Annotated in this window: 49 protein-coding genes (1 of these 49 only partly in view); 38 read left to right on the plus strand and 11 right to left on the minus strand. The window is 62.8% G+C overall.

Translation table 11 applies throughout. The features are described from left to right. The 3 genes from hflC to NFH98_RS04905 form a co-directional block, all read left to right on the plus strand. Positions 1 to 297, plus strand: the 3' end of a protein-coding gene (hflC, locus tag NFH98_RS04895; RefSeq protein ID WP_045993098.1) for a protease modulator HflC. 606 nt of this gene lie to the left of the window's left edge; only the last 297 of its 903 coding nucleotides appear in the window; the start codon falls outside the window, past its left edge; it ends in the stop codon at positions 295 to 297. Positions 298 to 570: 273 nt separating this feature from the next. Continuing rightward, positions 571 to 1752 carry an ATP phosphoribosyltransferase regulatory subunit gene (locus NFH98_RS04900; RefSeq protein ID WP_045993099.1) on the plus strand — a complete coding sequence of 394 codons (1182 nt, stop codon included), beginning with the start codon at positions 571 to 573 and terminating at the stop codon, positions 1750 to 1752. Between the two features lie 110 nt (positions 1753 to 1862). Further along, a complete protein-coding gene (locus NFH98_RS04905; protein WP_045993100.1) occupies positions 1863 to 3158 on the plus strand; it encodes an adenylosuccinate synthase in 1296 nt (431 codons plus the stop codon). Positions 3159 to 3266: 108 nt separating this feature from the next. On the opposite strand, the gene NFH98_RS04910 is transcribed toward NFH98_RS04905, so the two are convergent. From NFH98_RS04910 to NFH98_RS04940, 7 genes are all read right to left on the minus strand, one after another. Continuing rightward, a complete protein-coding gene (locus NFH98_RS04910; protein ID WP_108131458.1) occupies positions 3267 to 3701 on the minus strand; it encodes a hypothetical protein in 435 nt (144 codons plus the stop codon). Between the two features lie 907 nt (positions 3702 to 4608). Beyond that, positions 4609 to 5556, minus strand: coding sequence for a tetratricopeptide repeat protein (locus tag NFH98_RS04915; protein ID WP_124802598.1), 948 nt, complete (start codon positions 5554 to 5556; stop codon positions 4609 to 4611). Positions 5557 to 5948: 392 nt separating this feature from the next. Next, complete coding sequence (locus tag NFH98_RS04920) at positions 5949 to 6896, minus strand: tetratricopeptide repeat protein (RefSeq protein WP_124802596.1); 948 nt, start codon at positions 6894 to 6896, stop codon at positions 5949 to 5951. A gap of 2 nt (positions 6897 to 6898) precedes the next feature. Next, entirely contained in the window at positions 6899 to 10495 is a 3597-nt protein-coding gene (locus NFH98_RS04925; protein WP_287162863.1) for a T6SS effector BTH_I2691 family protein, read from the minus strand. Further along, positions 10464 to 11393 carry a DUF4123 domain-containing protein gene (locus NFH98_RS04930; protein ID WP_108449806.1) on the minus strand — a complete coding sequence of 310 codons (930 nt, stop codon included), beginning with the start codon at positions 11391 to 11393 and terminating at the stop codon, positions 10464 to 10466. Before NFH98_RS04930 ends, NFH98_RS04925 begins: the two co-directional genes overlap by 32 nt. Beyond that, positions 11393 to 13999, minus strand: a complete 2607-nt coding sequence (locus NFH98_RS04935) for a type VI secretion system Vgr family protein (protein ID WP_108449805.1) — start codon at positions 13997 to 13999, stop codon at positions 11393 to 11395. The genes NFH98_RS04930 and NFH98_RS04935 overlap by 1 nt, the downstream gene beginning before the upstream one ends. 459 nt (positions 14000 to 14458) lie before the next feature. Beyond that, entirely contained in the window at positions 14459 to 15181 is a 723-nt protein-coding gene (locus NFH98_RS04940; protein ID WP_349622301.1) for a GntR family transcriptional regulator, read from the minus strand. A gap of 192 nt (positions 15182 to 15373) precedes the next feature. Between NFH98_RS04940 and NFH98_RS04945 the strand changes: the two genes are divergently transcribed. The 7 genes from NFH98_RS04945 (at position 15374) to NFH98_RS04975 (ending at position 22075) form a co-directional block, all read left to right on the plus strand. After that, on the plus strand, positions 15374 to 15658 hold the full coding sequence (locus NFH98_RS04945; protein WP_045993107.1) for a UxaA family hydrolase: 285 nt from the start codon (positions 15374 to 15376) through the stop codon (positions 15656 to 15658). A gap of 2 nt (positions 15659 to 15660) precedes the next feature. Continuing rightward, on the plus strand, positions 15661 to 16830 hold the full coding sequence (locus tag NFH98_RS04950) for a UxaA family hydrolase (RefSeq protein ID WP_045993108.1): 1170 nt from the start codon (positions 15661 to 15663) through the stop codon (positions 16828 to 16830). Positions 16831 to 17001: 171 nt separating this feature from the next. Then, entirely contained in the window at positions 17002 to 17967 is a 966-nt protein-coding gene (locus NFH98_RS04955; RefSeq protein ID WP_124802590.1) for a tripartite tricarboxylate transporter substrate binding protein, read from the plus strand. 10 nt (positions 17968 to 17977) lie between these two features. Next, positions 17978 to 19501 (plus strand): tripartite tricarboxylate transporter permease, encoded by a 1524-nt coding sequence (locus NFH98_RS04960; protein WP_045993110.1) that lies wholly within the window; start codon positions 17978 to 17980, stop codon positions 19499 to 19501. Then, positions 19498 to 20106, plus strand: a complete 609-nt coding sequence (locus NFH98_RS04965) for a tripartite tricarboxylate transporter TctB family protein (protein ID WP_108131466.1) — start codon at positions 19498 to 19500, stop codon at positions 20104 to 20106. Before NFH98_RS04960 ends, NFH98_RS04965 begins: the two co-directional genes overlap by 4 nt. A gap of 35 nt (positions 20107 to 20141) precedes the next feature. Continuing rightward, positions 20142 to 21077, plus strand: a complete 936-nt coding sequence (locus NFH98_RS04970; protein WP_108449801.1) for a hydroxyacid dehydrogenase — start codon at positions 20142 to 20144, stop codon at positions 21075 to 21077. Then, positions 21074 to 22075, plus strand: coding sequence for an Ldh family oxidoreductase (locus tag NFH98_RS04975; protein ID WP_213227753.1), 1002 nt, complete (start codon positions 21074 to 21076; stop codon positions 22073 to 22075). The genes NFH98_RS04970 and NFH98_RS04975 overlap by 4 nt, the downstream gene beginning before the upstream one ends. A 108-nt stretch (positions 22076 to 22183) precedes the next feature. Here NFH98_RS04975 and NFH98_RS04980 read toward each other — a convergent pair whose 3' ends face one another. Then, complete coding sequence (locus NFH98_RS04980; protein ID WP_108449799.1) at positions 22184 to 23212, minus strand: LacI family DNA-binding transcriptional regulator; 1029 nt, start codon at positions 23210 to 23212, stop codon at positions 22184 to 22186. A gap of 293 nt (positions 23213 to 23505) precedes the next feature. Here NFH98_RS04980 and NFH98_RS04985 point away from each other — a divergent pair, with 293 nt between their 5' ends. From NFH98_RS04985 to NFH98_RS05040, 12 genes are all read left to right on the plus strand, one after another. Then, a complete protein-coding gene (locus NFH98_RS04985; protein ID WP_108449798.1) occupies positions 23506 to 23751 on the plus strand; it encodes a hypothetical protein in 246 nt (81 codons plus the stop codon). Between the two features lie 2 nt (positions 23752 to 23753). Further along, complete coding sequence (locus NFH98_RS04990; RefSeq protein ID WP_108449797.1) at positions 23754 to 24920, plus strand: TRAP transporter substrate-binding protein; 1167 nt, start codon at positions 23754 to 23756, stop codon at positions 24918 to 24920. Beyond that, positions 24892 to 25455: a TRAP transporter small permease gene (locus NFH98_RS04995; protein ID WP_083970439.1), complete on the plus strand. Its 564-nt coding sequence runs from the start codon at positions 24892 to 24894 to the stop codon at positions 25453 to 25455. Before NFH98_RS04990 ends, NFH98_RS04995 begins: the two co-directional genes overlap by 29 nt. Positions 25456 to 25475: 20 nt before the next feature. Continuing rightward, complete coding sequence (locus NFH98_RS05000; protein ID WP_231498473.1) at positions 25476 to 26777, plus strand: TRAP transporter large permease; 1302 nt, start codon at positions 25476 to 25478, stop codon at positions 26775 to 26777. Positions 26778 to 27193: 416 nt separating this feature from the next. Continuing rightward, positions 27194 to 28507 carry a histidinol dehydrogenase gene (gene hisD, locus NFH98_RS05005; protein ID WP_108131471.1) on the plus strand — a complete coding sequence of 438 codons (1314 nt, stop codon included), beginning with the start codon at positions 27194 to 27196 and terminating at the stop codon, positions 28505 to 28507. 2 nt (positions 28508 to 28509) lie between these two features. After that, the gene (locus NFH98_RS05010; protein WP_349622302.1) at positions 28510 to 29271 is read left to right on the plus strand and encodes an SDR family NAD(P)-dependent oxidoreductase; all 762 of its coding nucleotides are present in this window, start codon (positions 28510 to 28512) and stop codon (positions 29269 to 29271) included. A gap of 15 nt (positions 29272 to 29286) precedes the next feature. Beyond that, complete coding sequence (locus tag NFH98_RS05015; protein WP_349622303.1) at positions 29287 to 30273, plus strand: alcohol dehydrogenase catalytic domain-containing protein; 987 nt, start codon at positions 29287 to 29289, stop codon at positions 30271 to 30273. Positions 30274 to 30817: 544 nt separating this feature from the next. Then, the gene (locus NFH98_RS05020; RefSeq protein ID WP_108131474.1) at positions 30818 to 32389 is read left to right on the plus strand and encodes a Re/Si-specific NAD(P)(+) transhydrogenase subunit alpha; all 1572 of its coding nucleotides are present in this window, start codon (positions 30818 to 30820) and stop codon (positions 32387 to 32389) included. Between the two features lie 16 nt (positions 32390 to 32405). After that, the gene (locus NFH98_RS05025) at positions 32406 to 33848 is read left to right on the plus strand and encodes an NAD(P)(+) transhydrogenase (Re/Si-specific) subunit beta (protein WP_045991814.1); all 1443 of its coding nucleotides are present in this window, start codon (positions 32406 to 32408) and stop codon (positions 33846 to 33848) included. Between the two features lie 218 nt (positions 33849 to 34066). After that, entirely contained in the window at positions 34067 to 35137 is a 1071-nt protein-coding gene (locus tag NFH98_RS05030; RefSeq protein ID WP_045991813.1) for an NAD(P)H-dependent glycerol-3-phosphate dehydrogenase, read from the plus strand. Next, positions 35127 to 35615, plus strand: coding sequence for a phosphohistidine phosphatase SixA (sixA, locus tag NFH98_RS05035; RefSeq protein ID WP_222568102.1), 489 nt, complete (start codon positions 35127 to 35129; stop codon positions 35613 to 35615). The genes NFH98_RS05030 and sixA overlap by 11 nt, the downstream gene beginning before the upstream one ends. A gap of 103 nt (positions 35616 to 35718) precedes the next feature. Next, on the plus strand, positions 35719 to 36033 hold the full coding sequence (locus NFH98_RS05040) for an antibiotic biosynthesis monooxygenase family protein (protein ID WP_045991811.1): 315 nt from the start codon (positions 35719 to 35721) through the stop codon (positions 36031 to 36033). Between the two features lies 1 nt (position 36034). On the opposite strand, the gene NFH98_RS05045 is transcribed toward NFH98_RS05040, so the two are convergent. Next, a complete protein-coding gene (locus NFH98_RS05045; protein WP_222515523.1) occupies positions 36035 to 36997 on the minus strand; it encodes an AEC family transporter in 963 nt (320 codons plus the stop codon). A 205-nt stretch (positions 36998 to 37202) separates the two neighbouring features. Between NFH98_RS05045 and kdgD the strand changes: the two genes are divergently transcribed. The 8 genes from kdgD (at position 37203) to NFH98_RS05085 (ending at position 46685) form a co-directional block, all read left to right on the plus strand. Continuing rightward, positions 37203 to 38120 (plus strand): 5-dehydro-4-deoxyglucarate dehydratase, encoded by a 918-nt coding sequence (gene kdgD / locus NFH98_RS05050; protein ID WP_045991809.1) that lies wholly within the window; start codon positions 37203 to 37205, stop codon positions 38118 to 38120. A gap of 123 nt (positions 38121 to 38243) precedes the next feature. Further along, entirely contained in the window at positions 38244 to 39302 is a 1059-nt protein-coding gene (locus NFH98_RS05055) for a type 2 periplasmic-binding domain-containing protein (RefSeq protein WP_213231550.1), read from the plus strand. A gap of 96 nt (positions 39303 to 39398) precedes the next feature. Continuing rightward, the gene (locus tag NFH98_RS05060; protein WP_213231548.1) at positions 39399 to 39833 is read left to right on the plus strand and encodes a tripartite tricarboxylate transporter TctB family protein; all 435 of its coding nucleotides are present in this window, start codon (positions 39399 to 39401) and stop codon (positions 39831 to 39833) included. Between the two features lie 14 nt (positions 39834 to 39847). Continuing rightward, complete coding sequence (locus tag NFH98_RS05065; protein ID WP_045991806.1) at positions 39848 to 41398, plus strand: tripartite tricarboxylate transporter permease; 1551 nt, start codon at positions 39848 to 39850, stop codon at positions 41396 to 41398. Then, on the plus strand, positions 41388 to 42977 hold the full coding sequence (garD, locus tag NFH98_RS05070; RefSeq protein ID WP_349622304.1) for a galactarate dehydratase: 1590 nt from the start codon (positions 41388 to 41390) through the stop codon (positions 42975 to 42977). Before NFH98_RS05065 ends, garD begins: the two co-directional genes overlap by 11 nt. Positions 42978 to 43020: 43 nt before the next feature. Further along, positions 43021 to 44346 carry an enolase C-terminal domain-like protein gene (locus tag NFH98_RS05075; protein ID WP_348827701.1) on the plus strand — a complete coding sequence of 442 codons (1326 nt, stop codon included), beginning with the start codon at positions 43021 to 43023 and terminating at the stop codon, positions 44344 to 44346. A 102-nt stretch (positions 44347 to 44448) separates the two neighbouring features. After that, positions 44449 to 46026, plus strand: a complete 1578-nt coding sequence (locus NFH98_RS05080; RefSeq protein WP_349622305.1) for an aldehyde dehydrogenase (NADP(+)) — start codon at positions 44449 to 44451, stop codon at positions 46024 to 46026. Positions 46027 to 46349: 323 nt separating this feature from the next. After that, the gene (locus NFH98_RS05085; RefSeq protein ID WP_222515517.1) at positions 46350 to 46685 is read left to right on the plus strand and encodes a type II toxin-antitoxin system HicB family antitoxin; all 336 of its coding nucleotides are present in this window, start codon (positions 46350 to 46352) and stop codon (positions 46683 to 46685) included. Between the two features lie 66 nt (positions 46686 to 46751). On the opposite strand, the gene NFH98_RS05090 is transcribed toward NFH98_RS05085, so the two are convergent. Beyond that, on the minus strand, positions 46752 to 47723 hold the full coding sequence (locus tag NFH98_RS05090) for an AEC family transporter (protein ID WP_315900711.1): 972 nt from the start codon (positions 47721 to 47723) through the stop codon (positions 46752 to 46754). A 502-nt stretch (positions 47724 to 48225) separates the two neighbouring features. Between NFH98_RS05090 and NFH98_RS05095 the strand changes: the two genes are divergently transcribed. The 3 genes from NFH98_RS05095 (at position 48226) to NFH98_RS05105 (ending at position 51107) form a co-directional block, all read left to right on the plus strand. Beyond that, a complete protein-coding gene (locus tag NFH98_RS05095) occupies positions 48226 to 49032 on the plus strand; it encodes an alpha/beta fold hydrolase (RefSeq protein WP_045991800.1) in 807 nt (268 codons plus the stop codon). Further along, complete coding sequence (locus tag NFH98_RS05100; protein WP_349622306.1) at positions 49029 to 49901, plus strand: alpha/beta fold hydrolase; 873 nt, start codon at positions 49029 to 49031, stop codon at positions 49899 to 49901. Before NFH98_RS05095 ends, NFH98_RS05100 begins: the two co-directional genes overlap by 4 nt. A gap of 177 nt (positions 49902 to 50078) precedes the next feature. After that, a complete protein-coding gene (locus NFH98_RS05105; protein WP_045991798.1) occupies positions 50079 to 51107 on the plus strand; it encodes a patatin-like phospholipase family protein in 1029 nt (342 codons plus the stop codon). A 114-nt stretch (positions 51108 to 51221) separates the two neighbouring features. Here NFH98_RS05105 and NFH98_RS05110 read toward each other — a convergent pair whose 3' ends face one another. Then, entirely contained in the window at positions 51222 to 51809 is a 588-nt protein-coding gene (locus tag NFH98_RS05110) for a Smr/MutS family protein (RefSeq protein WP_045991797.1), read from the minus strand. Positions 51810 to 52073: 264 nt separating this feature from the next. Between NFH98_RS05110 and prmB the strand changes: the two genes are divergently transcribed. From prmB to phaC, 5 genes are all read left to right on the plus strand, one after another. Continuing rightward, the gene (gene prmB / locus NFH98_RS05115) at positions 52074 to 53045 is read left to right on the plus strand and encodes a 50S ribosomal protein L3 N(5)-glutamine methyltransferase (protein ID WP_231498478.1); all 972 of its coding nucleotides are present in this window, start codon (positions 52074 to 52076) and stop codon (positions 53043 to 53045) included. A 10-nt stretch (positions 53046 to 53055) separates the two neighbouring features. Beyond that, positions 53056 to 54141, plus strand: a complete 1086-nt coding sequence (aroC, locus tag NFH98_RS05120; protein ID WP_108131481.1) for a chorismate synthase — start codon at positions 53056 to 53058, stop codon at positions 54139 to 54141. Between the two features lie 131 nt (positions 54142 to 54272). Then, positions 54273 to 54653 carry a hypothetical protein gene (locus NFH98_RS05125; protein WP_045991794.1) on the plus strand — a complete coding sequence of 127 codons (381 nt, stop codon included), beginning with the start codon at positions 54273 to 54275 and terminating at the stop codon, positions 54651 to 54653. Positions 54654 to 54937: 284 nt separating this feature from the next. Continuing rightward, positions 54938 to 55480, plus strand: a complete 543-nt coding sequence (locus NFH98_RS05130; protein WP_045991793.1) for a phasin family protein — start codon at positions 54938 to 54940, stop codon at positions 55478 to 55480. Positions 55481 to 55716: 236 nt separating this feature from the next. Further along, entirely contained in the window at positions 55717 to 57555 is a 1839-nt protein-coding gene (gene phaC, locus NFH98_RS05135; RefSeq protein ID WP_222515515.1) for a class I poly(R)-hydroxyalkanoic acid synthase, read from the plus strand. The last annotated feature ends 116 nt before the right edge of the window (positions 57556 to 57671 follow it).

Genomic DNA, 57671 nt, shown 5'->3' on the forward strand with positions numbered 1-57671 from the left:
GAGGAGTCCGAGCGGATTCGCGCCAACGCCGATCGCCGCCGTCAGGTACTGCTGGCCCAGGCCAACGAGCGTGCCGAGACCCTGCGTGGTGAGGGTGACGCCGAGGCCGCCGGTATCTACTCCGACGCCTACGAGGGCGATACCGAGTTCTATCGCTTCTGGCGTAGCCTCAACGCCTATCGCGACTCCTTCGGTGCCGGCGAGGGCAACATGATGGTGCTGGATCCCTCCAGCGACTTCTTCCGTTACCTCAAGAGCGCCGATCCCCAGGGAGCTGGCAGCCAGCCCCAGGGCTAGCGGTGGCCCCTGGCCGCCGACCGCAAGGGCGAATGCTGCCCTTGCGGGGTTCAACTGGCGGCCAAACGTGATAGAATCGGTAAACCGGGCGTGGCCCGGTTTTTTTGTGGCCGTCATTCCCGACATCGTTCCGTCCGACGCATTCGCCAGCACGCCAGAAGTTCCGAGACCGCTCCAAGATGAGTTCCCGGATTTCACCAGTGCGCGAGGTTTTGCGTGCGCGCGGACCAGGCCCACCGTCTAAGCAAGATATCGACCAAGCAGGATATCGACATGACCATCGCTGACCGCTGGCTCCTGCCCGACGGCATGGACGAGGTGCTGCCACCTCAGGCCAGTCGTATGGAGGAGCTGCGCCGGGCGCTGCTCGACCTCTTCCATCTCTGGGGTTACGACCAGGTGATGCCGCCCCCGGTGGAGTTTCTCGACTCCCTGCTGACCGGCACCGGCACCGATCTCGACCTTCAGACCTTCAAGCTCACCGACCAGCTCACCGGGCGCATGATGGGGGTGACCGCCGACGTCACGCCGCAGGTGGCGCGCATCGATGCCCACTCGCTCAAGCGCGAAGGGCCGGTGCGTCTGTGCTACTGCACCAATGTGCTGCGAGCCAAGGCCGACAAGCATCAGGGCGGGCGCAGCCCGGTCCAGGTCGGTGTCGAGCTGTTCGGCAGCGCCAGCCTGGCGGCGGATCTCGAGATCCTGCGCCTGGCGCTGGAGAGCCTCTCGGCCTCCGGCGCCGGCGAGGTGCACCTGGCGCTTGGCCATGTCGGCATCTACCGCAACCTGGTCGAGGTCGCCGAGCTCGACGCCGAGGCCGAATACGCCATCTCCGCGGCGCTGGCGCTGAAGTCGCCGGGGCAGCTAGAGGCAGAGGTGTCCAGGGCGGTAAGCGATCCCGCTCTGGCGGCCATGTTCCGCACCCTGGGCGAGTTGCACGGCGGCCCCGAGGTGCTCGACCAGGCCCGTGAGGCCTTTGCCGAGGCGCCCCAGGCGGTCAACGACGCCCTGGACAAACTGTGCGAGCTGTATCAGGGCGTGCATCGCGAACACCCCGAGGTGGCCTGCTACTTTGACCTGGCCGAGCTGCGCGGCTATCAGTACCACACTGGCATGATGTTCGCCGCCTACGTGCCGGGGTACGGTCAAGCCCTGGCCAAGGGCGGGCGCTACGACGACACCGGCCGTGCCTTCGGTCGCGCCAGGCCAGCTACCGGCTTCTCGATGGATCTGAAGCTGTTGGCGACGCTGGCCTCCAGCGAGGCCGCCAGCGACAGCGTCTGGGCGCCGGCGGAAGGTGACGCCGAGGGCCTCGACGAGGCGGTTCAGGCCTTGAGGCGTCAGGGGCGCCGGGTGATCCAGGGACTGCCCGGCCAGCGCGCGGCGGGACACGGCTGCAGCGAGCAGCTGGTGGCCCGAGACCAGCGCTGGGTGCTCGAACCGCTGGCGACATGATCCGATCGGCAGTGCCTGGCACTGCCTGGCAAGCAATACCGGGGCGCCGGGGCGTGGCGCTTTAATCGACTGTGGCGCCAAGGCGCAACCAAGAAGAGACGAGAACTGCAATGGGCAAGAACGTAGTCGTACTGGGTACCCAATGGGGCGATGAAGGCAAGGGCAAGGTCGTCGACCTGCTGACCGAGTCCGCCTCCGCCGTGGTGCGTTTTCAGGGCGGTCACAATGCCGGCCACACCCTGGTCATCGACGGTGAAAAGACCGTCCTGCACCTGATTCCGTCCGGCGTGCTGCGCGAGGACAAGACCTGCGTCATCGGCAACGGCGTGGTGCTGTCGCCGGAGGCGCTGATCAAGGAAATCCGCGAGCTCGAGAGCAAGGGCGTGCCGGTGCGCCAGCGCCTGCGCCTGTCGCCGGCCTGTCCGCTGATCCTCGACTACCACGTGCGCCTGGATCAGGCTCGCGAGAAGGCTCGTGGCATCGCCAAGATCGGCACCACCGGTCGCGGCATCGGTCCGGCCTACGAAGACAAGGTCGCCCGCCGCGGCCTGCGCCTGGGCGATATGCTCCATCGTGAGCGCTTCGCCTCCAAGCTGGGCGAGGTGCTGGACTACCACAACTTCGTGCTGACCAAGTACCACGGCGAAGAGCCGGTGGACTTCCAGGCGACCCTGGAAAGCGCCATGGAGATGGCCGAAGAGCTGCGTCCGATGGTCACCGACACCGTGAGCCTGGTCCACGACCTGCGCAAGGGTGGCGAGAACATCCTGTTCGAAGGCGCCCAGGGCTCGCTGCTGGACATCGACCACGGTACCTACCCCTACGTCACCAGCTCCAACACCACCGCCGGCGGCACCGCTACCGGTTCAGGCGTCGGCCCGCTGTATCTGGACTACGTGCTGGGTATCACCAAGGCCTACACCACCCGTGTCGGCTCTGGTCCGTTCCCCACCGAGCTGTTCGACGAGCACGGCCGTCACCTGGCAGAGAAGGGCCACGAGTTCGGTGCCACCACCGGTCGCGCCCGTCGTTGCGGCTGGTTCGATGCCGTGGCGCTGCGTCACGCGGTGCAGATCAACTCGGTATCCGGCATCTGCCTGACCAAGCTCGACGTACTGGACGGCCTCGAGAACATCCGTGTCTGCGTGGGCTATCGCAGCAAGGACGGTGAAGTGCTCGACAACCCGGTGGACTCCGAAGGCTACGAGGCCATCGAGCCGGTCTACCAGGACCTGCCGGGCTGGAGCGAGTCGACTCTGGGCGTCAAGCGCGTCGAGGACCTGCCCAACGCCGCCCGCGCCTACATCAGCTTCCTCGAGGAGCAGGTCGGCACCTCCATCGACATCATCTCCACCGGCCCGGACCGCAACGAGACCATCGTCCTGCGCAATCCCTTCGGTGACTGATCGTCAGGTCGCCTGACCCAAGCGACGGGCGCAACAGAAAAGGCCGGCAGTGATGCCGGCTTTTTGCGCTCTATCGATAACCGTCACCGATTCCCTTTGCTGGTGAATTTACGGCGGCACTCCATCGAGAGCCTCGTGTGATTTTCTGTATACGCGCCCCAAAGCAAGCAGAATGACGCCAAGCAAAGCGACGCCGATCATTATCGAGAAGCCGGAGAGATAGTCGCTGAAATAATCGAAAGCGCTTGTGTCCATAACGTTTGAAAGCTCTTCCGATCGCTTGAACGATATCAATAGAAAAGTAATAAAGACATTGACTGCCTGCCCTGATAGTAGCGTGATGCCTGACAATGTCATCCAGTTTGACCCAGGGTATACCACCAGGCCAAGTAACAGGAATCCTGCCAGAGGTATGCAATATTCCCCCATTACTTCAAACTTTACATTCCCGGTTTCTGGGACATCGAAGAAGGCCAGCAGGCCCACTGTATATACAAAAAAGGCGCAGATCGTTAGAAAGAGAATACCAAATAATTTTCTCATGATGATACCGTCATGAGACAAGAGAATTGAAATAGATATTGGCTTTTTGACGATATAGGAAAAAGGTAGATATTATAAAAAACAACAATAATAAATTTGTTATTGATTTGTCGAAGTTAATGAAAAACAAAAACAGAAGAGTTAAGCCGTGCCAGAATACAAAGATATTTCTCCCTCTTTTTAGACGAGCGAATATCATCGTTGCTGTATATAGTAGCATAGTAGCATTAACGGTTAGTAATAATGACTGCATTCCCCTAGGCAGCCCAATCATATGCATTTTTATGGTAAAGTCGATGCTTTCATAGCCTCTCATCATTAACCCAAATTGTACTGTGGAAAATATCATCAGGGCGCAGCAGATGATTGATATGGAAATAGGACGTTTAGGCATTACACACTCCTTTGTGTAGTTTACTTCCTGTAATAAGTTACGGCTAGTTTATCAAGGCTCCTTTTTTTCTGAGTGAACTTCACATATGTAAGGTAGACAGCATACCTCTATATCAAGTGTCGAAGCGTCCCCAAAAACTGGATGTGTGGTAGTACCGGGTCAGGGAAACGAACATATAAAACGAAGAAATAGCATTCTTGCTACTTGTAGCTACCATCCGGCTGGTGCTCCAGGCCACTCTGTTCTTCTTCGATGGAGTCGTAGGGCAGTACCTGGCCTTGCTCATCGCGAACGCCCTATCGGCAGCGGGTCACCCAGCAGGAGACAGCTCGCGCAGCGTATACGGTGAGGGTTGAGGGCAAGCCGCTTTCTTGGAACGGTGAACAAAGCACCGCGTTCGATGATCTCCGCGCCAACGAAGACGGTGGTTGTTCTTACGGTGACATAGAGAGTTGCCCCCGAAGAACCGCCGGTTGGCGGTACCGGTGGAAGGTCTCTGAAGTGTCGTCAGTGTCACTTAAAACTGCCGTCGGGTTGATACTCAAGTCCATAGTAACTTGGTACGAAAACTCCGTGTTCCTCTTGCCACTCGCGTGAAAGGCGAATGGCTTCCTGAACCTGCTCAGGAGTCATTATTGCCTCAAGGCGGCGTTTGTCTGGCGCTCCAGCAGGATCCTGGAGGTCGTAGTACTTATATGCTTGAACCAGATCTACCTCGGTGCCGATGCCATGTTCGTAGTAGTTGGCAAGGCCTCGGTGGCTCAGAAATCCATTAAAAGGCATATCTTCCGCGCGTTTTAGCCACTCAAAGGCTGTTTGTTCATCTTTAGGGACACCAGTTCCTTCTCGGTAGATGCCGGCAAGCTGGGTGGCGGACTCGGCATCACCCTGTTCGGCGGCTTCGGTAAACCAGATTTTCGCCTGCTGGATATCTTCATCCACCAGGTCCCGAGGATCGGCGCCACGGTAGGCATGGCCAAGATCTTTCTGGGAAAGAATATAGCCTTTCTCCGCCGATGCTTGGAGATAGGCCAGGGCAAGTGGTTTGTTGACTTGTGTGCCAATTCCCTTGTAGTAGACGGTGAAGAGAGAGTAACCGGCATCTATAACGCCAAGCCTCCATGCCTCTTGAAGTAACTTCGTGCCTTCGCTCGTATCAGGCTGCCGCTCGAATCCTATGATCTGACCAAAGTAAACAAGACCCAATAGGAAGGTGGCTTCGCCATCTCCGTTGCTGGCTCTCTCTTTAATTTGATCTTCTGTTATGTTACTGAAGTGGTCCCAGTATGATTTGTTTTGGGGTGTGTTTAAAGTAAAGTATGGCGTTCCTTCCATTTTGACAATGGTTGTGGTCTGAGATTTTATAAAGCTTAAAGTGGAGGCGTTATCACAGCCCGAAATGCTGGCTATTGTCAGAAGAGATAAAACAAAAGTTGCTAGGCGCAGTTGAATGTGTGGCACGGTTATATTCTCATCGTGAATGCCCCGGAATTGGCGCCGACTGGACTATCTAAGTTTAGGTGTGGTGCTCAACAACCCTTTTCACCCTTACGCCCTTGAACACCAGCTCCAGGCCATTCTGTTCTTCTTCCATGGAGTCGTAGGGCAGTACCTGGCCTTGCTCATCGCGAACGCCATATCGGCAGCGGGTCACACAGCAGGAGACAGCTCGCGCAGCGTATACGGTGAGGGTTGAGGGCAAGCCGCTTTCTTGGAACGGTGAACAAAGCACCGCGTTCGATGATCTCCGCGCCAACGAAGACGGTGGTGGTTCTTACGGTGACATAGAGAGCTGCCCCCGAAGAACCGCCGGTTGGCGGTACCGGTGGAAGGTCTCTTAAGTGTCGTCAGTGTCACTTAAAACTGCCGTCGGGTTGATACTCAAGTCCATAGTAACTTGGTACGAAAACACCGTGTTCCTCTTGCCACTCGCGTGAAAGGCGAATGGCTTCCTGAACCTGCTCCGGTGTCATCATTGCCTCGAGGCGGCGTTTATCTGGCGCTCCAGCAGGATCTTCAAGGTCGTAGTATTTGTAGGCCTGTACCAGATCTACTTCGGTGCCGATGCCCTGTTCGTAGTACATGGCAAGGCCGCTATGGCTGATACGTCCCTCAAACGGCATGGTTTCCGCGCGTTTCAACCAATCGAAGGCCGCTTGTTCATCTTTAGGAACACCAAGACCTTTCCGGTAGATCCCGGCTAACTGGGTGGCGGACTCGGCATCACCCTGTTCGGCGGCTTTGGTAAACCAGGTTCGCGCCTGCTGGATATTTTCCTCCACCAAGCCCCGAGGATTGGAGCCTCGGTAAGCGTGGCCCAGCTTCCTCTGGGAGAGAATATAGCCCCTCTCCGCCGATGCCTGGAGATAGGCGAGGGCAAGCGGCCTATTGACTGGGGAGCCAATTCCCCTGTAGTAGACAGTGAAGAGAGAATATCCGGCATCTATAACCCCAAGTCTCCATGCCTCTTGAAGTAGCTGCGTGCCTTCGCTTGTATTTGGCTGCCGCTCGAACCCTATGATCTGACCAAAGTTAACAAGGCCCAATAGAAAGGTGGCCTCGCCATCTGCATTCCGACTTCTTTCTTTCATTTGATCTTCTGTTATGTTGTTGAAGTAGTCCCAGTAAGATTTGTTTTGGGGTGAGTTTGATATAAAATAAGGTTTTCCTTCCATTTCGACAATAGTTGTGGTGTGAAGTTTTATAAAGCTTAAAGTGGAGGCGTCATCACAGCCCGAAATGCTGGCTATCATCAGAAGAGATAAAATCAAGATTTCTAGGCGTTGATGAATGTATAGCACGGTTATATTCTCATCGTGAATGTTCCGGAATTGGCATCGGCTGGACTATCTGAGCCAGAGAAACTGACGTGAAGCGAAAGCAATTTTGGTGGTCGGTTGCTATGAACGAGATCTTTAAAAATTATGGCATAAAGGCTGCCGCTCTTTGAGATACTAACTCGATCGTCATTCTCTAGACTTGGGGTGTCTTCTTTCCTATTTATTAATGTGTCGCTACCTTCCGTTCTAATATATTCCTCTTGAAATAGTGTTTCTTTTTGATCATCCTCTCCAAGCTCCAGTTTTAATCCAATCTCCATCTCATCCAAATCCGGTACGGTGATCAGAATGCTAAGTGTGCGTGGTAGCTGACGGGAGCGCTCCCTGACGATATCCCATTGCCCTTGAGTCGGTACCACCCCATAGCTTTCGTAGTCATCTGGCTCTTGCAGCAACATTTCCACCGTCACGCCCTTGAACACCAGTTCCAGGCCATTCTGTTCCTCTTCCATGGAGTCGTAGGGCAGTACCTGGCCTAGCTCATCGCGAACGCCATATCGGCAGCGGGTCACCCAGCAGGAGACGGCGAAGGCGACCAGGATGTTGAGTCCAGGCCCAAGGATGAGTTTCAAAACGGAGGTAACCACCCCGTTGGCAACACCCGCGAAAAGAGCGACAGGTGCGCTAATGGGCCCGACAGCGACAGCTACGACAATGACCAAGGCGACGACACCGTTGGCAACATCGATATTGCCGGCGGTCCTGTGTTTATTCTGAATACTCTCCGGCAGGCCCAACAAGGCCGCCCGATGGGCGTTGGCACGTTTGTCTAGACCATCCGCGATACTGAGTACCCCTATGATGGCGTCGCCTGGCAGCCTGAGGATCTGCAGGCGCCGGACGAGCGATGCCAGGGCGCCGTCGGTACTGGCCAAAAGAGTGGCAGCGAATTGCAAGGTGTCGACCGAGGCAATGATGAGTTTTGTCAAGGCAAGCGTTACCTGGATGCCGTCTGCGTCGCCTGAGGAAAATTCGCTGTTGAGGATGCTGAAGTTGTTGTAGTAGATCAGCAGCAGTTGAACCCTCGTGGACGTATTCCTGAGGCCTGCGACGGCGGGGTGGTTGGTGCCGCCGATGCCCTGTGCAATGTAGCTGCCTAGATCGCGCGCATTTTGCCGATCGTTCCAGTTGCTTTTTGCAATATCGTCTTCGCCGAAGTCATCGGTAGTGGTGTTGTAGCGATCCAGGAAGTCCGGGGCGGTTGTATCGATGGGGATGACCACGGTGATTTGATGGTCATTCTCGATATGGGTGACGGAGAAGTTGCCTCCCACGCCGTCGTCCTCGTGGAACTGCAGAGCACCGGAGGCGTCGGGGTTGGCCTTGCCTTTGGGATAGAGTTGGCGCGTCAGCGTATCCAGCCAGTCGTGGAAGTCCTTGCGGCCGACGGAAACGCTCGCCAGCACTGGCAGGTGGAGGTATTGGGCAGGGTCATTGGCGTCCTGTGACGCCTGGATCTGCTGCACGTCGTAGCTGCCGGTAATGATCAACTGCTGATAGCGGTTGAAACTTTCCAGCGCCTTGACGGATGGGAGGTCTGCCGCGTCGATCGCGTTGTTGTTGCTGTTGATATTTGTTGTACCACCATCGTTGCCGGCGTCCGCGTCAGCGGTAGAATTTGGGTCCGGTGGCGTGTCGGGAATGACCTTGGAGGCGTCCTGTAGCGCCTGGGCGTAGAGACTGTTGCCCATGGTGGCGATGAGTCCGGCCATGGTGGTGTCGTAGCGAAACTCACGCTCGCCATGCAGCAGCTCACGATACTGCTCCCGCCATCTGAGCAAGACCCTGGGCGGTACGTAGGCTTTGGCCGGTAGCGCCTGGCGAACGGTAATGGCGTCGTCGATCAAGCGACGCTGGTTGGAGAACATGGCCTTTATCAGCAATGAGTCAGCTGAGTCGATGGCGCTGGCTAGCCTGTCCCACAACCATTTGCTGGCATCACTTAGAATGCCGCCCAGCAGTGCGTTGGAGAGTACTCCGCTCAGTCCCAGCCCGGGTGCATAGACATCGTCGGAGTAGCGTACTGTGACGCGATCAAGGTGTGCCTCGACCCACAGGGAGTAGTCCTCATCAAAGGCCCGTACCAGCTGATTGATCCGCTCCACCAGCGCTTTGTACTTCGCCTTGAAGTCTTCAAGCTCGGGGTTGATGCGTTTCCCTGTCTCGGGATCTACGGGAGCGTCCGGCAAGGTATAGTAGTCCGCTAGCTCCTTGTTGTAGGCGGAGATAAGTTGCTCGGGTTCCTGGGTCAGCAGTTCGATGCTCCTCCTTTCTGCATCGATCTGACGCTGCAGGTCGCGCCTTTCAATACGTAGTGTTTCGATCCGCTGTCTATCTAGCCAGTTGGGATCGCCGTCGGAGCGTATCGCTTCGATCTGCCGATCTATCTGATTTATCCGTTGCTGCTTGGAGTCGATTGTCGGTTGGCTGGCCTCTTCAATCCGCTGGTTCAGGGGGGCCTGGGCAATCTGCCGCTGTATTCGGTAATTTTCCTCGAAGATCTCGATGGCCTTGTAGCACAGCAGGTTGCGCCGATTGAGGTATCCCTGGGGGTCATACTGTTGAAGAAACTCCTCGAGCAGCTCCAATGGTCGTTGGCGGTAGGCGTTGAGTTCGTTGATCAGGCCGACTTCATCATGCACCGCCAGTACCAGACTCTTGTCCTTTAGTTGCTGCGAGGCGGCGCGAAGACGCTGTCCCATGGCTTGGCGCAGTTCCTCGCGGGTGAATAGTTGGCGATTGTTCTGATCGGGCCAGAAGAAGGCCTCCATGCCGGCGGCATTGTCGCTGTACTCGGCGACCAGCGAGAGCTCCTCGGCGCTGAAGGCGAAGGGCTGCTGGGTCTTGTTGTCGCGCCAGGCGGCGACGTCGAAGCGCTGCATGGCTACGTCGCGCAGGCGCCGACCGTCACTGTGGGAGGCGGTGCGCAGGTGGTTGAGAAAGGTGATGGGAAGCGCGTGCTCGCTGTACAGGTAGTAGATGTTGGTGGCGGTGTCGACGCTGTCCAGGGCGATGGTCGAAGCGCTGACCGTCTTGAAGCGCCGTTCCTCGTCGTTCAGCCCGCAGGCAAATTCGGGTTGTTCCGGGGAGGGGGGCGCCTCACTGACAGCAAACTGATAGAACATGCCGTCGGTCGTGACGACATAGGCATACCAATTGTGGTTGACGCGATCTCCCGTCGTCTCGCCGTCGCTGGTATTGCGAGTGTTCTCGTCGTCGAGCAGATAGAAGTAGCCGGGTCTGAGCTGGCGCAGGATATATTTGCTGACCTGGCTATCGGTGGTGTCGCCCAGATAGCTGCGTACGGGTTCTCCCAACGTGCGTGGTGAGGTCCCCTGGTCGGTCACGGCCTGGTTGAGCCGGATATCGGTGAACTCCGTTACCCTGTCCGCCGGTAACTCGGTGAAGCCGGAGGTCAACGAGGTGCGCTCACACACAGTCAAGCGCACCGGCAGGATGGGGAGACCCACTCTCTCGCACAGAGGGCACTGTCCTGATTGCACGCCGGGTAGATCGATGCAGGCGTCATCAATCCGCTTGAGCAGGTCTGGATTGACCATGAGCCGTATTCCTCGTCCAGGTTGAGATCTCGTTCCACTCGGCAACCGGCAGGGCGGCGGTCAGATCGCCGTAGCGCTGGCTCGGACCGATGCTTTCCAACAGGCGCTGCATGAAGGGGTGTCGATGAAAGTCATCCCCCACGTGGAGACCATGCAGGACAAACCTTTGCTGGTCGGCAGGCGTGTGGAGTCCATGCCGTTCAGCAGTCCGCATCAGCGCGTTGATACGCTCTGGTGATGCCTCCGCTGCACTGTCAGGCTCAAGCGAGCGCCACTTGTCGATCAGGTGGTTGATGGTGCCGCTGCGTTTGAGCGAGGCCCATTGTTCCGGTGACAAGGTAAAGGGCGCTGGAGGCGGCTCCCGGGGAATCTCCATTTCACGCAGGACCTGCTGGTGGTCGAAATAGAACCAGCCGGTGAAGGGGTGCAATAGCAGGGTTTTCTGACCGGGTTCCAGCAGAAAGGCGAGCAGCTCCATCACCCTTGGATCGAAAAAACGCAGAAGGCATGTCTTGCCTTCGGGACTGGTCACCGTCAGTTGGCGTTCGATCCACCGACTCAGGGAGATCGACAGGACCGACGAGGTGACCAAGGCGCAAAACCCGCTTGGCTCCGTACGCTTGCTTGGCAGGCTGCTACGTTGCTGCGCTACCAGCTCGGGGATGTCGATGTCCCGCACCTCCAGCGGTTTGAGGTAGAGCCGCCGCCATGGAGGTAGGTCGATAAAGGGGTTGGCGATGATGCGAAACTGCCTGGTCGCCAGTTCCAGTTCGTCGCAGGAAAGTTGCCAGCGCTCGTCCTGGGAAGGATCGATCAGTGCGTAGAGCCTGGAGGTGCTGGCCTGCAGACGAAGGCGCTGGAGTGTGTTGTCAGTTGAGCTTGCCGGTTCGCTCGACATCAGTTGCCCTCCACGATGCCGCCGCCGTCCTTGCTGGCCTGGCCGTTGCTGCGCGGGCAGATTTTCGGCGCGAAGTCCGGCAGGTAGGGAAGCGCGGGATCCAGCGATGAAGGCCCGGCCAAGCTGTGCGTGGTGGCCTTGAGGCTGACAAGACCCGGGCCGTGGATCTGGATATCGCCGTCCTTGATGCGCAGGACGCCTCCGCCGCTGATGAACTCAATGCCCTGGGCGGCCTCGATACGCACCTTGCCCTCGGTGGAGGTGATGGAGAGGGTCTTTTCCGCGCTCAGCGCCATCTGGTCGCTCTGGGCCTGCACCTCTACCTTGCCTCGGGCGGCGAACAGCTTGATGCCGGCTCGCTGCACGAACAGCGACAGGCGCTCGCGGATAGTGGCCACCAGGCTGCGTCGGCTGGCCAGGTTGATGTCTTCGCCACAACTGGCGCTGAACGATTCGTGCTGGGCGAGGTGTGTCGATGCGGGGGTACTCAAGACGATGCCGGCCGGTGAGGCAAGATGCAGCCAGGGTTGCTGGAGCCCGGATGCCTGTCCGGTGCCTGCCTGGCTGCCGGCCTCGGCGGTGGACTGCTCGTCGCTGTCGGCGGCACAACTGTTTGGCTCGCCGTAGATCTGCCGGGTGTCCTCGGCGGCCTGCTTGAGGTCGAGGCGAGTCTCCAGCACATCGGCACCGTGTTCCATGGCGCTCTTGCTCAGGCGATCGGACAGGTGCCAGGCGCTGGACAGTTCCTGATGGATGGGCCCTGTCGCAAGCTGGTCGCCTGCAGCCCCCAGCTGCCCCCAACTGGTCAGCAACAGCCCCTGATTCGAGCGGATTGCGCCATAGGCATCGCTACGCAGTTCGAAGCCGGTGCCACGAAAGTCCCCGCGCGTGTTGCCGTGCTGATGTATCAGGTAGCCCAGATTGAGCTGGCTCTTGGCGTGTTCCGAGTTGAGGCGGATACGCTCCTGGTCGGTGGCGTCGTCAAACACCAGTTCGTTGTAGTTGCTGCCTCGGTAGGTCTTTGACTTGATGCCCGAAAGCAGGCCGTTGGAATGCCACTCGGGTTGTGCATCACCGTTGTAGACCCGGCCGGTTATGAGGGGACGATCCGGATCGCCCTCGAGGAAGTCGACGATGACCTCCTGGCCGATGCGTGGCACGAACACGGACCCCCAGCTGGCGCAGGCATTGGCTTCGGACACCCGTAACCAGCAACTCGAGCGATCGTCGTGCTGTCCGTTGCGATCCCAATGGAACTGCACCTTGACGCGGTTGAGGCGGTCGGTATGGATCTCTTCGCCTTCGGGGCCGACGACGATGGCAGTGTGGGGGCCGCCGACAACGGGGCGTGGATGATCCAGTGTGGATCGAAAGGGCACGACGGTGCGCTGCACCTCGAAGTCAACCAGGTAGTGGCCGGTGCCGGCACGCTGGTAGTCGTCTTGGTGAGGGCTCTCGTCCTGCAGACCGTGGGCGCTTCTGGCCTGATCCAGGGCTTGCTGCAGGCTGCCCGGCAGGGTGCTGAGGTGGGCGGATACCGGCAGGGCGTTCTCGGCCTGGATATTGAGGTCGAGCACGACGAACTCACGCTCGCTGGCATCGCCGTGCAGGTGACGTTCGTGCTGTTCCAGCGAGAAGATATGGCCAGCCTGCAACTGTCGGGTGCCGCCGGCGCCTCGAAAACGCTTGGCCAGGGATTCCACTGCCTGCAGGCGGTTGTCCACCAGGGTACGGCCGCGATCGAAGGTATCGTAGTAGTAGGCCCCGGGATAGTCGTAGAACTCCTGGGGACTGAGATTTCCCTGGTCGGGCAGGGTATCCAGTGCGTATTGGCGGGGCCGTGATGGTTGCCGGTAGTCGCAGGTGCCGATGGTCATGCGGGTCGGTTGCTGGCGACGGATACCTCCCCACTGAGTGATGCTGTCCTGGTGCTCCGTGGCGGCTTGACGGTGATAGCGAATCGCCCTGGGGGAGACCGCCGGACAGACGGTGAGGTCGTCGGTGATCACCATGCGATGCCCTGGATAGCGGTCCTGATCGGCGCTGTGTTCGAAGAAGTAGTAGAGGCCTTCCTGCTGCATCAGCCGGCTGATGAAGTGGAAGTCACTTTCGCGGTACTGAACGCAATAGCTGCGGGCCGCATACGGGCGCTGGCTGCGGATGAGCCAGCGTCCGTTGGCCATGTCGTAAGCCGAGAATACCGTTTCCAGAATATCCAGCACGTTCATGTCCTGGAAAATGCGGCTGTCCTGACCGAGTTGCAGGAGCGACAGCCAGGGCACTATCCCGAGCTGGTAATAGAAGACTCCACCATCCTCTCCCAGTAGCGCTGCCGTATCGACGAAGCCTGATCGTCGTTGATAGCTGCCGTCTGCCTGGCGAATGTCGAGTTCGGCCGGCATTGCCAGCAGGTGTTTGAGCTCAACATCTCCGCGTTGGCAAATGCAGTCGAGGGTGTAGCGGAAGGGGTGGGACATTCGCTCATTGCCCACCAGTCGATGGGGAATCAGTGGATGCTTGCCGACGCTGAGTTTCAGCAGTCGTTCGTCCTGCGTGAGTTCCGTATCGAACAGTGATCCCAGCCAGCGGCCCGAGCCATTCTCCATTGCTTTGCGCTCCCTGTGCGTGTCCATGCCCACGCTTCCGCCAGAACGTGTCCGGGAACGCTCTTCAGGTGTTTCGAACTTCGGGTCGGACTTGTACGGGGCGAGCGACGGCGAACCGTTATCTAATGGTTATGGCTACATTAGGCATCATCGGTTGTCTGGGGGAATCGGTGATATGGATGGATGAATGGAAGTGGTGGATTTGTAAGAAGATCAGTACAAACTAACTGGGAGTGACGAAGTGGCTCGCGCGGTATGTCGGGCGGGGAAGTGGCGGTTAGAGGCGGGGCGCTGCGTTGGCGTAGATGAGGAGAGAAGCTGATGAGAGAGGCTCCCCCGTGGCCAGGATATCGTCCACGGGGGAGAGAATGATCGACCCTTCAAGGCCAGTAGTGGCTGCCCACATCAGCCACGCTGCCTGGCCATCGACAATCGAGCAAGCCTGGCTGGGTCGGGGCGCTACAACTCGTTGAAGTAACAGTGATACCGGGTCTCGCAACGGGACACTCGGTACTCCAGCGCCTGCTCCTGAATATCTCTTGCCACCCGCCGTATCTCGAGGATCGGACTGCCTTCGGCGACCTCCAGGTGGTGGGCTTCGTCCTTGCCCGCCGCCACCGCGAACAGGCGTTCCTCGGCGTGGCTGACGTTGCAGCCGAAACGCTGCTGATACAGCTGATAGAGGGTGTTTGGCAGGGTCTCCGGCAGGCTTTCCAGCGTCGGAAAGCGTGTCGCCGCGACCACCACGTCCTCGAGCAGGGCGGGGCGTTCGTCGAGCTCCCTGACGCGGCGAATATGGATGACGTCGTCTGCGTCCTCCAATCCCAGCACCTCCATTTCCTCTTCGTTGGCCGGGCGCCTTTCGCGCACCAGGATGCGCGATGTCGGCAGCGAGCGGCTGCCATCGAGCCGGGTCAGGTGGAAGAAGCGAAACAGCGAGCTGTCCTGATCGTGGGTGGCGACCACGGTGCCCTTTCCCTGGTAGCGGATCACCACGTTGTCGCTGGCCAGGGAGTCCAGCGCCTTTCTCAGGGTGCCGACACTGACCTGATACTCCTTGGCCAACGCCGACTCGCTGGGGATAAAGGTGCCGGGTGCCCACTCTCCCGAGACGATGCGCTGAAGCAGCACCTCCTTGATCTGCTGGTAGAGCGGTCGGTAGCTGAGGCTTGGCTGATCCATGCGGGTTCCTTCTTTGCGTTGGGCGAGGCCCGTTTCTTCGTCGCCAGTATAGCTCGAGGGAAATCTAGTTGATACTTGACTAACCTATATCCTATGTCCTATATATGAGTTGTGAGGGCAGCAAGCGACACCTGCCCAGGGCCAACCGGCGATATCACAACGTCAACAACATTCGTTCAGGAGAGGGGCAGCATGAGCATCGATTTCGTAGTGCACGATGCCGACGACAGTGTCGGGGTCGTGGTGGTCGAAGGCGTCGAGGCGGGGCAGACCCTGACAGGCTGGGTCATGCATCAGGACCAGACGGTCACCTTCGAGGTGAGCGACGCCATTCCCATCGGTCACAAGCTGGCCATTCGTGACCTCGATGAGGGCGACACCGTGATGAAGTACGGCGTCGATATCGGTCGCGTCGTCCAGCCGATCAAGCAGGGCGAGCACCTGCACGTACACAACGTCAAGACAAAGAGGTGGTAAGCATGGAAATCAAGGGTCGCAAGTTCCAGGGGTATCGGCGTGAAAACGGCCGTGTAGGGGTCCGTAATCACGTGATCGTGCTGCCGGTGGACGACATTTCCAATGCTGCCGCCGAAGCGGTTGCCAACAACATCAAGGGCGCACTGGCGCTGCCGCATCCCTACGGCCGCCTGCAGTTCGGCGCCGATCTGGACCTGCACTTCCGCACGCTGATCGGCACCGGCTGCAATCCCAACGTGGCGGCGGTGGTGGTGATCGGTATCGAGCCAGGCTGGACCAACAAGGTGGTGGACGGCATCAAGGCCACCGGCAAGCCGGTCGAAGGCTTCTGGATCGAACAAAATGGTGATCACAACACCATCTGTGCCGCCTCCAAGAAGGCCAAGGAATTCGTCCAGTACGCCAGCGAGATCCAGCGCGAGGAGTGCGACGTCAGCGAACTGTGGGTGTCCACCAAGTGCGGCGAGTCGGACACCACCTCCGGCTGCGGCGCCAACCCCACCGTGGGCGACGCCTTCGACAAGCTGTACGACGCCGGCTGCACCCTGGTATTCGGCGAGACCTCAGAGCTGACCGGCGGTGAACACCTGGTGGCCGAGCGCTGCGCCACCCCCGAGGTGCGCGAACAGTTCCAGGCGATGTTCGATCGCTACAGCGACATGATCGATCGCCACAAGACCAGCGACCTGTCCGAGTCCCAGCCGACCAAGGGCAACATCGAAGGTGGCCTGACCACCATCGAGGAGAAGGCGCTGGGCAACATCCAGAAGATCGGCCGTCGCTGCAAAGTGGATGGCGTACTGGACAAGGCCGAAACGCCGGACAAGCCGGGCCTGTGGTTCATGGACTCGTCTTCCGCCGCCGCCGAGATGGTGACCCTGTGCGCCGCCGCCGGCTACGTGGTGCACTTCTTCCCGACGGGGCAGGGCAACGTCATCGGCAACCCGATCCTGCCGGTGGTGAAGATCTGCGCCAACCCGCGCACCGTGCGCACCATGAGCGAGCACATCGACGTCGATGTGTCCTCGATCCTCAAGCGCGAGATCAACATGGAAGAGGCCGGTGATCAGCTGCTTGAAATGATGCTGCGCACCGCCAATGGCCGCAATACCGCCGCCGAGGCGCTGGGGCATCGGGAGTTTGTGCTGACCCGTCTGTACGAAAGCGCCTAAGCCAACGCCCGAGGCGGCGATCTGGCAAAAAAACCGGCTCCTCCCGCCGTTCGTCGGGAGGGGCAGGCCGTTGTAGTAAAGAAGGTTGTGCAAGAACGGCGAGCAATGAAAGCGTGTTGCTCGTAGCGAAGATCCTGACCACCCCATAACGACAACATCAGGAGTAACGTCATGCGCCTTTCCCACACCCTGACCCTGACCGCGATGCTGGCGGCGTCAACCCTCGTGGCCCCGCTGGCCCTCGCCGACGCCGCGGACTTTCCCGCCAAGGACGTGCAGTACGTGATCCCCTTCGGTCCGGGCGGCGAGTCCGATATCAGTGCCCGACTGCAGCAGAAGTACTTCGAGGAGATCACCGGCCAGCAGCTGATCATCCAGTACATGCCCGGTGGCGGCGGCGCGGTGGGCTGGTCCCAGCTCAACGACATGACCGCCGATGGCCATACCATCATGGGCTCCAATCTGCCCCATATCGTGCTCAAGCCGATGGGCAAGGACGCCGGTTTTGCCACCGAGGACGTCAACAACTTCTACTTCTTCCACTACTCGCCGGACGCCATCCTGGTCCGCGAGGACAGCCCCTACCAGACCCTGGAAGATCTGGTCGAGGCGGCGCGCCAGGCGCCCGGTGTAGTGACCTTCTCCGGTAGCGGTACCTACAGTGCCAATGACGTGGCCAATACGCGCTTCCAGCAGTTGGCCGACGTCACCACCACCTACATTCCTTTCAAGGGCACCGGCGCGGCGGTCACCGCTCTGCTGGGGGGCCAGGTCCAGGCCGAGTGGGGCTATACCACCGTGGCTGCCAACCATCAGGACAAGGTGCGCATGCTGGCGGTGGCCGCCGAGGAGCGCCATCCGCTGTTCCCCGACGTGCCGACCTTCCAGGAACTCGGCTATGACATGGTGGGCGGCGCCTATCGTGGCATGGCGGTGCCCAGCGAGACGCCGGCAGACGTTCAGGCGCGGTTGTCCGAGATATTCGATCAGATCAACCAGAATCCCCAGTTCCGCCAGGAGATGGAGGATCTGGGTTTCGTGTTAATGGACGTCGGCAATGACGATGTTGCCGATTTCCTGGCCGAACAGAGCCAGCAGTATGAGACCAGCGCGCGAGAACTCGGCCTGATCGACTGAGGTCAACGCCATGGATCTTATCGTTCACGCGCTCGGCGCTCTGTCGCCGCTCAATCTTGCGCTGGCCCTGCTCGGGGTAACGGCGGGCATCGTCATCGGTGCCCTGCCGGGGCTGTCCGCCACCATGGCGGTGGCGGTGCTGGTCCCGGTGACCTTCGGCATGGCGCCAGAGTCGGCCCTGATCATGCTCGGCGCCATCTATACCGGGGCCATCTACGGCGGCTCCTACTCGGCGATACTGGTCAATACGCCAGGTACGCCCTCGGCTATCGCCACCACCTTCGACGGCTATCCCATGGCCCGCCGGGGTGACGGTGATCTGGCCGTCACCCTGTCGACCATCGCCTCGGTGGTCGGTGGGCTGGTCGGGGTGCTGGCGCTGCTGCTGCTGGCGCCGCTGCTGGCCCAGGTCGCGCTCAGCTTCGGGCCGGTGGAGTACTTCTGGCTGGCGATCTTCGGGCTGACGCTGATCTCGGCGCTGTCCGAGGACTCGACCCTCAAGGGGTTCATGGGGGCGGGCTTCGGCCTGTTGCTGTCCACCGTGGGCGTCGCGGTGATCGGCGGCGATATCCGCTACACCTACGGCTCGCCGGTGCTGCTTGGTGGCATCGAGACGGTCTCGGCGCTGATCGGCCTGTACTGCATTCCGGTGCTGATCGATCTGGTGGCAACACCCGCCGCTCACCTCAAGGTGGATGGCGTGTCGCGCGGGGTGCGCTTTCGCGAGGGCATGGCGATCGCCATCAAGGGCAAGCTGAACCTGCTGCGCTCGGCGACCATCGGCACCGGTGTCGCCATCCTGCCCGGGGCGGGCGGCTCGATTGCAAGCCTGGTGTCCTATTCGGAGGCACGCCGGGTGGCCGACGAGCCGGCGAGCTTCGGCAAGGGCAATCCTCAGGGGGTGCTGGCGACCGAGGCCGCCAACAATGCCACCGTGGGCGGCGGCTTCATTCCGACCCTGGTGCTGGGCATCCCGGGCACGCCGCCGGATGCAGTGATCCTCGGGGCCTTGCTGGTGCAGGGCTTTCGTACCGGGCCGGAGCTCTTCACCACCAACGCCGGCATCACCTACACCTTCGTCGCCGGGCTGTTTCTGGCCACCTGCCTGCTGCTGCCGCTGGGTCTGTTGATCGGGCGCTACGCCTTCAAGTCGATCATCTCCATTCCCAAGGCGCTGCTGGTACCGACCATCGCCTTCATGACGGTGATCGGCACCTACGCCATCCGCAACAGCGCCAGCGACGTGGTGATCATGCTTTGCCTGGGGGTGCTGGGCTGGGTGCTCAATCGCTACGGCTTTCGGCCCTCGCCCATCGTGCTGGGGCTGATCCTCGGACCCATTGCCGAGCAGGGCTTCGTCCAGGGCTTCCTGATGGGGCGGGCCAGCGGATCGCTGTTCGCTACCTTCTTCGGTGGTCCGATCAGCCTGACGATCATTGCGTTGTCGTTGCTGAGCGTCTTCTACCCGATGGTCAAGGCACGGCGTGAGGCAAGACGTCAGGACAAGACGATCAATGGGGAGGCGTCGCCATGAGCGCTGTTCACAACAGAAGCACTGGTCACGACACGAGCACTGGCCACAACACCAGCGCTGCCGGCAAGAAGAAGCACGCCATCCAGGCCTCCTGCTCCCGCGCAAGCGAGTATCTGCTGCCGACGCTATTCGTCGCTGGCGCCGCTCTATGCCTGTGGGAGACCCGTGAGATGAGTCAGCTCGGGGCGGTATTCCCTGCGGTGATCTCGCTGGTGGTAATCGTCGCGGGACTGCTGCGCCTGGGGCAGCTTGGGCTGCGCGGGGTGGTGGCCAACCATGAGCGGGGCTCTGATTCGAGTTCTGATCCAAGTTCTGATTCAAGCTCTGATGCGAGCTCGGACTCGGGCTCCGGCTCGACCCCGCGGCGTCTGGCGTTGGTCGGAATCATGCTGGCCTGGGCCCTGGCGCTGCCCTGGCTCGGCTTCCTGTTGACCGGCCTTGCAAGCTTCGTCGGGCTGATGGTGGTGGCGCAGTACCGGCGCTGGAGTCCTCGTCGCCTGGCCGGACACCTGCTGACCGGCGCCATGCTGGTGGCCTTCTTCTATGCCCTGTTCGCGCTGGTACTCAATGTGCCGCTGCCGGCGGGGCGTTGGTTCACGCTGTGAGGCCGCTTCGACGGCAACATCGAGGGAGTAAAACGATGGCCAGGATAGTGATTTCGGAATTCATGGACGAGCAGGCGGTGGCCTGGCTCGGTGAGCACCACGAAGTGCTGTGTGACACCCGTCTGGTCGAGGATCGAGGACGCCTTCTGGACGCGGTGGCGGACGCCGATGCGCTGATCGTGCGCAACCGGACCCAGGTCGATAGCGAACTGCTGACACGGGCGCCGCGCCTCAAGGTGGTGGGGCGTCTTGGTGTCGGACTCGACAATATCGACCTCGGGGCCTGCGCCGAGCGCGACGTCGAGGTCAAGCCGGCCCAGGGGGGCAACGCCGGCTCGGTGGCCGAGTACGTGATCGCGGGGGCGCTGATGCTGCGCCGAGGTGCCTACGCCTCGACCCCGGCCATGCTGGCAGGGGAGTGGCCCCGCCAGGCGCTGATGGGGCGTGAGGTCAGCGGCGCGAGGTTGGGTCTGGTGGGCTTTGGTGCCATCGCCCAGGTCACCGCCGGGCTCGCCCGGGCCCTCGGTATGGAGGTGCTGGCGTTTGATCCCCACCTGCCGGCCGAGTCTGCGGCCTGGGGCCAGACCCAGCGCTGCGAGACGCTGGAAGCGCTGCTGTCCGCGGCCGACGTGGTCAGTCTCCACGTGCCGCTCAATGACCAGACCCGACACCTGTTGGACGCCGATCGCCTGGCCGTCATGAAGCCCGGCGCAGTGGTCATCAACGCCGCCCGCGGTGGGGTGGTGGACGAGCCGGCACTGGCCGAGGCGCTCACCAGTGGACGCCTGGCGGGGGCCATGCTCGATGTGTTCGAGCAGGAGCCACTTGGTGCAGGCTCGGTGCTCGAAGGGGTGCCCCATCTGGTACTGACCCCGCATATCGCCGGGGTGACCGAGGAGTCCAACGCGCGTATCAGCCAGATGACCGCCGAGAACGTGGTTGCGGTACTGACGCCGGAGGGGGTGGCATGAGCCAGACGACAACACTTGCCCGCGAACAGGCGCGGGAACTCGCCATGGAGGCGATGCGTGCCAGAGGCTTCCCCGAGCGCGAGGCCGCCATCACGGTGGAGGCGCTGCTCGACGCCGAGCGTGACGGTCTGCCGTCCCACGGGCTCTCGCGCCTGCCGTTCTATCTGGACCAGGCCGCCAGCGGCAAGGTCAACGCCGGCGCCATACCCAGGGCCGAAGCCGATGGCGCGGTGGTGCGGGTCGACGCCGACCATGGACTGGCCTTCCCGGCCATCGCCAGCGGGCTGGACGCCGGCTTCGAGGTGGCGCGGCAGCAGGGGCTATGCGCGATTTCCATCAGACGCTCTCACCACTTTGGGGTGGCCGGTGCACCGGTGGAGCGAGCGGCTCGGGAGGGCTTCATGGCGCTGGCATTCAGCAATGCACCGTCGGCCATGGCGCCCTGGGGTGGTCACAAGCCGCTCTACGGCACCAACCCCATCGCCTTCGCCTGTCCGCGACCCGAGGCCGAACCCATGCTGCTGGACCTGTCGCTGTCCAAGGTGGCCAGGGGCAAGGTGATGCTGGCGCGCAAGGCCGGCAAGCCGATTCCCGAGGGCTGGGCGGTGGGGCCGGATGGGGCGCCTACCACCGATCCGGAGACCGCCATCCAGGGCAGCATGGTGCCGGCAGGAGACGCCAAGGGGGCGGCGCTGGCGATGATGGTGGAGCTGTTGTGCGCGGGGCTTTCCGGTAGTCGCTTCGGTTTCGAGGCGGGGTCTTTCTTCGAGGCGCAGGGAGAGCCACCCGGGGTCGGTCATTTGATGCTGCTGTTCGACGTCGATCGCTTCGCACCCGATGTGCTCGCGCGCTGTGAAGTGCTGTTCGCCGCGATGCTCGAGCAGCCGGGCGTGCGCCTGCCCGGCGACCGGCGCCACCAGCTGCGACGCCAGAGCCATGATCGGTTGGCGCTGCCGACGGCGGTGGTGGATGACCTGACGGCCATTGCGGCTTCCTAGACGTGCGGCTTCCTGGATAGCGTTCGCGGATACAGTTCGCGGATAGCGTGTTAGAACGACTTTCCCGAATAGCTTTGCTGAACGGCTTTATCAGCCAGCTCAGCCACCCTACTGGCCGCGTCCGGCAAGTGGCGGCGCCGTCGATCCCCTTAGCTGGACGCTGGCATCCAGGTGCAGGTCGCTGGGCCGCTCGCGATGGCGAATCCACGTCATCAGGGCGTCGGCGGCATGCACTCCGATGTCACTGGCGGGCACCGAGACGGTGGTCAGCGATGGCGACATGTAGGCCGCCTGGGGCAGGTCGTCGAAGCCGGTGATCGACAGTTCCCGAGGCAGGTCGAGCCCGCGTCGCTTGGCCTCGAGCAGGGCGCCGAAGGCCAGGGTGTCATTGCCGCAAAGCAGCGCCGTGGGCGGGGAGGGCATCTCCAGCAGTCTGGCGCAGGCGTCGGCACCCTCGGCGACACCATACTCCACCACCTCGACGTCCGGCGCCGGGCAACCGGCAGCGGCAATCGCATCGCTGAACCCGTCGAAGCGGGCCCGGGCACGGTCATTGTGTTCATAGGGTGCGGTGACGATGGCGAGGTGGCGGTGGCCCAGGTCGATCAGGTGGCTCGCCAGCTGTCTGGCGGCGCCGCGATTGTCGAAGCCGATACAGGGGGCTTCGGCCTTGTCATGGGTCTGCCAGCTGGTGAGAAAGGGCAGTTGACGCTGGTGCAGCAGACGGTAGGCGTCGGCAAGGTGTTCATGGCCGATCAACACGACGCCGTCCACGCCATGCTGGACCAGCGTCCGCAGCGCCTGCAGTTCGTCCTCGAGGTCGTAGCGGTAGGTGGCCAGCAGCAGACGACAGTCATGCTCCTTGAGGCGCCGCTCCAGGCTGTTGGCCATGGTGCCGAAGATCGGGTTGTCGAGGGTCGGTACCAGCAGACCGATGGCGCCGATGCGGCGCGAGGCCAGTGCACGGGCCGAACCATCCGGCACGTAGCCGAGGCGGCCGACGGCGGCCTCCACTTTCTTTCGCAGGCGGTCGCTGACGTGGGGTGCGCCGTTGAGCACCCGCGAGACAGACGCCGTCGAGACCCCGGCCTCCCGGGCCACATCTTCCAGCAACGCTCTGGTGGGACGATCGTTCATCTGGCCTCTCCTGGGTGGCGCCACCGGTGTGACCCGATCGGCGCCACGGTTGCGGCTAAAGTCGAAGGTCCTTTACAGGATTCTGGCTGGACAAGTCCTATAGAGGAATCTACCTTGAATGGTGCGCCATGTAAGCGCTTACAATTATAGCAGCAGACAGCGTTGATCGTAGTTCACTGCTGCATTTTTGCCTCGTTAGCCTGACCACGGCTTCGAGCGGAGCCGGTCCAGGCTCAGCAAGATCGACAACGACGCGTACCACCAAATACAACGAGAGTCGGGAGTCGCCACCCATGTCCAGGTCGTCTTCGTCCTCAGCCAAGTTGATGTTATGGCTGTCGATATGTCTGTTCGCCGCCTTTTTCATCAACGTCGCCATCCAGCGCTATGTACCGGGAATGTGGGCGCTGGAAGCCGCCTACGAGGCGGTGCTGTTGACGCTCGCTACCGCCTTCTTCGTCTCTGCCTGCCTCAAGTTCGAGGGCAAGGCGCCGTCTGGCGCCGAGCCGGGCACGCCAACCACACAACAAGGACAATGACCATGCGAGATTTCATCACCAATGACAGTGGTGCTCCCAGTCAGCCGGAAAGACGGCTGTTCATGGGCACCGTGGCGAAGTTCGGTTTTACCGCGGCGGTGGTCGGTGCGGTCGGCGGTGCGTTGTTCTCGGAAAGCGCCATGGCGGCCACCGCCAAGGAAGAGTCCGAGCGAGAGAACGCGGCCGAGTCCACCATCGTGCTCGCCACCGGCTATACCCTGGGCGCCTCGCGGGCCTATCCGATCATGCAGCTCAACTTCAAGGAGAACCTGCAGAACTTCTCCGGCGGCCGGCTCTACGTGAAGCTGGCGCCCGGTGGCCAGCTCGCCACCGGCGGGGCGCTGATCTCGATGGTCCAGAACGGCTCCATCGCCATCGCCCAGCATTCGCTGTCCAACCTGTCGTCCTTCGCCCCGGAAGCCGACCTGGTGAACATTCCCTACTGGTGTGGCGAGAACCAGCGTCTGATCAATCTGGTGACCTCGGACGCCTGGCGCGACACCGTTCACCACAAGGTCGAGGAGCGCGGCTTCAAGGTGCTGTCCTATATCTGCATCGACCCGAGGACCGTCGCCGTGCGCGATGGGCTGCTCGATGGCCCGGTGCGGGTCCCCGATGACATCTCCGGCATCAAGTTCCGGGTGCCGTCCTCGCAGATCCTGCAGCAGGTCTATCGACTGGCCGGTGCCAACCCGACGCCGGTGGCCTGGGGCGAGACCTCGTCGGCGATCAAGCAGGGCGTGGCCGATGCCCTCGACCCCAGCGTCCAGGCCCTGCTGGTGTTCGGCTTCACCGACGTGCTGTCGAGCATCTCCACCATCCAGTCGGTGCCGGATGCCCAGGTCTACACCTGCAACAAGGCCTGGTTCGACAGCCTGGATGGCGAGCTTCAGGACGCCGTCATGCAGGCGTCCGATGTCACCTTCCGCGAAAACCTCGCCAAGGTCCCGGCGGCGCGAGCCTACGCCCATGACCAGATGCGCCTGGCCGGCGTCGAGGTCTACTCCCTGAGCGACGAGGAAAAGGCCCAGTGGGTCGAGCGTTGTGGCCATCAGCTGCCCGCCTGGGATGAGACCAAGCGTGAGCTGGCGGGGTCGCTGGAGGCATTCGACAAACTGCTGGCCGCCACGGAGGTGCAAAATGGCTATTTCGTCGACAGCAACGCCTAAGGACACGCGCTGGCGCGCCCTGCGCCTGCGCTGTGACGACGTCGATCGCCGCACCGAGCGCTGGCTGCTGCTGACCTTCTACGCGCTGATCATCCTGACGGTGGCGGTGGAGGTGATTCGTCGCTTCGCCCTCAACTACTCCTCGGTGTGGGGCGAGGAGCTGGCGCGCTATGCCTTTATCTACCTGGCCTGGCTCGCCGCCGCCGCGGCGGTCAGGGACCGCGCCCATATCCGCATCGATGTGCTGATCAACCTGGGCGGGCCTCGCATGAAGCGCCTGGGCTGGTGGATCTCGGATATCGCCACCCTGGTGCTGGCGGTGTGGGCGCTGTACCTGTCGATCGCACCGGTGCTGACATCGATCAACTTCGGTTCGGTCACCGCGGGACTGCGGGTTTCCCAGGCGTTCTTTCTGGCCGCCATCCCGGTGGGCTTTCTGCTGATCGCCTGGCGGGTGGTACAGAGCATGCTGGCGGATATCCGGCGCATGCAACGTGGTGATCCGGTCTTCGATGGCCAGAAGCTCTTCGACTGAGGGGGACCGTCATGGAATTCATGGAACTTCAACAGGCCGCGGCCTCCCTGGACTGGACCTTCTATGCGCCGCTGGCGGCGCTGATCGTGATGATCCTGGTCGGGGTGCCGGTGTGGGTCGCCATCGGTCTCGGCACCCTGGGCATGCTGACCTTTACCGAGACCTTGCCGCTGTCGGTGTTCGGCGAGTCGCTGTTCGAAGGCATCAACGCCTTTGCGCTGATCGCGGTGCCGCTGTTTATCCTGACCGGTGATGCCCTGGTGCGCTCGGGGCTTTCCGGCAAGTTGCTGGATGTGGCCGAGGCCAGCGTCGGCGGGCTCAAGACCGGCCTTGGCAGCTCGACGACGCTGGGCTGCGGCTTCTTTGCCTGCATCTCCGGTTCGGACGCGGCGGGTGCCGCGGCGGTGGGGCGCATGACCATTCCCCGGCTGGTGGAGCGCGGCTATCCGTTGCCGGCGGCCTGTGCGCTGGTGGCCTCCGGTGCCTGCACCGGCATCCTGATCCCGCCATCGATCGCCTATATCGTGATGGGCCTGGTGCTGGGCATGTCCGCCTCGACGCTGTTTCTGGCGGCGGCGATCCCCGGGGTGATGGTGATGATCTCGGTCATGGCCACCAATATGGTGCTCAATCGCATCTACGGCTTCGAAGGCGATCGCGAGCGTTTCTCCTGGCGACGCTGGATCGACACCGTATGGGACGCCCGCTGGGCGCTGTTCGTACCGGTGGTGATCCTGGGCGGCATCTACACCGGCATCTTCACTCCTACCGAGGCGGCATCGGTGGCCGTGGTGGTGGTGGTCATCATCGGCCTGCGCCAGGGCCGCCTGACGCTGGGTGACATTCCGCGCATGCTGGAGAGCTCGGCGCGGGTGTGCGGCGTCATCGTGCCGATCATCGCGGTGTCCCTGCCGCTGGCGCAGAGCCTGGCCAGCCTCGATATCCCCCAGACCCTGGTCAGCGGAATCAGCGGTGTCACCGACGCCCCCTGGCTGATGATCCTGATGATGATCGGCATTCTGGTGCTGGCTGGCTGCGTGATGGAAACCACCCCCAACATCGTCATCCTGGCGCCGCTGCTGCTGCCACTGGCGCTGGAGGCGGGGATGAACGAGTTCCACTTCGCGATCCTGATGGTCACCACCCTGGGCCTGGGCTTCATCACGCCACCGCTGGGACTCAACCTGTTCGTGGTGTCCGGCTTGACCCGCTGTTCGGTCCTGTCGATCGCTCGCTACGCGCTGCCGTTCGTGCTGGGGATGCTGATCGTGGTGTTGATGATCGCTTATTTGCCTTGGTTGTCGACCTGGGCGATAGGGTAGGGCTCGTCTGAAAAGTGCCTGCGCTCGGTAATACGGCGTTAAAAATCGGATCAAAATGCTCATTTACACCCCGTAAACTGCGCTTTCTCACCGATTTTTGCCTTGTCTAACCTTCGCTCGTCGACTTTTCGGACTGAGCCCAGGGAGAGGTTGGGGGAGAGCTGTCTTCCCCCTTTTTTCAACGGATTTGTAAGCGCTTACAAAAGTGTAGACGTAAAGATACGAAGCGAGGGCGAGGGCGAGGGCGACGCTAGGCGACTGGCCGGCCCACGCCTCGACAGAGCAACGCTCACCAAAACAACGACGCCGTCGGCGCATCACGGCCGAGTCGACGGCATACCCTAGGCACTGCGCATGCTCAAGACTCAAGCATGTGTGGCGACCGATACCGGCCGATGACCTCAAGGAGACTCAACATGGCGATTCACTACTACAAGCAAGCCGACAAGAATGCCTCCAGCAACGACACCCAGACCCATGAAGTCGTCTCGCGCATGCTCGCCGAGATCGAGGCTGGGGGAGAGGCCAAGGCGCGGGAATACTGTCGTGAACTCGACGGCTGGGAAGGCGACGTCATCGTCAGCCGTGACCAGATCGAGGCGGCCAGGGAGAAGGTCCCCGAGCAGCTCAAGCAGGATATCCACTTCGCCTATGAGCGCGTCAGCCGGTTTGCCGCCGCCCAGCGCGACAGTATCCAGGGCTTCGAGACCGAGCTGTCGCCGGGCCTGTTCGCCGGGCAGAAGCTGATCCCGATGGAGACCGCCGGTTGCTACGTGCCAGGTGGGCGCTACGCGCATATTGCCTCGGCGATCATGAGCGTAGCCACCGCCAAGGTGGCCGGGGTCAAGAACGTGGTGGCCTGTTCGGTGCCGCGGGACGAGAACGGCATCCACCCGGCCATCCTGTATGCGATGGATCTCGCCGGTGCCGACGTCATCCTGCAGATGGGCGGGGTTCAGGGCATCGCCTCCATGGCCTTTGGACTGTTCACCGGCAAGCCCGCCGACATTCTGGTCGGCCCGGGCAACCGCTTCGTCGCCGAGTCCAAGCGTCAGTTGTTCGGACGCTGCGGCATCGACATGTTTGCCGGGCCCACCGAGATCGGCATCATCGCCGATCACAGCGCCGATCCCGATATCGTGGTCGAGGACCTGGTCGGCCAGGCCGAGCACGGCCCGGATTCGCCGGCCTGGCTGTTCACCACCTCGCGTGAATTGGCCGAAGCGGTGGATCAGCGCATCCAGGCGCGCATCGATGACCTGCCGGAAACCCAGCGCAAGGCCGCCGACGCCGCCTGGCGCGACTACGGCGAGATCATCGTCTGCGATACCCGGGAGGAAGCCGTCGAGGTCAGCGATCGTTATGCCTCCGAACATCTGGAACTGCAGGTGGAGGATCTGGACTGGTGGATGGAGCGCCTCAACAGCTACGGCTCGCTGTTCGTCGGCGAGGAGGCTTCGGTGGCGTTCGGCGACAAGTGTTCGGGCACCAATCATATCCTCCCGACCAAGGGGGCGGCGCGTTACACCGGCGGGCTGTGCGCCCAGAAGTTCCTCAAGATCGTGACCTACCAGCGCCAGAGCCGCGAGGCCACCCGCACCGTAGCCGCCACCGCCGCCAGGCTGTCGCGCTGCGAGGGCATGGAAGGCCATGCCCGTACCGGCGATATCCGTCTGGCCAAGTACTATCCGGATGAGCGCTTTGTGCTGGCGGTGGAAGAGGATGTATGACCATGCGTCCCGATTTTGACCTCGACGGACGGGTGGCGCTGGTCACCGGGGGCAGCAGCGGGCTGGGTCTTGCCATCGGCGAGGCACTGGCGGCGAGCGGCGCCCGGGTGGTGCTGGCCGCCAGGCGTCAGGACGCGCTGGATGCGGGAGTGGAGCGGATTCGGAGCATGGGCGGCCAGGCGGCCGCCCTCAGCGCCGACCTGGCCGACGCCAGGGGCCTTGATGAGGTGGCACGTCGCGCTACCGAAGCGTTTGGCGATCCCCAGGTTGTGGTCAACGCCGCCGGGGTGAACCTGCGCCAGCCGGCAGAAGAGGTCGATCTGGCCTCGTGGGAGCTGACCCTGCAGCTCCACCTGGGCACGCCGTTCTTTCTGTCACGGGCGCTGGTGCCGGGGATGCGCGCGGCGGGCTACGGTCGCATCATCAACCTGGCCTCGCTGCAGTCTAGTCGTGCCTTTCCCGACAGCGCCCCCTACGGGGCCGGCAAGGGGGGTATCGCCCAGCTGACCCGCGCCATGGCCGAGGCCTGGTCGCGCCACGGTATCAACGCCAATGCGCTGGCGCCGGGATTCTTTCCTACCGAGCTGACCTCACCGGTGTTCGACGATGCGGCCAGGTCCGAGGCGCTGGCGCGCCAGACCGCCATCGGCCGTAACGGAAGGCTTGAGGATATCGCGGGACCAGCGGTATTCCTGGCGTCCCCGGCCTCGGCCTACGTCACCGGCCAGATCCTTCACGTCGATGGCGGCTTTACCGCCAAGTGATTCAGGAGACTCACCATGCAAGCCTTGTTCTACGTCGGTCGCGAGCAGATGGAGATGCGTGGCACCGAGCCCGAGCCGCTCAAGCCGGGGGAGTCGCGGGTGCAGGTGGAGGCCACCGGCATCTGCGGTTCCGACCTGCATGCCTACCATGGCCATGATCCCCGGCGGGTGCCGCCGATGATCCTGGGCCACGAGGTCGCGGGACGGGTGGTCGAGGGTGCCTGGAAGGGCAAGCGGGTCACCATGAACCCGCTGATCGTCTGCGGCCACTGCGAGTACTGCCAGGCCGGGCGCCAGAATCTATGCGAGAACCGCAGCATGATCGGCATGAATCGCCCCGGCAGCTTCGCCGAGACGGTCAACATCGCCGATCACAGCCTGATCGAGCTGCCACAGACGCTCAGCGCCGAGATCGCCGCCATGACCGAGCCGGTGGCGACCGCAGTGCATGGTATTCACCGCCTGGAGCGGGTGCTCGATCGCCCGCTGGCGGAGTCCCGGGTGCTGGTGATCGGTGCCGGCGCCATCGGCCTGATGACCGCCTTGATCCTGCGCCAGCGCGGGGTGCGCTCGCTGCGTATCGCCGATCTCAACCCGCTGCGCCGGGAGGCGGCGCTAAGGGTCGGGCTCGAGGCCTTCGACCCGCGCGAAGCGCCGCCCCGGGCCGACTCGGTGGAAGCGGTGTTCGACTGTGTGGGAGCTGGCCCCACGCGCAAGATGGCGGTGGCCTCGGCTAGTCCTGGTGGCGCCATCATGCACCTTGGTCTGCAGGACAACGATGGGGTCACGGATACCCGCGCCATCACCTTGAAGGAGCTGAGTTTTCTTGGTGCCTACACCTACAGCTTCGGTGATCTTCGCGCTGCCGTCGCACTGCTCGACGCCGGTGCGCTGGGGGAGCTGTCCTGGGTCGAGAAGCGGCCTCTGGCCGAGGGGCCGGCCGCCTTCGAGGAGCTGGCAAGCGGGCGCAGCGCCGCCGCCAAGGTCATTCTGTATCCGTAAGGGCCGCGTTGGCACCGAGCAGCGCTTTGAACAGGCGATGTCGAGTGGACGCGCTGTGCGTCGCCTGTTGCTTCACCAGCGCTTTTGCCAGCGCTATCTGTCATCCTTTTGCCAGTCCTGTCGCCAGCGCTATCTGTCATCCTTTCGGCTATCTTCTGGGTTCATCCGGTCGGCAAGGTGGCGCAGATGTTCGACGTTTTTTCTGAGCGAATAAATAGCTGAGTGAGCGCTTGTTCAATCGTGAAAGGGCGGTCGACCTCAGGCTGCATTTTCCGTTGTTGTTCGCTGGAGGTTGCCTTCAGGGTGTGATCACGCCGCCAGGCCGGGCACGCCGGGCCTGGGAGGCTCGGAAGGGCATAAGGTTACACCCCGCTTCGTGTCGGTTCTCTTAATGGATTCAGGTGGTTGCTTTCACATTGCAGTGCACAAATTACTGGCGATCCCCTCTTGTGCAGACTAGCCACAAGAGGTAACACTGGTAGGAATGACAACAAGAAACCATAACAAGCAATCGTAATAACGTTGGCCACATGGGAGATCCATCGTGAAGATAGGAGCACCAAGGGAGCGGCATAAGGGCGAGGCGCGTGTCGCGCTGACGCCCGAGAGCGCCGGACACATTCAGAAGCTGGGTCACGAGTGCCTGATCGAGACGGGCGCAGGTGAGCTTGCCGGCTTTACCGACGCCGCCTATGAAGAGGCCGGTGTCACTATCGTCGACAGCATGGAGGCGGTATTCGAGCAGGCCGACGTGGTCGTCAAGGTGCGCGAGCCACAGAAGGAAGAGTCCGACCTGCTGCGCCAGGGCCAGACCCTGATCAGCTTCTTCTGGCCGGCCCAGAACGAGGAGATGCTCGAGACCTGCAAGGACAAGGGTGCCAGCGTCGTCGCCATGGACATGGTGCCGCGGATTTCCCGCGCCCAGAAGATGGATGCGCTGTCCTCCACCGCCAACATCGCCGGCTATCGCGCGGTGATCGAGGCAGGCAACCAGTTCGGGCGCTTCTTCACCGGTCAGGTCACCGCCGCGGGCAAGGTGCCGCCGGCCAAGGTGCTGATCATCGGTGCCGGCGTTGCCGGTCTTGCCGCCATCGGTACCGCCACCAGCCTTGGTGCGGTGGTGCGTGCCTTCGACGTGCGCCCCGAGGTTTCCGAGCAGATCGAGTCCATGGGCGCCGAGTTCCTGTTCCTCGATTTCGAGGACTCCCAGGACGGCTCCGAAAGCGGTGGCTATGCGGCGCCCTCCAGCCCCGAATTCCGCGAAAAGCAGCTCGAGCTGTTCCGTCAGCAGGCCCCCGAGGTGGATATCGTCATCACCACCGCCCTGATCCCCGGACGCCCGGCTCCCAAGCTGTGGCTCGAGGACATGGTCAAGGCGATGAAGCCTGGCTCTGTGGTGGTCGACCTGGCCGCCGAGAAGGGCGGCAACTGCGACCTGACCAAGCCTGATGAGCGCGTGGTCACCGACAACGGCGTCATCGTGGTCGGCTATACCGACTTCCCGTCGCGCATGGCTACCCAGTCGTCGCTGCTGTACTCGACCAATATCCGTCACATGCTGACCGATCTGACGCCGGAGAAGGACGGCAAGATCGTTCACGACATGGAAGACGATGTGATCCGTGGCGCTACCGTCACCCACCAGGGTGAGGTCACCTTTCCGCCGCCTCCGCCCAAGGTCAAGGCCATCGCCGCGGCCAAGCCGAAGCCCAAGGAGAAGGAGCCGACACCGGAGGAGCGCAAGGCTGCCGAACACGCTGCCTTCATGAAGCAGACCAAGAGCCAGGTCACCATGCTGGCGGTCGGCGGCATCGTCATGGGGCTGCTCGGTCTGGTGGCGCCGGCGTCCTTCATGCAGCACCTTATCGTCTTCGCGCTGGCCTGCTTCGTCGGTTTTCAGGTCATCTGGAACGTCAGTCACTCTCTGCACACGCCGCTGATGGCGGTGACCAATGCGATTTCCGGGATCATCATCCTCGGTGCCGTGCTCCAGGTGGGTTCGGGTAGCTGGTTGGTCGCCTTGCTGGCGGGCATCTCGGTGCTGATCGCTTCCATCAACGTCGTGGGTGGCTTCCTGGTGACACGCCGGATGCTGGCCATGTTCCAGAAGTCCTGAACCGCGGAGAGACGAAATGCTAGGACAACAATTCGTAACCGCCGCGGCGATCGCGGCGAGTGTGCTGTTCATCCTCTCGCTGGGGGGACTGAGCAATCAGGAAAAGGCCAAGCGCGCGGTGTGGTACGGCATCGTCGGTATGGGCCTGGCGGTGTTCTCCGTCATGCTCGGCCCGAACATCGGCAACTACTGGCTGATGATCCCCTTGATGATCGTCGGTGCCGTGGTCGGCACCATGGTGGCTAAGCGGGTCGAGATGACCCAGATGCCGCAGCTGGTGGCGGCGCTGCACTCCTTCGTCGGTCTGGCGGCGGTGTTCGTCGGCTGGAACGCCGAGATGGAACGTGCCCGGGTGCTGGCGCTGAAGGCGGCCGGTGAGTCCCTCGACGGCCTGTCGGCGTTCGCCGCTACTCTGGCCTACAAGACACCTGCCGAGCTGACCTTCCTGCAGGTCGAGGTGGTGCTGGGCGTGTTCATCGGTGCGGTGACCTTCACCGGCTCGGTGATCGCCTTCGGCAAGCTGGCCGGCAAGATCGACGGCAAGCCGAAGAAGTACCCCGGCGGTCATGCCCTGAACGCCGGTGCGGCGATTCTCTCGCTGGTGCTGGCCATCGCCTACCTCAACGGTGCCGGCTTCTGGACACTGTTGCTGATCGCTCTGCTCGCCTTCTTCATCGGCTGGCACCTGATCCTCGGCATCGGCGGCGCCGACATGCCGGTGGTGGTGTCGATGCTCAACAGCTACTCGGGCTGGGCCGCGGCCGCTATCGGCTTCACCCTGTCCAATGACCTGCTGATCGTCACCGGTGCGCTGGTGGGCTCCTCCGGTGCCATCCTGTCGTACATCATGTGCAAGGCGATGAACCGCAACTTCGTCAGCGTCATCCTCGGTGGCTTCGGCGGTACCCAGGGGCCGGCCCAGGAGATCGAGGGCGAGCAGGTGTCGATCGACGCCGGTGGCGTCAGCAGCGCCCTCAACGACGCCGACAGCGTGATTATCGTGCCGGGGTATGGCATGGCGGTGGCCCAGGCCCAGAACGCGGTCAGCGAACTGGTGCGCAAGCTGCGCTCCGCCGGCAAGGAGGTGCGCTTCGGCATCCACCCGGTGGCAGGTCGTCTGCCGGGTCACATGAACGTGCTGTTGGCCGAGGCCAAGGTACCCTACGATATCGTGCTGGAGATGGACGAGATCAATGATGACTTCGCTTCCACCGACGTGGTCATCATCATCGGCTCCAACGACATCGTGAACCCGGCCGCCCAGGAAGACCCCAACAGCCCCATCGCCGGCATGCCGGTGCTCAAGGTGTGGGAGTCCAAGCAGGTGTTCGTGTGCAAGCGTGGTCAGGGAACCGGCTACTCTGGCATCGAGAACCCGCTGTTCTTCAAGGAGAACACCCGGATGTTCTACGGCGATGCCCGGGCCAGTATCGATTCGCTGATTCCGCTGATCGACTGAACTGAGCTGCGTGTAGTACAGGGCTCCTCTTTCGAGGGGCCCGACGACGCCCCTGTTTAAAGGGGCCCGAAGACGCCCCTGTTTAAAGGGGCCCGACGACGCCCCTTTCGGGGGCGTTGCTCGTTGTGGCACCAGGTCAGTCAAAGTGGCGACGAGATCCCTCGTCGTGACGTCAGATTCGGTACAATCCACCAAGACTCATCGACTGCGGAGCAAGCATGACCGACATGGACACCAGGGTGGCGGTGCTGGGGGGCGGGAGCTTCGGCACCGCGCTGGCCAGCATCGCCGCCGATAACGGCTTCCACGTGCGCCAATGGCTCAGGGACGGCGCGCTGGTGGAAAGCATCAATCGTGATCATCGCAATCCGCGCTACCTGCCCGACTACGCCATCAACCCCAGGGTCGAGGCGTCCACCGAACTTGAGTGGGTGCTCGAGGAGGCCATCCTGGTGCTGGTGGCGATTCCCTCCAAGGCCTTCGCCGAGGTGGTGCGTCAGGCACGTCCCTGGCTCAAGCCCGAGCAGATTCTGGTCAGCACCACCAAGGGTATCCAGGAGGATGGCTTCAAGCTGATGAGCCAGATCCTCGAGGACGAGACGGGGTTTGCCCACGTGGGCGTGCTGTCCGGGCCCAACCTGGCCTCCGAGGTGGCCCAGAAGCAGCTCACCGCCACGGTGATCGCCAGCCACGACGCCGAGACGAGATCCCGCGTGCAGGCGGCGCTGGGCTGTGACTATTTCCGCGTCTACGCCAGCAATGACCGCTACGGGGTCGAGCTTGGCGGAGCGCTCAAGAACATCTACGCCATCGCCGCCGGCATGGCGGCGGCGCTGGGCATGGGCGAGAATACCCGCAGCATGCTGATGACCCGTGCGCTGGCCGAGATGAGCCGCTTTGCCGTATCCCAGGGCGCCAATCCGATGACCTTCCTGGGGCTGGCCGGCGTCGGCGACCTGATCGTGACCTGCTCGTCGGAACTGTCGCGCAACTATCGCGTCGGCTTCGCGATGGGCAAGGGTCAGAGCCTGGACGAGGCGGTGGCGTCTCTCGGCCAGGTGGCCGAAGGGGTCAATACCGTCAAGCTGGTGCGCGACAAGGCCGATGCCGAAGGCGTCTACATGCCGTTGGCGGAAGGGCTCTATCAGGTGTTGTTTCGCGGCGTGCCGGCCCGTGACATGGCCAAGCTGCTGATGCGCGGCGAGCAGAGCAGCGACGTCGAGTTCGTGCTCCCCCGCGAGGACGTCAAGCAGGACCGGCGACAGACGGAGGCCAAGAATGGCGGATAGACTCTGGATCATGCGTCACGGCGAGGCCACTCCGGGCTTTCCCGACGAGGCGCGCAGGCTGACCACCCGCGGCGAGGACGAAGCTCGCGCCATGGGCCGCTGGCTGGCGAGTCGTGACGACATCGACTTGGGCCGGCTCAAGGTGCTGGCCAGTCCCTACGTGCGTGCCCAGCAGACCGCCGCCCTGGTGCTGGAAGCACTGCCGGACGAGGTGAGTCTCGATACCCTGGACATCATCACCCCCGACGATTCCCCCGAGGCCGTGGTGGACTGGCTGACGCTGGAAAGCGACGAGGGCCCGCTGCTGCTGGTCAGTCATATGCCGCTGGTCGCGGCCCTGACCGGGCTGCTGGCGGAGGGCAGGGCAGGGGCCGGGGTGGGCTTTGTCACCGCGGCAATCGCCGAACTGGAGGCCGATGTCAGAGCCGCTGGTTGTGCGCGGCTGGTGGGCATGACCACGCCATCGTCACTTCGCTGACCCTGACCGCAGTGGTTGGCGTGGTGCAAGCGACGTGTCTGCCATATTTCGCACTCGATAGAACGGGCCCGTCACTGGCGGGCTTTCACCTGAAGGGACGCCCATGAGTTTTTTCGTCAACAACCGCATCTTCGTCAATCCGGGCTTTGAGGACGAGTTCGAAGAGCGCTTTCGCCGTCGCGCCGGAGAGATCGACAAGCAGCCGGGCTTTGTCGCCATGCGTGTGCTGAGGCCACTGGGCAACCAGGCGCCCTACGTGGTGGAGACCCAGTGGGAGAGCCAGGCGGCGTTTCGTGCCTGGGTCGGCAGCGATGACTTCAAGCGTGCCCATGCCAACCCGCTGCCGGCAGAGGCCACCCGCGAGGGCGGCGGTATCGAGCAGTTCGAGGTGGTCGAGGGGACTGAAGCCAAGGGCTGAACTAGATCAGCCCGTTGAGCCGCAGGGCGAAGACACCCACCGTCACGCTGATGCTGGCCACCAGGGTGGTCAGGGCGATGATATTGGCCGTCAGGATCTCATCGCCGCCCATGGCCTTGGCCATGACAAAGGCCGCCGCCGCGGTGGGGCTTGCGAAGAACAGAAACAGCACGCCCAGCTCGGCACCACGAAAGCCAAGCCCCAGCGCCGCCAGGGTGGCCACCAGCGGGATCACCACCATCTTGGCGAGGCTTGCGCTGACGGCGGTGCGATAGCTGGTCTTGAGCGCCCGGGTGGAGATGGTGGCGCCGATGCAGATCAGCGCCAGCGGCAGGGTCAAGGAGGCAAAGTAGTCACCGGTGGTCTCGATCCACTCGGGCAGGCTGACCTGCAGCGCCGCCAGGGGCGTGGCGACCACCACCGCCAGGATCAGCGGATTGGTCAGGATATGGCGGAAGATGCTGTTCCAGTCGATGGCCTTGCGCCGGCCGTCCTCGTCCAGTTGGTAGGCCGCCAGCACCACCACCGACAGCACGTTGTAGCAGAGAATTACCACCCCCAGCAGCAGACTCCCCAGCGATAGCCCTACCTCGCCGTACATGCCGTGGGCGAGTGCCAGGCCGACCACTCCGCAGTTGCCGCGAAAGGCGCCCTGGACATAGACCCCGCGCTGGTGACGCTTCACCCGAAGCGCAGCGTAGCCCCAGGCGAGCACGAAGCTTGCAATGGTGGCCAGTGCGAAGAAGGCCAGCATCCAGGGGTTCAGGGTGCGTTCCAGATCGGCGCGGATCAGGCTGAGAAAGAGCATGGCCGGCAGGGTGGCGCGAAACACCAGTCGCGACGCCGTATTGACGAAGGCCTGATCGATCCAGCCGAGTCGCTTGAGCGCAATGCCGATAAACACCATGGCAAACACCGGCAGGCTGATGTTGAGCGTCGACAGGAAGACATCGATCAATGACATGGGCGCGCTGTGAAGCCTCTTGATGGTGGCGCCGGGTCGTCCACAAGGGATCAGAGAGGTGCGCCTTGAACTTTGGTCTCAATTTACCATAGCGTCCCTTGTCAGTCCTGAAACAAGTCGCTAACTTGTACTTTGTATGATGTATGACATGACGGGGAGTCGAAACCCTCATGTCCGTTCACGACGAAGACAGGAGGACGTTTCGGTGAAATTTTCCCATGCACAGGTCAAGCAGGCGATCAGCGATGGTCTGCTGTCCTTTCCGGTCACGGACTTCGACGCCGAAGGACGTTTCGACGCCGAGAGTTATCGCGCGCGTCTCGAGTGGTTCATCAGTCACGAGATTTCGGCGGTGTTCGTCGCCGGTGGCACCGGCGAGTTCTTCAGCCTGTCGCTGGAAGAATTCCGCGCGATCGTCCGTCTGGCCGTGGAAGTCGTCGATGGCAAGCTGCCGGTGATCGCCAGCGCCGGTCTGAGCGTGGCCACCGGTTCCGAGTTCGCCCGCATCGCCGAGGAAGAGGGCGCCGACGGTATCTTGCTGATGCCGCCTTACCTGACAGAGTGTCCCCAGGACGGCCTGGTGGAATACGCCAGCCGGATCTGTCAGTCCACCAGCGTCAGCGTGATCTACTACAACCGTGGCAACGGCGTGCTCAACGCTCAGTCCGCCAAGCGGCTGGCCGACGCCAACCCCAACCTGGTGGGACTCAAGGACGGCAAGGGCGACATGCAGGCGCTCAACCGCGTGATCAAGACCGTCGGCGATCGACTGGCTTACGTCGGTGGCGTGCCCACCGCCGAGATCATCGCCGAGGCCTACCTGGCGGTGGGCGTAAACACCTACTCCAGCGCGGTGTTCAACTTCGTGCCGGACATGGCGGTGACCTTCTACAAGGCCCTGCGTGCCGGCGACAGCGACACCGTGCGCAAGATCTCCCGCGAGTTCTTCCTGCCCTTTGTCGCCCTGCGTGACCACAAGGCAGGCTACGCCGTCAGCCTGATCAAGGCCGGCACCGACCTGATCGGCCGTCCGTCCGGCGCGGTGCGTGCCCCGCTGGAAATGCCAAGCGATGATGAGCGCAAGCAGCTCGAGCAGCTGATCGAGCGCGCCCGTTCCTTCTGACCGAGGGCGGTCGCTAGCGCTACGGTGTAGACCGCCCCTCGATCTGGCCCTTCGTCACGATCCTCCCGTATCGAAGGGCACCACTCGTCCAGCCACCAACAACCATTTCAATGAGGTGACTTCATGAGCATGCCAAGACTCTCTTTGCCCCTGACCCTGACCGCTACCGCCCTGGCGACCTCGCTGGCCCTGGGTAGCGCTGCGGCGCTGGCCGCCGACGGGCCCCTGCGCGGTAACATCCGTGTGGTCATCGGCTCCAGTTCCACCGGTGGCGACACCTACCAGAACTCCGCCATCGTGGTGGACCAGCTGTCCGAGGCGCTGGACCTGAACATGAAGGTCGACGCGGTGGGCGTCAGCGCTGCCTATCGCGCCCTGGATCGTGATCCTCGCGGCAACACTCTGATGATCTTCCATGACCAGGCCTACCTGGGGAATCAGTACGGGGTCGAGGGCTACAAGGACCCGTTCGAGAATTACATCATCGGTCCGACCATTGCGATCAATCCGGGCAATGCCTACCTGGTGCCCAAGGACTCGCCCTACCAGACCCTGGACGACATCATCGAAGCGGTCGGCAGTGGTGAGACCGTGCGCGTGGCGATCCAGCCTGGTGGCGTCTCCGAGATTGGCTACACCGCGCTCAAGAACGCCATCCGCATCGAGCACCCCGGTACGGAAGACAACCTGGTGGCGGTCAACACCGGCTCCCAGGCCGACAAGAACCAGCTGCTGTTCGATGACCAGGCGGACTTGATCAACGGCTCGGTGCAGGCCAACGAGCAGTACACCCGTCTGCCTGAGGATGACCAGAAGGCCATGCGCTTCGTCTGGCTGACCGCACGCCATGACACCCTGCAGCAGGCCAACGAGGAAGGTCTGGGTCAGACCGACCGCGAGACACTGCTGCAGTTCGTCGAGCCCAACGTCGAGGTGACCATGGGAGAGGGCGAGAACTTCGCCTTCGATAAGGAATTCTTTTTCCTCTACAACAAGGACATGAATCCAGAGATCGTCGAGCAGATCGACGCCACCCTGGAAGAGATCTACGCCGAAGGCGAGATCCAGGAGACCCAGAAGACGTCGTTCTTTATTCCTGACTTCATGCCCTCCGACGAAGCCCAGGCCCACCTGCGCGAGAAGGCCGACCGCTACGCCGACATCATCGACAGCATCAAGTAAGGGACCGCTGCCGGCGGCTTGGCCCGCCGGCATCCCTGTTCTTGTCCGTCCACACAACTCGCAAGGCTCTCCCGTCAGGCCTGCCCCGGAGCCGCTATGGAAACCTCACCGTTGAGTGTGTCGATCGACTTCGACAGCTCTCATCTGTTCTTCCCCACGATCATTCACTGGGTATTGGCGTTGCTGTTCGCCCTGATCGTGGTGTTTCGCCTTGTTCCTTTCTTTGCTGCGGTCAAACGCGGCGAGAAAACGTTGCCGATCATCGGCGAGTCCATGGACGGATTTCGTTTCTTCGGCACCCTGGTGCTGATCACCGCCTATTTCGTGCTCATGTCGGTGGTGGGGAACCTGTTCCCCTATACCGGCTACGGCTTTCTGTTCGTGTCCATCGTCTTTCTGTTCTTGATGTCGATGATGTACATGCACACCCGTACCCGCCGCAAGGTGATCACCGCCGCGATCAATGCCGTGGTGGCACCCTCACTGGCCTGGCTGATCTTCGCCAAGCTTTTTTACATCACCTTGCCGTAGGGGAGAGTTGACCCATGGAACTTCTGTCCTACCTCGATATCACCTTCTTCCTGCTGGCCGCGATCGGTGCCCTGATCGGCATCATCTTCGGCGCTATTCCCGGCATGACCGCCACCATGGCGGTGGCCGTGTGTCTGCCGCTGACCTACGCCCTCGGCCTCGAGCATGGCCTGGCACTGCTGCTTGGCCTCTACGTCGGTGGCATCTCCGGCGGTATGGTTCCGGCGGTGCTGCTCAATATTCCCGGCACGCCCTCGTCGATCACCACCACCTTCGACGGCTACCCCATGGCGCAGAAGGGCCAGGGCGAGAAGGCCCTGCGCGTATGCGTCGTGGCGTCGCTGGTGGGTGGACTTGTCAGTGCCCTGGTGCTGTTCTTCTTCGCTCCCTTGCTGGCCGAGTTTTCGATCAAGTTCTCCTATGTGGAGAAGTTTCTGATCATCTTGCTGGCGCTGACGGTCATCGCCTCCATGTCCAGCAACATGTTGATCGGTATCTTCAGCGGTGTACTGGGCATCTGGCTGAGTCTGATCGGCACCTACAGCCTGTCCGACGGCGGTAACGGCAAGACGCGGCTGATGTTCGACTTCATGCAGCCCTATCTGGTGGACGGCTTTGCACTGCTGCCGGTGTTGATCGGGATCTTCGGCATCTCGACCATCCTGCTGGAGGCAGAGAAGGGTGTGAAGAGCGGTCTGTCCGGCGCCAAGATCGAGATGGGCAAGGGCGGTGGTTTCACCTTCGGCCTGTTCAAGGGCCGCCTGACCAACCTGATGCGCTCGTCTTTCATCGGCACCTTCGTCGGGATGCTGCCGGGGGTCGGCGGCAGCGCCGCCTCGGTGCTTGCCTACACCCAGGAAAAGAACCTGTCGCGGGATTCCAGCCAGATGGGCAAGGGTGCGCCCCAGGGGCTGATTGCTTCCGAGTCGGCCAACAACGCCTTGACCGGTGGCGCCCTGATCCCGCTGTTGTCGCTGGGGATCCCCGGGGACTCCACCACGGCGGTGTTGATCGGTGCCTTCACCCTTCAGGGCATCCAGGTGGGGCCGTTGTTCATCCCGGAAAACCAGGACACCTGGACGGTGATGATGATCGCTCTGGTGTTCGCCAACATCGTGATGTTCTTCCTGATGTTCTACGCCATCAAGTACATCGCCCGGGTGGTGCTGGTGCCCAAGTACGTGCTCTATCCGATCATCGTGATGATGTGCGTGGTCGGCGCCTATGCCATCAACTACGGCATCATGTTCGACGTCTGGACACTGCTGATCTTCGGCATCTTCGGTTATCTGATCGAGAAGATCGGGCTCGAGGTCGCGCCTTTGATCATCGGCTTCATTCTGGGCAGCTCCGCCGAGGTGTACTTCGTCAAGAGCCTGGAATCCTTCGGCACCTTCTCGATCTTCTTTACCAAGAGCCCCATCGCGCTGGTGCTGTGGGGGCTGATCGCCGCGTCCATCGCCTTCTCCATCGTGCTGGGCATCAAGACCCGTGCGCGTCAGAAGATGGAATTGAGTCAGGTGTCTGGCACCACTTCTGGATCGGGAGAACGTCATGACGGCTGAACCCAGGACCAACGAGAGCCGCGTGATCCGCGTCCATCCAGGCGACAATGTCGCCATCGTGGTGGGCCAGGGCGGATTGCCCCGGGGTACCCAACTGGATGATGGCGTGGCGCTGGTGAGCGACATTCCCCAGGGCCACAAGGTGGCCCTGGCGGATATCGCCGAAGGTGAGCGCATCCTGCGCTACAACGAGGTGATCGGCACGGCGCTGTCGGCCATCCCGCGCGGTGGCCACGTCAACGAGAACAACGTCAGGCTGCCGATACCACCGAAGCTCGACGAGCTGCCTCTGGCGACCCGCAAGGCGCCGGTGGTCGAGCCACTCGAGGGCTACACCTTCGAGGGCTTTCGCAACCCTGACGGCAGCGTCGGCACCAGGAATGTGCTCGGCATCACCACCAGCGTGCAGTGCGTGGCCGGTACCGTCGATCACGTGGTGGCGAAGATCAAGCGAGAGCTATTGCCGCGCTTCCCCAACGTCGATGACGTGGTCGGGCTCAACCACAGCTACGGCTGCGGGGTGGCGATCGGCGCGCCGGCGGCGATCGTGCCCATCCGCACGCTCAGGAACCTGGCGCTGAACCCCAACTTCGGTGGCGAGGTCATGGTCATCGGCCTTGGCTGCGAGAAGCTGCAGCCCTCGACTCTTATCGAGGACCGCCCGGTCAAGATTTTTGAGCGCAGCGAGGATGCCGCCACAGGTTCCGCCAACGACGACGCCAACGTGTTGAGTCTGCAGCACGAGTCCTTCGAAGGTTTCGGCGAGATGGTCGACGGCATCATGGCCATGGCCGAGCGCCACCTTGAGCGGCTGAATCGTCGCCGCCGGGAGACCTGTCCGGTGTCGGAGCTGACGGTGGGCATGCAGTGCGGCGGCAGCGACGCCTTTTCTGGGGTAACCGCCAATCCGGCGGTGGGATTTGCCACCGACCTGATCGTGCGTGCCGGCGGCAGCGTGATGTTTTCCGAAGTCACCGAGGTGCGCGACGCCATCCATCTGCTGACGCCTCGAGCGGTAGACGAGGAGGTCGCTCGGGCGCTGATCGAGCAGATGGCCTGGTACGACGACTATCTGGCCCAGGGCCAGGCCGATCGCAGCGCCAATCCGTCGCCGGGCAACAAGAAGGGCGGGCTCAGCAATATCGTCGAGAAGGCGCTCGGCTCGGTGATCAAGTCCGGCAACTCACCGATCGTCGACGTCATAGGACCCGGCGAGCGCCTGCGCAAGCGCGGGCTGACCTTTGCCGCCACCCCGGCCAGCGACTTTATCTGCGGCACCCTGCAGGCGGCGGCGGGCATGAACCTGCAGGTCTTCACCACCGGGCGCGGTACCCCCTACAACCTGGCGATGACGCCGGTGATCAAGGTTTCCACCAACTCGACCCTGGGGCGTCGCTGGCACGATCTGATCGACCTGGACGCGGGGCGCATCGCCACCGGCGAGGCCAGCATCGAGGACATCGGCTGGGAGCTGTTCGAGATGATTCTCGAGGTGGCAAGCGGCCGTCACCAGGTCGCCGCCGACCGCCTGGGTCTCTACAACGACCTGGTGCTGTTCAACCCGGCGCCGGTCACCTAAGCGCTTCATCATCTTTAACCGAACTACCAAGAGGCAAGATTCCATGTTCCCCAAGATCACCAAGATGAACATCGTGCCGGTGGCCGGCGAAGACGGTTTTCTGCTCAACCTGAGCGGTGGCCATGCCCCCTGGTTCATCCGCTGTGTGCTGGTGCTGGAAGACGAGTCCGGCAATCGCGGCGTCGGCGAGATTCCCTCCAGTGACGGCATCCTCAAGGGGCTTGAGCAGTGTCGTTCGCTGGTCGAGGGCGCACGGGTCAACGAGGTCAAGCAGGTGCTGAGCCAGGCTCGCCAGGCGCTGTCGCAAAACGGCCCGGAGGAGCGCGGTCGGCAGACCTTTGATCTGCGCGTGGCGGTACACGTGGTTACCGCCATCGAGTCGGCACTTTATGACCTGTTCGGCCAGGCGCTGGGCATGCCAGTGGCCGACCTGCTCGGCCAGTACGGACGTCAGCGTGACGAGGTAGAGGCACTGGGCTACCTGTTCTTGCTCGGCGATCCGGACAAGACCGACCTTCCCTATCCCAAGGTCAGCGACCCGATAGACGCCTGGGACGAGGTGCGGTACCAGAAGGCGATGACTCCGGAGGCGGTGGCCAACCTGGCCAAGGCCGCCTACGCGCGCTACGGCTTCAAGGACTTCAAGCTCAAGGGGGGCGTGCTGCGCGGCGAAGAGGAGGCCGACTGCATCCGCGCCCTGCACGAGGCCTTCCCCGAGGCACGTCTGACGCTGGATCCCAACGGTGCCTGGTCGCTGGATGAGGCGGTGCGAGTGCTCGAGCCGATCAAGGAACTGTTGAGCTATGCCGAGGATCCCTGCGGCCAGGAAGGCGGCTACTCCGGTCGCGAGACCATGGCCGAGTTCAAGCGTCGTACCGGCCTTGCCACCGCCACCAACATGATCGCCACCGACTATCGTCAGCTGAAGCTGGCGGTCCAGCTTAACTCCGTGGACATCCCCTTGGCGGACTGCCACTTCTGGACCATGCAGGGGGCCGTGGCGGTGGGCGAGCTGTGCAACGAATGGGGCATGACCTGGGGCTCGCACAGCAACAACCACTTCGACATCTCGCTGGCGATGATGACTCACGTCGCCGCTGCCTGTCCTGGCGAGATCACCGCCATCGATACCCACTGGATCTGGCAGGACGGTCAGCGCATCACCAAGGAACCGTTCAAGATCGAAGGCGGCAAGCTGAAGGTGCCGACCACGCCAGGCCTTGGCGTCGAGCTCGACGACGACAAGCTGATGGAGGCCCATCGGAAGTACCAGGGCCTCGATGTCACCAGCCGCAACGACGCCATGGCCATGCAGTACCTGATCGACGGCTGGGAGTTCGATCCCAAGCGTCCTGCCCTGGTGCGTTAGCCTCGACTCGATGGCTCAGGTGCGAAAGCCCCGGTGAGGACGAAAGCCGACGGCCTTTACCGACGCTCACCCCGTCGAACGTCACACGACAGGAGAAGATTCATGAAACTGGAAGGAAAGCAGCTGATCGGCAGCCAGGCCGTCGAGGCCAAGGGCGAGCCCATCCACGCCGTCAATCCGGCCACCGGCGAGACCCTCGAGCCTGGCTACAAGGCAGGTTCCAAGGCCGAGGTCGAGCGCGCCTGCGAACTGGCCTGGGCGGCCTTCGATAGCTACCGCGAGACCGGCCTCGAGGCCCGTGCGACCTTTCTCGAGACCATCGCCGAGGAGATCGAGGCGCTCGGTGACGCCCTGATCGAGCGGGCCATGCAGGAGTCCGGCTTGCCCCAGGCACGTCTTGAGGGCGAGCGTGGCCGTACCTGCGGCCAGCTGCGCCTGTTCGCCTCGGTGGTACGCGCCGGCGAATGGCTCGACGTGCGTCACGATCCGGCGCTGCCGGACCGCGAACCGATGCCGCGGGTCGACCTGCGCCAGCGCCATATCGCCCTGGGTCCGGTGGCGGTGTTCGGCGCCTCCAACTTCCCGCTGGCGTTCTCGGTGGCCGGCGGCGACACCGCCTCCGCCCTGGCCGCCGGCTGTCCGGTGGTGGTCAAGGCCCACTCGGCCCACCCCGGCACCTCGGAGCTGGTCGGCCGCGCGCTGCAGAAGGCGGTGGCCCGCTGTGAACTGCCGGAAGGCGTGTTCTCGCTGTTGTTCGGTTCCGGTCGCGAGGTCGGCCAGGGCCTGGTCAGCGACGCGCGGATCAAGGCGGTGGGCTTCACCGGCTCGCGCAGCGGTGGCACCGCCCTGATGAAGACCGCCCAGGCGCGTCCCGAGCCGATCCCGGTGTACGCAGAGATGAGCTCGATCAATCCGGTGTTCCTGCTGCCCGAGGCGCTCAAGGCCCGTGGCAAGGAGCTGGGCGAGGCCTTCGTCGGCTCGCTGACCATGGGGGCCGGTCAGTTCTGCACCAACCCGGGGCTGGTGATCGCGGTCAAGGGCGAGGCGCTCGACGGCTTCGTCGAAGCCGCCGCCGAAGCGGTCAAGGGCGCAGGCGCACAGACCATGCTGACGCCGGGCATCCACGACGCCTACACCCAGGGCGTCAACACCCTGGGCGGCAGCGACAAGGCCCGTGAAGTGGCGCGCGGCCCCCAGGGCGACGGACCCAACCAGTGCCAGGCCGGCCTGTTCGTGGCCAAGGCCAGCGACTTCCTCAATGATGAGGCGCTCAAGGCCGAGGTATTCGGTTCGACCTCGCTGGTGGTCGAGTGTGCCGACCTGGACGAGGTCAAGGCACTGGCCGAGGGCCTCGAGGGCCAGCTGACCGCGACCCTGCAGATGGACGACGGCGACATCGACGCGGCCCGTGGCCTGCTGCCGATCCTCGAGCGGCGTGCCGGTCGGGTGATGGCCAACGGCTGGCCCACCGGGGTCGAGGTGTGCCACGCCATGGTCCACGGTGGCCCCTATCCGGCCACCTCTGACTCGCGCACCACCTCGGTCGGCAGTGCCGCCATCCACCGCTTCCTGCGCCCGGTGTGCTATCAGAACCTGCCGGATGCCCTGCTGCCGCAAGCGCTCAAGGACGGCAACCCGCTGAACGTCAGCCGCCTGGTGGATGGCAAACGGGACAGGTGAAGGGACTGATGGACAGCGCCAGACGCGCTCGGTGGTGACACCGCTGACGTGAAGACAGCAAGGCCCGGTGAGTCGATCACCGGGCCTTGCTGGTATTGCATTGACGCTCGCACTTTTCAGGTTGCGCAGGAGCGTTCATTTGACTCGAGGTGGTACTAAGCTTTGGTACTGTCGGTGCGTGAAACGAAAACATGCAAGTTTTGAGAAGTGCGCGTGTTGCATCGTCCACACCCGACACCCGACACCCGACACCCGACACCGGATACGGATAAGGGGGCCGTCGCAAGCCTTCGTAAATGGCTGGAAGCAAACGGATTGATGCCATGAACAATGTCATGATGATCAATGGTTATCGCGCCATTATTCAGTATGACCCCGAATTCGAGATGTTTCGCGGAGAATTCACGGGACTCAATGGGGGCGCCGATTTCTATGCCGATAGTGTCTGTGCCTTGCGCAAGGAAGGGGAGATATCGCTGCGTGTCTTCTTGGTTACTTGCCGCGAGATGGGGATCGATCCTGTCAGGGCGTACTCTGGAAAGTTCCAGGTCCGCGTCCCCGAATCGATGCACAAGCAGGCGGTTGATGCAGCCAAGGCCCGCGGCATCAGCCTGAATCAGTTGTTGACGACTGCGCTAGAGAACGAGCTATCGACGTGACGTCGATGAATTGAGGTCAAAACGTACCGAGATTGCTGGACTCATGGGGTGTGCTGGACCCTTTTCTTACACCAGGTCGGCAGCCGTCAACACCATGATCCCCACACTGATGGAGACCAGGCTAAGCAAGGTGCTGAGCATGATGATGCTGGCGGCGAGGCGTTGATTGGCGCCGGCCCCCCTGGCCATGACGTAGGCTACGGCGGCGGTGGGGCTACCGAGAAACAGGAACAGCATGCCGAGTTCGGCGCCCCGAAAGCCCACCGCCAGTGCCAGTGCAACACCGATGGCCGGCATGACGGCAACCTTCCACAGGCTGGCCGACAGCGCCAGGGTTCCGCTCTCACGGGCGGCCTGCAGGCTCAGGCTGCCACCGATGCAGATCAGCGCCAGCGGTAGCGACAGCGAGGCCAGGTAGTCGCCGGATGTCATCAGCCAGGGCGGCAAGTCGAGGTGAAGGTAGGTCAGCGGCAGGGCGGCGACGATACCGATGATCAATGGGTTGGTGGCGACGTCCTTGAGGATCGCCAGGGGACGTGAGCTGACCACCGGACTGTAGACCGACAGTACAATGGCCGACATTACCAGGTTGACGATGATGATGCCGCCGGCCATGACACTGCCGAGCGACAGACCAAAGTCGCCGTACATGTTGGCCGACAGGGCCAGTCCGACGATACCGCAGTTGCCGCGAAAGGCACCTTGCACAAAGACGCCGCGATCCACTCGCGGGCAGCGCCACAGGGCCCAGCCCCAGATGACAAGAAAGATGGCCACCGAGACGACCAGATAGAAACCGACCAGTCCGAGCTTCAGGTCCTGGCCGGGATCGGCGCGCAGCAGGCTCAGGAACAACAGCGTTGGCATGGTCAGGCGAAACACCAGGCTCGAGGCGGTGTCGACGAAGGCTTGATCGATCCAGCCCAGACGCTTCAGAACGGCGCCGATGAAGACCATGGCGAAAACGGGCAGGCTGACGCCGAGGGTGCTGGCAAGGATGCTGATATCGATGGGGAGACCCTCCTGCTCGGATAGCACGCTAAAGGACTTAATATACTATGTATGATTTATAGTTGGGAAGCCTTTGGGTGGACGGCGTCGGGTGAGGTTCTTGGTATGACCGGGAGCGCGGGACTTGGATGGTGGCTGGATTCAGGAATCTGAGGGCCAATCACGGTGCGGTTCGACCAGGGAGAGGGCCGGTCGAAGAAGAGGTGGTGAAGAGGACGTGAAGATGAGGTGAAGAGAACGACTGAAGAGGGCGCACGTCGGGGCTTCTGGTGCGCCCTTGTCAAGAGAGTTCAGCGCGCCAGCCAGAGTCCGATGACCACCGCCACGGCCACGGTGGTGAAGAACAGACGGTTGCGCAGGCGGGTATCGCGGGCGGGTTTACGGGACACGCGTTGCTCCTTGGTAGCGGGGAGTCAGGGGGAATTCCGGGGAATCTAGGCTTTGGTTCACTTGGCGGCCTAGGGTAATGCCGTTAGCCTGCCAAGGCTACAGCGGCGGGTCGCCGCCTCTCATCGGATGAGACAGAATCATGCCAGATACCCCAACCTTGCTGTTCGCCCACGCCAATGGCTTTCCCGGCGGCAGTTACAGAAGCCTGCTGGCACCACTCGCAGAGCGCTTCGACGTCCAGCCGCTCGATCGCCTGGGCCACCATCCCGATTTTCCCGTGGGCCACAACTGGTTGGCATTGCGTGATGAATACCTCGAGAGCACCCGCCACCTGGCCGGACCCTTTATCGGTGTCGGCCACTCCATGGGCGGGGTGATCACCGCCATGGCGGCGCGCCAGGAGCCGGAGCGGTTCCAGGCCGTGGTGATGCTCGACCCGCCGCTGATGCTGGGCATCGACGCCTTGGCCATGCGCGTCAGCAAGTGGCTCGGCATGGTGGATCGAGTGACGCCGGCAGGCAAGAGCAAGGGGCGCCGTACCCGTTGGGAAAGCCGTGATGCGATGCGCGCTCAACTCCGGCGCAAGGGTCTGTTTCGCAGCTTCACCGAGGAGGCGCTGGACGACTACATCGATGCCGGCACCACGACCCTGGAGGACGGCGCGGTGGTGTTGAGCTATGACCCGGATATCGAGGTCGAGATCTTCCGTCATCTGCCCCACCATCTGGATCGTCTGCCCACGGAGGTACGAGTACCTCTGGGTGTGCTGGCAGGGGAGACGTCTGACTTGCTGACCGAGGCACGTTGCCGACGTCTCAGCCGGCGCGGTATCGCCCTGGACAGGGTGCCCGGCAGTCATATGTTTCCGATGGAGCAGCCAGAGGCAACGCGACGCGCCTTGCTTGCCATGATCGACCGTCTGCTGGGCGAAGGGGCAACGCAATGAAGCCAGCGGGAGAAGCGCTTCGCCTGGCACAGGGGCGCCTGGCCGCACTGGCCTGGGGACGCACGGAGGCGCCGGTGTGGCTGGCGCTGCACGGCTGGCTCGACAACGCCGCAAGCTTTGCGCGTTTAGCGCCGGTGCTGGCCGAACGGCTCGATATACGCCTGGTGGCCATCGACATGGCCGGCCATGGACACTCCGAGCGGCTGCCCGGTGACTACGACTACGCCATCTGGGACTACTGCCACGACCTGCTCGATGCACTGGATGATCTCGGACTGGATAGTGCCCCGGTGCTGGCTCACTCCCTCGGCGCCGGGGTGGCCTGCCTGGTCGCCGCGGCCTGGCTCGAACGCATCGAGCGCCTGGTGCTGATCGACGGTCTGGGGGCCTTGACCACCCCACCTGAAGATACCGCTGGCCAGTTGGGGCGTTCGTTGCGGGCCCAGCGTCGCCGTCGCTCGCGGATTCCTCATTATGCCGATCTGGATACCGCGGTGGCGGCGCGGGTCGCCGGTGGCGCCACCCCGGTGGATGCCGAGACGGTGCGCGACATCGTGGCCAGGAACCTGACCCCCTGCGACGAGGGCGGCCTGCGGCTGCGCACCGACCCGCGCCTGCTGCGCCCCTCCCCCGTGCGGCTGACCGATGACCAGGTCGCGAATCTGCTCGAGGCTATTGCCTGCGAGGTACTGCTGGTCGAAGGGCGTGACGGTATTCTCGGGGAACGTCCACGAGGGGTGGCTTCGCGAGCACGCGTTCGCCGCCTGACCCGTCGCGTGCTGGAGGGCGGACACCATCTTCATGCCTCGCCGCAGCACGCCCCCGCGGTGGCCGATGCCATCGTCGAGGCGTTGTCCGCAACACCTTGATCGAAAAGACGATCTTGGCAGCCAGTCGGTGGATGAGTCTTGGCCGCTGCGCCGTGACAGGCCGCGTAAGCTTTTCCACGGTGGGTTAGTCTAAGCTTATAGACAGGCCTGCGAGTGCGAGGCATGCGCTGTTCAAGCGCTGCCCGCGCGGCCAATCCGCAGCAGGAGGGCATTGCCATGACCGTCTATCGCCACGATTGTCCCCCGGGATCGAGCGGCAAGCGCATTGCGCTGACATTGGGTAGTGGTGGTGCCCGAGGCTATGCCCACATCGGTGTGCTGCAGGAATTGGTCGCCCGCGACTATGAAGTGGTGGCTATCTCGGGGTGCTCCATGGGCGCCCTGGTCGGGGGCATCTTTGCTGCGGGGAAGCTCGAGCCCTACCGTCAGTGGGTCGAGGAGCTGGGCTCCTTCGGCGTACTTCGCCTGCTCGACATGTCGTTCACCTCCATGGGTGCCATGCAGGGCAGGAAGGTGATGAGCAAGATCGAGTCGTTTATCGGTGACGTCGCCATCGAGGACCTGCCCATTCCCTTCACCGCGGTGGCGACCGACCTGATGCGCCAGCGAGAAGTGTGGTTTCAGCGGGGGTCCCTGCTCAAGGCTATCCGTGCCTCCATCGCCATACCCGGGGTCTTCACGCCGGTCGAGGATGGGCCTCGGCTGCTGGTCGATGGCGGTCTGCTCAATCCGCTGCCGATCATCTCCAACGTGTCGGTCCACGCGGACCTGGTGATGGCGGTCAACGTCACCGCCAACAGCCCCAACCTTGTCTCTCTCGAGGAGTTGCTGCCGGTGGAGTGCCCGAGCTGCGATGAGGCCCGGGGCGGTAAAGGTACCAACGGAGAGCGCCGCAGGGGCGATCGACGCGGTGCGCTGATGGCGCGGCGTTTTCAGGAAAGCGCCGAATCGGAGGCCGAAGCCGACCGTGCCGAGCGCGGTAATGCCGCGCTGGGGCGCAAGGACTGGGGGCGGCTGGCCACCATCCTGACCTCCTTCGACATCACCCAGGCCGCGTTGGCGCGCTACAAGGAGGCGGGCTATCCGCCGGACATCCTGGTGGAGATACCCAAGACCGTCTGCGGTTCCTTCGAATTCCACCGTGCCAGGGATCTGATCCGTCTGGGGCGTCACCTGACCTGCCAGGCGCTGGATCGCATCGAGACCTGTGGTATCGTCGAGCAGACCGAAAAGCCAGCAGGCTGACCCAGGGCATCGGCCGCGACTTCCAGGCCCATATCGACTGCGCCGCCTCAGCAGCATCTGGGTCGCACCGATGCACCTTCTGACAGGGGGGCAGGGTGTCTGTCTGACCGGGGCTCAGGGCGTTTGTCCGCGCCGTCTCAGCAGCACGTAAACCGCACCGGTGCCGCCTTCGGCGTCGGTGGCCGAACAGAAGGCCAGCACGCTCGGCCATTCTCTCAACCACGCATTGACGTGACTCTTGATCACCGGATAGTCGGCGGTGGCGCCCCAGGCCTTGCCGTGGACCACGATCACGCAGCGATGGCCACTGGCCACCGAGTCACGCAGAAAGCTCTCGAGTTCCGAGCGAGCCTCCTCGAGGCTGTAGCCGTGCAAGTCCAGACCGCCTTCCCAGCCGATCATCCCGCGCTTCAACTGGCTACGGGTGCGATAGGGCAGGTCGGGAAGGGCAAAGTCCAGATACTCCGATGGGCGTACCGGCTCGACTCGGCCATCCGAGGTGCGCCCGGTGGCCACGTCATCACCCGCGCTGACGGCGGCAGCGCGGCGCGCGGCGGCGGCCTGATCTCGCTGGGCACGGGTGGTCGGGCGCGGCTTGCCGGTGTCGGCGCGGTTGTGGCGGATACGACGGACACCTGCCTGCTCCAGGGCCTGGCGAAACGCGCTGATCTCGTCGTCGGGCGGTGGCTGGCGCTGGCTCATGGGGTCCTCGGGTCCGGTAAAAGGGAGGCCCAGTATACCGTGGTGGCCGTGGCAGTGAACCGCCGGCACGGATACAATGCCTTGCGAGTCAGATAGCCATCTATATCGCTATCTCGATCTCTATCTATATCGCTATCCAGGATCTTGCATCTGCCTTCGCCCCTGGAACGGAAGGGACCTTCGCGTGAAGGTCGTCGAAGGCGGTGATGGTCCATGCGATCCTGGCGCACGCCTCTTCTTGAACCCGATCGACAGGATGCCCTCTTGGCCGACTCTTCCTCCTCTCCGTCCACTTCCAGGTCTTCGACGCTGGCGCTCCCCGACGCTGAATTGGCCGACGGCCTTTTCACCCTGCGCGACTGTCTGCGTTGGGCAACCAGCGAGTTTCACCTGGCGGGGCTGACCTATAGCCACGGCACAGACAGCGCCTGGGACGAGGCGGTGGCCCTGGTGCTTGGCGCCTTGCATCTGCCCTGGAACGTGGACCCCGGCGTGCTGGATGCGCGGCTGCTGCCGATGGAACGCGAGCGCATCGTCGGCCTGGTGCGCGCCAGGATCAGCGACAGGCGGCCCTTGCCCTACCTGCTCGGCGAGGCCTTCTTCGCCGGGCTTGTGTTCAGTGTGGACGAGCGGGTGTTGATTCCGCGCTCGCCGATTGCCGAGTTGATCGAGTCGGGCTTTCAGGCCTGGTTCCCCGAGGAGCCGCCTCGGCGCATCCTCGACCTGTGCACCGGCTCGGGCTGTATCGGCATCGCCTGCGCCGAGTATCTGCCTACCGTCGAGGTGGACCTGTCCGATATCAGCCAGGACGCCCTGGCGGTGGCCCGTGAGAACATCAATCGCCACGACGTAGGCCGGCGCGTGCGCGCGGTGCACAGCGACGTCTTCGATGGCCTGGAAGGGCAGCGTTACGACTTGATCGTGTCCAACCCGCCCTACGTCGATATCCGCGACCTGACCACCATGCCGGAGGAGTTCCGTCATGAGCCGGCGCTGGCGCTGGGGGCGGGCAGCGATGGCCTTGATATCGTCAGACGTATCCTGCGCGAGGCAAGAGCGCACCTCAGCGACCACGGCGTGCTGATCGTCGAGGTCGGCAACTCCGATCATCATCTGGAAGCGGCCTTCCCCGAGGTTCCCTTCCTGTGGCTCGAATTCGAGCGCGGCGGTCAGGGCGTGTTTGCCCTCACCGCCGAAGAACTCGACGCCCATGCGGCGTCCTTTGCACAACAATAGAGGAGCGCCCATGTCCGGCAATACCTTCGGCAAGCTGTTTACCGTCACCACCTTCGGCGAGAGTCACGGGCTTGCGCTCGGCGCCATCGTCGATGGCTGCCCGCCTGGCATCGAGCTCAGCGAGGCCGATCTGCAGGCCGACCTGGATCGTCGCCGTCCAGGCACGTCGCGCCATACCACCCAGCGTCGTGAGCCTGATCAGGTGAAGATCCTGTCGGGCGTGTTCGAGGGGCGCACCACCGGTACCTCGATTGGCCTGTTGATCGAGAACACCGACCAGCGCTCCAAGGACTATTCGAAGATCAAGGACCAGTTCCGGCCGGCCCACGCCGACTACACCTATCACCACAAGTACGGCGAGCGCGACTATCGCGGTGGCGGACGTTCCAGTGCCCGCGAGACCGCCATGCGGGTGGCCGCCGGGGCCATCGCCAAGAAGTACCTGGCGAGCCAGGGCATCGTGGTGCGTGGCTACATGAGTCAGCTGGGCGAGCTGGCCATCGAGTTTCGTGACTGGGAAGCGGTCAACGACAACCCCTTCTTCTGTCCCGACCCCGAACGGGTGCCGGAACTCGAGGCCTACATGGACCAGCTTCGCCGTGACCAGGACTCGGTGGGGGCGAAGATCACCGTCACCGCCGAAGGGCTGCCGCCCGGGCTTGGCGAGCCGGTGTTCGACCGCCTCGATGCCGAACTGGCCCACGGCCTGATGAGCATCAACGCGGTCAAGGGCGTCGAGATCGGTGACGGCTTTGCCAGCGTGGCCCAGCGTGGCAGCCAGCACCGTGACGAGATGACCCCGGAGGGTTTTCTGTCGAATCATGCCGGTGGCGTACTGGGAGGCATCTCCAGCGGCCAGACGCTGATCGCTCACCTGGCGCTCAAGCCGACCTCCAGCATCACCATTCCTGGGCGCTCCATCGACGTGGATGGCAACCCGGTGGAGGTGGTGACCAAGGGACGCCACGATCCCTGCGTGGGGATTCGTGCCACGCCCATCGCCGAAGCGATGATGGCGCTGACCCTGATGGACCACCTGCTGCGTCATCGCGCACAGAACAGTGATGTGCGAGTCAGCACACCACGGCTACGCTGAATCGCAGAGCATGACAGGACTGCTACACTCAAGTAACGGTGGCAGGGAAGGTGCAGGATGCAGGCATCTTTGCGCCCGATAGCGCGGGCTACCGGCGCCACACACCGCCATACAAGGATCACGAGGCCAGCATGAAGATCAACGTCGAATTCGATCTGACCCCGGAAGAGTTACGCCAGGCATTGGGGCTTCCCAATATCGAGGCCTTCCAGCAGGACCTGCTCGATCGCATTCATCGGCAGATGGAGTCCGGTGTCGAAGGCTACGATCCGATGAGCCTGATGCAGCCGTTCCTGCAACAGCCGGCGCTGCAGCAGGGACTGTCCCAGGGGCTTGCCAGTTTCGGCAACTATCAGAAGATGATGATGGATATGCTGACCCAGGCCGCCCAGAGCGCCAAGGGGTCTTCTGCCAAGGATGACAAGGCCGAGGAGGCGTCAAGCTCCACGGCGCCGCGGTCCAGTGGGGCGGCCAAGGCCAGCTCGCGCAGCGCCAAGGGCGGCAAGAGCTAGCCAGGTGCTCGTCAAGTGCCTGCCAGGGGCCCGCAGGAAAGCGGCCTCGGGTATGACGGGGAGGGCAGATTCGCCGATAGCGAGGGTGCGGGGCGTCTTGATGCACAATCGCGCAGGAGGCGACGCCTGTCATGGCGTTGTCACCGAGGGTGTGCCAGACTGAGTTTGTTGCGCTGCAACAACGCTGTCCTCAGCATGCTTCCTGGACGGAGGCGCCCTGCGGACTGTGGCAGCGGATTGCCGAGTGGACAGACACCATCGACACGATTCCAGGAGGTTCGGTCATGCAAGACAAGATGTTCGACAACTTCAACGAGCAGACTCGTCAGTTCTTCGAGCCGATGCGCAAACTCAACTCCCTGATGCTGGACAACATGCAGAAGATGTCCCAGTACCAGATGGAGTCGATGAAGCGCTACAGCCAGATGGGTACCGAGCGCATGCGTGAAGCCACCGCGATCAACGACGCCGAGGGGCTGCGCGACTTCTCTACCCGTCAGGCCGAGATGCTCAACGAACTGTCGGCGCAGATGCTCGAAGATGCCCGCGCCATGAGCGAAATGAGCCTCGAGTTCAAGAGCGAACTGGAGTCGCTGTTTGCCGAGTCCGGCCAGCAGCTTGCCGATCAGGCGACCCAGGCCCGCGACCAGGCGACCGAGGCGGTCGAGAAGGCCACCCAGCAGGTCACCGAGGCAGCCGAAAAGGCCACCCAGCAGGCCAGCCAGGCGACTTCACAGGCTGCCTCCCAGGCCTCGTCTCAGACCAGCAGCGCCAGCAAGTCGACCGGCGGAACCGCCAAGGCGACCTCCAGCCGCAAGCGCACCTGAGCCAAGCGGGTCTGAGGCAAGCGGATCTGAGACAAGAGTACTGTTGGACGTGCCAATGAGTGAGCGGCCGCAGGCGAGTGCAGGCATTGGTGTGAAGCGCCTGCCGCACGACGGTATAGACAGCGGCGGCCGACTCGCCCCCCAACAACGATGACGAAACGAGGGTGGATAGCTGTGACGCCGCGAGGCCGACGGTGGTCCACCCTTTTTTGCAGGGCAGGCCAGAGGAGAACGCAATGGCGGCAGGTGATCAGGCGGCGGACAACCCGGAGGAATGGGGCAACCAGCTATCGGTGCTGGGCGCCGAGTACCAGGCGTTGATGGAAGATTTCCTTTCGCGCATGGTGCCCAATGACGCAGCGGATTCGGTGATGGAGGACATTCGCAACAGCTTCCAGGCCGGTGCCGAATCGCTGATGCGCAATCCCACCCTGCTATGGGAGACCCAGGCCAAGCTGATGCAGGATCAGATGGCGCTGTGGCAACAGGCCATGGCGGCGGCCAGCGGTGGCGCTTTCGAGCCCTTGGTGACGCCGTCCCGCGGCGATCGCCGCTTCAAGGACGAGGCCTGGACCAGCGATCCTGGCTACAACGCCATCATGCAGCAGTATCTGCTGTTCTCGAACACCGTCGAGACTCTGGTGGACAAGCTCGACGATCTGAGCCCCGGCGAGAAGCGCAATCTGTCCTTCTACGCGCGTCAGATGGTCAACGCCATGTCGCCGACCAACTTCGTCTCCACCAATCCCGAAGTCATGCGCAAGACCCTCGAGACCCGGGGCCAGAACCTGGTCGACGGTCTGTCGCGTCTGCGCCAAGACCTGGCCAACTCGGCCGAGGGTCTCAACGTCACCATGACCGATCGCAGCGCCTTCGAGGTCGGTGAAAACATCGCGGTGTCACAAGGCGCGGTGGTGATGGAAAACGAGCTGATCCAGCTGATCCAGTACGCGCCCACCACCGAGAAGGTGTTCAAGACGCCGCTGTTGATCGTGCCACCCTGGATCAACAAGTTTTACGTGCTCGACCTGCGCCCGGAAAACTCGCTGGTGAAGTGGCTGGTGGACCAGGGCCACACCGTGTTCCTGATCTCCTGGCGCAACCCCGGACCGGAGCAGCGCGATCTGACCTGGGCGGACTACATGCAGCTTGGCCCGATCGCGGCGCTGGACGGTATCGAGCAGGCCACTGGCGAGAAGTCGGCCAACTTCCTGTCCTACTGCATCGGCGGCACCCTGACGGCCTCGACCATGGCCTACCTGACCAGTACCCGGCGCGGGCGCAAGGCCAAGTCGGTGACCTACATGGCGACCCTGCAGGACTTCCGTGACCCCGGCGAGATCGGCGTCTTCCTGAGCGAACCGGTACTTCAGGGCATCGAAGCCAAGCTCGAGCAGGACGGTTACCTGGATGGCCGCGTCATGGCCTACTCGTTCAACCTGCTGCGGGAGAACGATCTGTTCTGGTCGTTCTACGTCAACAACTACCTGAAGGGCGAGGATCCTGCGGCCTTCGACCTGCTGTACTGGAATACCGACGGCACCAACCTGCCGGCGGGCACCCACGGCTGGTACCTGCGCCACCTGTATCAGGAGAACCAGCTGGTCGAGCCAGGCGGTGTCGAGCTCGACGGCGTCAAGATCGACCTGCGCAAGGTGTCGACGCCGAGCTACTTCATCGCCACCAAGGAAGACCATATCGCCAAGTGGAACAGCAGCTACTACGGCGCGCTGTTGCCCAAGGGCCCGGTGACCTTCGTGCTGGGGGGCTCCGGCCATATCGCTGGCGTGGTCAACCCGCCGCACAAGAACAAGTACGGCTACTGGACCAACGACGAGCTACCCGACAACCACGAAGAGTGGCTGGCCGGGGCCAAGGCCAATGAAGGCTCCTGGTGGCCCCACTGGCAGGAGTGGATGGTCAAGGGTGGCTACGTGGACGCCGACAAGATGGTCGATGCCCGCGAGCCTGGTGGCGGTGAGCTGCCGCTGCTGGAGCCCGCGCCGGGGCGTTTCGTCAAGACCAGCATCCCTGAAGTGCTGGGCGAGGCGGAGGACGACGAGGCCGCCGAGTAACGTTCGTCAGCGTGACAGGCAGGAGGGTATCCGAGGAACGCATCTGGCCCTTGATACCCGCCTGACGCTCGTACACTGATCCCCACTGTTGTAACACGGTTGCAACACAACAACGC

This window comes from Halomonas sp. H33-56 (assembly GCF_040147035.1).
Classification (GTDB): domain Bacteria; phylum Pseudomonadota; class Gammaproteobacteria; order Pseudomonadales; family Halomonadaceae; genus Halomonas; species Halomonas litopenaei.

Coding starts and splice junctions, on each gene's coding strand:
- hisD (WP_108131471.1), top strand. CDS start 27,194: ATGGCGATTCACTACTACAAGCAAGCCGACAAGAATGCCTCCAGCAAC.
- NFH98_RS05055 (WP_213231550.1), top strand. CDS start 38,244: ATGAGCATGCCAAGACTCTCTTTGCCCCTGACCCTGACCGCTACCGCC.
- NFH98_RS04945 (WP_045993107.1), top strand. CDS start 15,374: ATGAGCATCGATTTCGTAGTGCACGATGCCGACGACAGTGTCGGGGTC.
- NFH98_RS05025 (WP_045991814.1), top strand. CDS start 32,406: ATGCTAGGACAACAATTCGTAACCGCCGCGGCGATCGCGGCGAGTGTG.
- NFH98_RS04900 (WP_045993099.1), top strand. CDS start 571: ATGACCATCGCTGACCGCTGGCTCCTGCCCGACGGCATGGACGAGGTG.
- aroC (WP_108131481.1), top strand. CDS start 53,056: ATGTCCGGCAATACCTTCGGCAAGCTGTTTACCGTCACCACCTTCGGC.
- NFH98_RS04995 (WP_083970439.1), top strand. CDS start 24,892: ATGGCTATTTCGTCGACAGCAACGCCTAAGGACACGCGCTGGCGCGCC.
- garD (WP_349622304.1), top strand. CDS start 41,388: ATGACGGCTGAACCCAGGACCAACGAGAGCCGCGTGATCCGCGTCCAT.
- sixA (WP_222568102.1), top strand. CDS start 35,127: ATGGCGGATAGACTCTGGATCATGCGTCACGGCGAGGCCACTCCGGGC.
- NFH98_RS04985 (WP_108449798.1), top strand. CDS start 23,506: ATGTCCAGGTCGTCTTCGTCCTCAGCCAAGTTGATGTTATGGCTGTCG.
- NFH98_RS05015 (WP_349622303.1), top strand. CDS start 29,287: ATGCAAGCCTTGTTCTACGTCGGTCGCGAGCAGATGGAGATGCGTGGC.
- NFH98_RS05010 (WP_349622302.1), top strand. CDS start 28,510: ATGCGTCCCGATTTTGACCTCGACGGACGGGTGGCGCTGGTCACCGGG.
- NFH98_RS04960 (WP_045993110.1), top strand. CDS start 17,978: ATGGATCTTATCGTTCACGCGCTCGGCGCTCTGTCGCCGCTCAATCTT.
- NFH98_RS05125 (WP_045991794.1), top strand. CDS start 54,273: ATGAAGATCAACGTCGAATTCGATCTGACCCCGGAAGAGTTACGCCAG.
- NFH98_RS05095 (WP_045991800.1), top strand. CDS start 48,226: ATGCCAGATACCCCAACCTTGCTGTTCGCCCACGCCAATGGCTTTCCC.
- NFH98_RS05030 (WP_045991813.1), top strand. CDS start 34,067: ATGACCGACATGGACACCAGGGTGGCGGTGCTGGGGGGCGGGAGCTTC.
- NFH98_RS05040 (WP_045991811.1), top strand. CDS start 35,719: ATGAGTTTTTTCGTCAACAACCGCATCTTCGTCAATCCGGGCTTTGAG.
- NFH98_RS05075 (WP_348827701.1), top strand. CDS start 43,021: ATGTTCCCCAAGATCACCAAGATGAACATCGTGCCGGTGGCCGGCGAA.
- NFH98_RS04965 (WP_108131466.1), top strand. CDS start 19,498: ATGAGCGCTGTTCACAACAGAAGCACTGGTCACGACACGAGCACTGGC.
- NFH98_RS05110 (WP_045991797.1), bottom strand. CDS start 51,809: ATGAGCCAGCGCCAGCCACCGCCCGACGACGAGATCAGCGCGTTTCGC.
- NFH98_RS05085 (WP_222515517.1), top strand. CDS start 46,350: ATGAACAATGTCATGATGATCAATGGTTATCGCGCCATTATTCAGTAT.
- NFH98_RS04930 (WP_108449806.1), bottom strand. CDS start 11,393: ATGTCGAGCGAACCGGCAAGCTCAACTGACAACACACTCCAGCGCCTT.
- NFH98_RS04975 (WP_213227753.1), top strand. CDS start 21,074: ATGAGCCAGACGACAACACTTGCCCGCGAACAGGCGCGGGAACTCGCC.
- NFH98_RS04955 (WP_124802590.1), top strand. CDS start 17,002: ATGCGCCTTTCCCACACCCTGACCCTGACCGCGATGCTGGCGGCGTCA.
- NFH98_RS05080 (WP_349622305.1), top strand. CDS start 44,449: ATGAAACTGGAAGGAAAGCAGCTGATCGGCAGCCAGGCCGTCGAGGCC.
- NFH98_RS04940 (WP_349622301.1), bottom strand. CDS start 15,181: ATGGATCAGCCAAGCCTCAGCTACCGACCGCTCTACCAGCAGATCAAG.
- NFH98_RS05100 (WP_349622306.1), top strand. CDS start 49,029: ATGAAGCCAGCGGGAGAAGCGCTTCGCCTGGCACAGGGGCGCCTGGCC.
- NFH98_RS05065 (WP_045991806.1), top strand. CDS start 39,848: ATGGAACTTCTGTCCTACCTCGATATCACCTTCTTCCTGCTGGCCGCG.
- NFH98_RS04990 (WP_108449797.1), top strand. CDS start 23,754: ATGCGAGATTTCATCACCAATGACAGTGGTGCTCCCAGTCAGCCGGAA.
- NFH98_RS04950 (WP_045993108.1), top strand. CDS start 15,661: ATGGAAATCAAGGGTCGCAAGTTCCAGGGGTATCGGCGTGAAAACGGC.
- NFH98_RS04980 (WP_108449799.1), bottom strand. CDS start 23,212: ATGAACGATCGTCCCACCAGAGCGTTGCTGGAAGATGTGGCCCGGGAG.
- NFH98_RS05105 (WP_045991798.1), top strand. CDS start 50,079: ATGACCGTCTATCGCCACGATTGTCCCCCGGGATCGAGCGGCAAGCGC.
- NFH98_RS05130 (WP_045991793.1), top strand. CDS start 54,938: ATGCAAGACAAGATGTTCGACAACTTCAACGAGCAGACTCGTCAGTTC.
- NFH98_RS04910 (WP_108131458.1), bottom strand. CDS start 3,701: ATGAGAAAATTATTTGGTATTCTCTTTCTAACGATCTGCGCCTTTTTT.
- phaC (WP_222515515.1), top strand. CDS start 55,717: ATGGCGGCAGGTGATCAGGCGGCGGACAACCCGGAGGAATGGGGCAAC.
- NFH98_RS05060 (WP_213231548.1), top strand. CDS start 39,399: ATGGAAACCTCACCGTTGAGTGTGTCGATCGACTTCGACAGCTCTCAT.
- NFH98_RS04935 (WP_108449805.1), bottom strand. CDS start 13,999: ATGGAGAATGGCTCGGGCCGCTGGCTGGGATCACTGTTCGATACGGAA.
- NFH98_RS04905 (WP_045993100.1), top strand. CDS start 1,863: ATGGGCAAGAACGTAGTCGTACTGGGTACCCAATGGGGCGATGAAGGC.
- NFH98_RS04925 (WP_287162863.1), bottom strand. CDS start 10,495: ATGGTCAATCCAGACCTGCTCAAGCGGATTGATGACGCCTGCATCGAT.
- NFH98_RS05045 (WP_222515523.1), bottom strand. CDS start 36,997: ATGTCATTGATCGATGTCTTCCTGTCGACGCTCAACATCAGCCTGCCG.
- NFH98_RS04970 (WP_108449801.1), top strand. CDS start 20,142: ATGGCCAGGATAGTGATTTCGGAATTCATGGACGAGCAGGCGGTGGCC.
- NFH98_RS05000 (WP_231498473.1), top strand. CDS start 25,476: ATGGAACTTCAACAGGCCGCGGCCTCCCTGGACTGGACCTTCTATGCG.